The sequence below is a fragment of the Nesterenkonia sp. K-15-9-6 genome, assembly GCF_052656005.1.
Genome location: NZ_JBQYEY010000011.1, coordinates 61166 through 118836 on the forward strand (window position 1 = coordinate 61166; position 57671 = coordinate 118836).

A 57671-nucleotide genomic window follows, 5' to 3' on the forward strand; every position below is an offset into this window, starting at 1 on the left:
GATGGAGGTCGCCTCGAACGGGGTTCTGCCGTTCTGGCTGGCCGGGCTGCTGTTCTACCTGGTCATCATCATCTACGTCTGGTCCGGCGGCCTGCGTGCGGTCGCCTGGACCGACATCTTCTACGGCGTCCTGCTCTTCACCGGAATGATCACCGCCGGGATCTTCCTGGTCGGCGAGGTGGGCGGCATGGGCACCATGTTCGACGAGATCGAGCAGATCCAGCCGGAGAACCTGATCCTTGCCGACGGTGCATGGATGGCGTGGATCGCGATGTTCGTCATCACACCCATCGGCGCCTTCATGGGGCCGCAGATGTGGACTCGCATGTATGCGACACGGTCGCCCCGGCTGTTCGACCTGATGCCGTTCCTGCTCGCCGTCGCGGCGATCAGCTATGTCGGCTCCATGCTGATCGGCAATGCCGCGGTGGTCCTGGACCCGGACGTGGAGGCGGCCGATCAGGTGCTGCCACGCATGCTGCTGGACTATGCGCCGATCGTGCTGGCGCTGGTGCTGATCGCCTGCGGTGCCGCTGCGGCGATGTCGACGGCGAACTCCCAGGTCCACGCCATGGCCGCCAGCTACACCGTGGACTTCCATGAGAAGTACGTGCAGAAGAACCTCACGGAGAACAAGCGGGTGTGGGTCGGTCGCTGGGCGATCCTGGTGTTCTCTGCCGTCGCCTACGTGATGACGCTGTACATCCCGGGTCTGCTGGTCACGATCGGCCTGGTCGCCTTCGCCGGTCTGGCCCAGGTCATCGTCCCCACCCTGGGAGCCCTGTTCTGGTCGCGGGCCAGCGTGGCCGGCGCGACGGCGGGGCTGGTGGTCGGCGTCGGCGGCGTCGTCCTGTTCACGGCGGTGCCGGAGGTGCTGCCAGGACCCTTCGCCGCCGGCGGCGGGGGACTGCTGGCGCTGCTGCTGAACATCGTCGTGTTCATCGGGGTGAGTCTGGTGACCCGCCCGCGGGAGCCGGGGATCATGGCGACGTTCCGGGCGCGGACCCGGGACTTCCGGAAGGAGCTCTGGGACTCGGAGGACCAGGAGCAGACGGGCCAGGAGCAGGCGGGTCAGGCACAGGCGGACCGGCGCTGAGGGCACGAGCATCACAGACGAGGAGAATCAGCATGACCGAGCAGAGCACGAGCTCCGGGTCCGCGCCGCACCGCGCGGACGGCGACGCATGGGGCCCGGACCGCGAGATGTTCCTGCGGGACTTCCACCACACGACGAGGTTCGGCGCCACCGAGGCCGGAGGCATCGACCGTCAGGCCGGCACAGCGGAGCACGGACAGGTGCGGGACTGGTTCGAGAGCCGCGCCGAGGAGCTCGGCTTCACAGTGACCACCGATGAGATCGGCAACATCTTCGCCGTGAGCCGGTGGGTGGAGGGCGCCCCGTGCGTGGTGGTCGGCTCCCATCTGGACAGCCAGCCCCTCGGCGGTCGTTTCGACGGCACCTACGGGGTTGTGGCCGCGCTCCATGCGGCGGCCGCACTGGACGCCGCGGTCGCCGCCGGAACCCTGATGCCGCAGGTCAACGTGGCGGTGGTGGACTGGTTCAACGAGGAGGGTGCCCGCTTCCCGCCGTCGATCATGGGCAGCTCCGTGTATGCGGGCCTGCTGGACGCCGACCAGACGCGCCAGACCCGGGATCCGCAGGGCGTCACGGTGGAGGAGGCGTTGCAGTCCATCGGTCGCCGAGGGGACGGACCGGGGCCGCAGGCCGCCGCCTACGCAGAGATCCACATCGAACAGGGACGCCGGCTGGAACGGGCCGAGGTGCCCATCGGGATCGTCGAGCGGAGCTGGCACACGCAGAAGCTCCTCGTCAGCGTGGTCGGGGAGCAGTCCCACACTGGCGCCACGCTGATGGCCGACCGCCGTGACGCCCTGGTGGCGGCGTCGCGGGCGGTGATCGCCGTGGAGGACGTGGTCCGGCACTTCGAGCCGGAGTCCATCGTCACCTCGGTGGGAAAGTTCGACGTCGAGCCGAACTCACCGATCGTGGTGCCCCGCCAGGTGGACCTCGTCGTAGACCTGCGCGCGGACCGCCGCCAGGACGTGGAGCGGGCGCGCGAACTGCTGCTGAACGAGTTCGCGGACATCGCCGCGCGCAGTCGCGTGGAGATCAGCGCGGAGGACTTCGACGTCCGGCCCGTCCAGACGTTCCCCGAGGCGGGGCTCGATCTGGCCGCCAAGGCCTGCCGCGACGTCGGGGTGGAGTCCCTGAGGCTCACGACCTTGGCAGGCCACGACTCCATACCGATGAACCGCATCGTGCCTGCCGTGATGCTCTTCGTCCCGTCGGCGGACGGCGTCTCACACTGCGAGCGTGAGTTCACCTCCGACGCGGATCTGGTCACCGGCCTGGAGGTGCTCACCGCGCTGGTGACGCGTCTGGTGACGGGGGAACTGGACGGCGTCGCGCCAGGAGGCCGGCTCCAGGAGGCGGAGGAGGCATGACGGCGGAAGCCATGGCCTCGCAGGCCGACGGTCGCAGCGACTGCCTGGCCCATCTGTCCGCGCGGGAGGTGCTCCGCCGTTTCGCCCGACGGGACCTCGCCCCCTCCGAGTATCTGGAGCAGCTGCTGGAACGCATCGATGCCGACGCGGAGGCCGAGCCGCCGGTGAACGCGTTCACCGAGGTCCTGCGGGATCAGGCGCGCCGTGAGGCCAGGGCGGCGGATGACCACTATGCCGCGGGGAGCGGGACAGCCGAAGGGGACAGGAGACGGCTCGTGGGCCTGCCCGTGGCGACCAAAGAGAAGCATGCGCTCGCCGGACGGACCCTGAGCCAGGGCATGGCCGCCTACGCCGACGAGATCGCGGGCGAGGACCATCCCGTGGTGCAGCGGCTGCGCCGTCACGGCGGGGTCATCCACGCGAGGACCACCTCCCCGGAGTTCTCCTGTGCGACCTTCACCCACACGCGGCTGTGGGGTGTGACCCGCAACCCCTGGGACAGGTCGCTGAGCCCCGGAGGATCCTCCGGCGGGGCAGCGGCCGCCCTCGCTGCGGGCCTGACCCCGCTGGCCACCGCCTCGGACATCGCCGGTTCCACCCGGCTGCCAGCGTCGTTCACCGGAGTGGTCGGCTATAAGGGGCCCTATGGCTCTGTGCCGGGCGTCGGACCCTTCGCCGCCGACTGGTACCGCGGTGACGGGGCCATGGGACGGACCGTGGGGGACGTCGCCCTGCTCACCGAAGTCATCCGCGGGGTCCATCCCGCCGACCACGCCACCGTGCCCACGCAGGCCGTGCCGTCAGCCGACGCTGACCGGGCGCCGGAGGATCTGCGGGGACGTCGCATCGCCTACAGCGCGGCGTTGGGCGACTACCCCGTGCAGCGCTCGGTCCGTGAGCAGGTCGACGCGGCGGTCCTCGCCATGGAGCAGGCCGGGGCGGAGATCGTCGAGGTGTCGCCGCCGTGGACGACGTCGGAGATCCGTGAGACCACGATGGCGCACTTCGGACACATCCTCGCCGAGGGTATGAGTCGACTGCTCGCCGGCCGCGAGGAGACCGCGGAGGACTACACGCTGCGGTTCATCGCCGATGCTCGGGCCCACGCCCGCCGGCTCTCGCTGTTCGAGACGCTCGAACGGGAAGCCGCCATGCAGGCCCAGCTGGCCACGGTCATGGAAGGAGCCGATGTGCTCGTCACTCCGACCTCCGCCGTGCTGGCGCTCCCCGCGGAGGCCCGGTGTCTGGACGGGTTGACCGTTCCCGATGTGGCCTCCGGGGGAGACCGGCATGTGGAGCATTACTGGGAGGCCCATATGACCGTCCCGTTCAACGTGGCGAACAGGTGCCCGGTGCTGTCGGTCCCGGCGGGCGTGGCTCGGGGAGTGCCGGTCGGTCTGCAGATCGTCGGGCATCCCTACGACGAGAGCACGGTGTTCGACGTCGCCGCGCGGTTCGAGCAGATCCGGCCCTGGCGGCACCGGCGGCCGCCCGCACCCGACGACGTCTGACTCATACCGCCTGACCGACCCTGCTGACCCGACCTGCTGACCCGCACCGGAGCACCCACCTGACAGGAGGCCCCACCATGGTGGACACCATCATCACCGGAGCCCGTATCCGGCCCATGACGTCCCAGCATGGTGCGGCCGAAGCGGCCGAGACCGCGCTCGCCGTCGCCGACGGCCGGATCACGCATCTCGGCACCGATGAGGAGATCCGTGCACTGGCCGGCCCGGGCACGGAGATCATCGACGCCGCCGGGGCCGTGCTCACTCCCGGGCTGATCGACTCCCATATGCACCCGGTCTGGGGTGCAGAGCTGGCGGTCGGACTGGATCTCGACGGGCTGACCGAGCTGGCGCAGGTCCGCCAGGCCGTCGCCGCCGCGGCCGCCGAGTTGTCGCCCGGAGGCTGGATCCGCGGCTGGAACCTGGACTACAAGGCCTTCGACGGGCATGGGATCCGCGGCGACCTCCTCGATGAGGCCGCCGCCGGGCACCCATTGGCCCTGATCTTCTACGACCTCCACACGGGCCTGGCCAACCAGCCGGCTCTGGACGCGGCGGGGCTCGACGTCGACCACGTCTTCTCCGACGCCAGCGAGATCGTCCGCGGTCCGGACGGGCGCCCCACCGGAGAGCTGCGGGAGATCCCCGCCTTCATGGCTGTACTGGACGCCGCACCCCCGGGCGGCGGCGAGGAGGTCGCGGTCCGGGTGCAGCGGATCCTGGCTCAGAGTGCGGCCTCCGGGGTGACCAGTGCGGTGGTCATGGACGGCCGCGATTCCACGCTGAGCACGCTGGAGGAGGTGGAGGCGCTGCCCGGGGGTCTGCCCGTGCGTCTCCACATCGCGCTGTGGCACCAGCCGGGAGACGACGATGCCGCCGTCGCGGACCGGATCCTGCGCCTCGGCGACGCTGGGGCCGAGCATCCCGGGGGACCCCGGTTCCAGGTCTCCCTGATCAAGATGTTCCTCGACGGCGTCATCGACGCCGGCACCGCCTGGCTCCACGAACCCGACGCCGCAGGCGACTCGACCCGCCCGTTCTGGCATTCGGTGCGGCGCTACGACCAGGTGTGCCGGGCCTACCATGAGGCGGGATTCCAGCTGGCCACCCATTCCTGCGGCGACGCCGGCGTCGCGCACGCGCTGCAGGTGTACCACACCCTGGAGGGGGCGTCCGGCCCAGCGCACTCCCTTCACGGGGCACCGCACCGCATCGAGCATCTGGAGACCCTGACCGATGACGACGTCGCGGCGCTGGCCGCCTCGGGAGTGGTCGCCTCCATGCAGCCGCTGCATATGCAGTGGCGCGAGGCGGACCATTCCGACTCCTTCGCGGCCCGGCTGGGCCCGGAGCGTGCCGGGCACGCCTACCGGACCCGGGACGTCCTCGACGCCGGAGGCCGCCTTGCGCTCGGGTCCGACTGGCCGGTGGCTCAGTTGGACGCCCGGCTCGGCATGGCCTGGGCGCAGCTGCGACGGACCCCCGGTGACCCGACGGCGCCGGTGTTCGAGCCGGAGCAGCGCCTCAGCGCGGCCGAGGCGCTGCTGGGGTACACCCGCTGGGCGGCCGAGGCGCTCGGCCGGGAGGACCTCGGCGTCGTCGCACCGGGTGCGGTCGCCGACCTGGCTCTCTGGGAGGAGGACCCGATCACCGCGGACCCGGACCACCTTCCGGAGCTCCCGGCGCGGTGCACGCTGCTCGGCGGGCAGGTCACCGTCGGCTGAGCGTCAGGTTCTGCACCACCAGATCACGTCTGCCCCACCAGATATGGGTGTGCAGACGTGATCTGATGGTGCAGATGCGCGGGGGACGGGGGCAGCACGCGACGGCGACGGCGACGGCGGCGCGGCCCGCTGGTCAGAGCAGCGTCCAGGCCTCGCTGAGCACGTGACGCAGGATCTGCTCGATCTCCTCGAAGTCGTCCGGTCCGGCGATCAGCGGCGGGCTGAGCTGGATGACGGGGTCGCCGCGGTCGTCCGCTCGGCAGTAGAGGCCTTCCTCGAAGAGCTTCTTGGAGATGAACCCGAAGAGGATCCGCTCGGACTCCTCGGCGCTGAAGCTGGCCCGGGTGGTCTTGTCCTTGACCAGCTCGATCCCGTAGAAGTAGCCCTCGCCGCGGACATCGCCGACGATCGGCAGGTCGAGCAGCCGCTCCAGGGTGCTGCGGAAGGTGCCGGCGTGCTGCTGCACATGCTCGAGGACGCCCTCGGACTCGAAGATCTCCAGGTTCTTCACCCCGACGGCGGTGGAGGCCGGGTGGCCGCCGAAGGTGTAGCCGTGGCCGAACATGGCCCCGGACTGCAGGAAGGGCTCCATGAGTCGCTCCGAGGCGAGCACGGCTCCCAGGGGCGCGTAGCCGGAGGTGATGCCCTTGGCGGTGGTGATCATGTCCGGCTGGTAGTCGAAGTGCTCGGCGCCGAACATGTGGCCCAGCCGGCCGAAGGCGCAGATGACCTCGTCGGAGACCAGCAGCACGTCGTGCTCGTCGCAGATCTCGCGGACCCGCTGGAAGTATCCGGGTGGGGGTGGGAAGCAGCCGCCGGCGTTCTGCACGGGCTCCAGGAACACGGCGGCCACCGAGTCCGCACCCTCCGCCTCGATGGCCAGGCCGATCTGGTCGGCCGCCCATCGGCCGAAGCGCTCCAGGCTCTGCTCATCGGTGACCTCCAGGGCTCCGGCGGTCAGCTCGGAGGCCCGGTAGGCGTTGGTGTTGCTGACGTGCACCGTGCTGGGAACCAGGGGCTCGAACGGCTGCTTCAGTCCGGCGAGCCCTGTGATGGACAGTGCTCCGTGGGTGGTGCCGTGATAGGCGGTGGTCCGGCTGATGACCTTGTGCTTGCCGGGGCGTCCCGTCAGCCGGAAGTAGTTCTTGGCCAGCTTCCAGGCGGTCTCCACGGCCTCGCTGCCGCTGTTGGTGAAGAACACGCGGTCCAGGTCCCCGGGTGTGAGACCGGCGAGCCGTTCGGCCAGCTCGATGGCGGGCGGATGCGCATAGGACCACAGCGGCATGAACTCCAAGGTCCCCATCTGCTGCGCGGCCGCCTCGGCGAGATCCCGCCGGCCGTGGCCCAGCTGGGAGGTGAAGAGGCCGGCGAGCCCGTCGATGTAGCGCTTCCCGTCGGCATCCCACAGGTGGACGCCCTCTCCGCGCGTCATGATCGGCACGCCGGTCTCGGGAAGGTCGCCGTGCCGGGTGAAGTGCATCCACAGGTGCTGGGTGGCCGCGGACTGGAGGCGGGAGGCCTCCTCCGGGGGGAGGGCTCGTTCAGTCATGGACCCATGGTGCCCCGGGTCACCCTCGGATTCAAGAGAATCAGCGAACTTTATCTGTATCAGCGACGAAATCAGTTGTTCACAAGCCGATGCTTGGCTTGATCCGTACATCCCCTGTAGCGTAGGTCGAAGTGACCTGGATCACATCAGATGCGCGGCTCGCACGGAGCCGAGCAGGAGATAGGAGGCCACGGATGGCACTGACGGAGTTCTTCAACGTGATCGACGGCCAGACGGTGCCTGCGGTCACCGGGGCGACCTATGACGTCATCGCCCCCCACACGGGCGAGGTCTACGCCCGGGCGCCGCTCTCCGGAGCCGACGACGTCGACGCGGCCTTCGCCGCGGCGGCCCGGGCCTTCGAGAGCTGGAAGCGGACAACTCCGAAGGAACGTGGCGAGGCGCTGCTGAAGATCGCCGACGCGTTGGAGGCGCGCTTCGACGAGTTCGTCGACGCCGAATGCCAGGACACCGGCAAGCCCCGTCACCTCACCGCCTCCGAGGAGATGCCGGTCAACATCGACCACTTCCGCTTCTTCGCCGGCGCCGGCCGCCTGCTGGAGGGCAAGGCGGCGGCCGAGTACATGGAGGACCACACCTCCTTCGTGCGCCGGGAGCCGATCGGCGTCGTCGGCCAGGTCACCCCGTGGAACTACCCGCTGCCCATGCTGATCTGGAAGGTCGCCCCCGCCCTGGCCGCCGGCAACACGATCGTGCTCAAGCCCAGCGACACCACGCCGGCCACCTCCACGCTGTTCGCCGAGCTCTGCGCACAGATCCTCCCGCCGGGAGTGTTCAATGTGATCTGCGGGGACCGCGACACCGGCCGCGCCCTGGTCGCGCACCCGGTGCCCGAGATGGTCGCCATCACCGGGTCGGTGCGCGCGGGCATGCAGGTGGCGCAGGCGGCCTCCCAGGACCTGAAGAAGGTGCATCTGGAGCTCGGCGGCAAGGCCCCGGTGATCGTCCATGACGACGCCGACCTCGCCTCCGCCGCCGAGGGCATCGCGGCGGCCGGGTACTTCAACGCCGGCCAGGACTGCACGGCGGCGACCCGTGTGCTCGTCCACGAGTCCGTCCACGACGAGTTCCTCGCCGCGCTGAAGGCACAGGCCGAGAGCACCACGCTGGGCGGCCCCGACGATGAGGCCGACGTCTGCCCGCTGAACAACGCGGACCAGCTGGCCACGGTCACCGCGAAGGTCGACGCGCGGCCGGAGCACGTGCAGCTGATCACCGGCGGGCACCGGGTGGGGGAGAGCGGCTACTTCTACGCCCCCACGATCCTGGACGGGCTCGCCCAGGACGACGAGCTCATCCAGGAGGAGATCTTCGGCCCCGTCATCACCGTGCAGACCTTCTCCTCCGAGGCCGAGGCCCTCACGATGGCGAACGACGTGAAGTACGGGCTGGCCTCCAGCGTGTGGACCACCGATCACGGCCGGGCGATGCGGGCCGCCAAGGAGCTGGACTTCGGCTGCGTGTGGATCAACACCCACATCCCCTACCTCTCGGAGATGCCGCACGGCGGCTTCAAGCACTCCGGCTACGGCAAGGACCTCTCCCTGTACGGCCTCGAGGACTACACCCGCATCAAGCACGTCATGAGCTTCATCGGAGACGGCGAGTAGGACGGAGCGTCATGGAGACCACGACGACCACTGGCTGGGGGCGGCGCGCGCTCCAGGGCGCGCGCCCGGTCCCGCTGTGGCTGGACACCCCGGACCGCCCCGCCGCACGGCCTCCCGTCAAGGACGGGGAGCAGGCGGACCTGCTGGTGGTCGGCGGCGGGTTCACCGGACTGTGGACTGCCCTGCGCGCCGTCGAACGTTCACCGGGCACCCGGGTGCTGCTGGTGGAGGCCGACAGGCTCGCCGAGCAGGCCACCGGACGCAACGGCGGTTTCTGCGAGGCCAGCCTGACCCATGGGGAGGAGAACGGCCGCAGCCGCTGGCCGCAGGAGTACGAAGCCCTCGAACGCCTGGGGCTGCGCAACCTCGACGAGATCGAGGAGACGATCGCCCGGTACGGCATCGACTGCGGCTTCGCACGTGGCGGGTCGCTCACCGTGGCCACCCGCCCCCATGAGGTCGCCTCCCTCGCTCCGGAGGACCCCGGGTTCCTCGACGCCGAGGCGGTGCGCGCCCACCTGGACTCGCCGACCTACTTGGCGGGACGGCACGACGCGCGCGGCACCGCCGTCGTCGATCCCGCCCGCCTCGCCTGGGGCCTGGCCGAGACCGCCGAACGTCTGGGGGTGCGGATCGCCGAGCGCAGCCGCGTCACGCAGCTGCGGCAGCTCCCCGGCGGCGACGGCGTCACGGTCCGGCTCCAGACCCCGCACGGCTCCGCGGGCGTCAGCGCCAGGCAGGTGGTGCTGGCCACCAACGCCTTCCCGAACCCGCTGGGCCGCTCGTGGCGGCATCTGCGCACCCGCTGGGAGACCGTGCCCGTCTACGACTACGTCCTCGCCACCGAGCCGCTCACCGCCGAGCAGCTGGCCGCCCTGAGGTGGGACCCCTCCGTCGGCGTGGCCGATGCCGGCAACCAGTTCCACTACTACCGGATCACCCCGGACCGGCGGATCCTGTGGGGAGGCTACGACGTCGTCTACCACTTCGGCCGGTCCATCCGGGAGGACCACCTGGACAGGCCGCAGACCTTCCAGCGGCTCGCCGACCACTTCGCGGCGACCTTCCCCCAGCTGGAGGGAATCCGATTCACCCACCGATGGGCCGGGGTCATCGACACCTCCACTCAGTTCTGCGCCCTGTTCGGCCAGGCCCACGGGGGTCGCACCGTCTACGCGACCGGGTTCACGGGCCTCGGGGTGGGAGCCTCCCGCTTCGCCGCCGACGTCATGCTGGACCGGCTGCAGGGCCTGGACACCGCACGCACCCGGCTGGAGATGGTCCGGAAGCGCCCTCCGCCCTTCCCACCGGAACCCTTCGCCTGGCTGGGGATCATGATCACCACCTGGGCCCGTGCCCGGGAGGACGCGACCGGGCGGCGCAACCTCTGGCTCCGCACCCTGGACCGGCTCGGACTCGGATTCGACTCCTGAGGGGGAGCAGACCCGCAGCCACCACCCGCAGCCCACCGACCACTCGCAGCACGCACTTACTCGTCCAGCACCCGCACCACCGCCAACACCGCACCACCCGCACCACCGCATCATCTGCACCGAGGAGGATCCCATGCCCCGCACCCCCGACTCCCGCCCCCAGGACCCCATGATCCGCTCGCTGGTCCGCTCCCAACTGGCGGGTCGCCGCGTCTCCCGCCGTCGCCTGATGATGGGCGCCGGTGCAGCCGGTCTGCTCGGTGCGCTCAGCGCCTGCGGCACCGGCGGCACCCCCGGCGCAGAGGAGGGACCGGCCGAGGACCTCTCCGAGGAGTCCATGGCGCTGTTCTGGGCCAACTGGAGCCTCTACCTGGACTATGACAGCGACACCGGCAGCTACCCGACCCTTGAGCGGTTCCAGGAGGAGACCGGGATCAGCGTCACCTACGCCGAGGACATCGACGGCAACGAGAGCTACTACGGCACCGTCCAGAACCAGCTCCGCCAGGGGCAGGGCTTCGGCCAGGACATCATCACCTTCACCGACTGGATGGCCGCGCGGCTGATCGCCGCCGACCAGGTCCGCGAGCTGAACCATGAGAACATCCCACACCTGGACAACCTGCTGCCCGGCCTGCGCGACGTCGGCTTCGATCCCGATCGCCGCCACTCGGTGACCTGGCAGTCCGGGATGACGGGACTGGCCTGGAACAGGGAGGCCGTGCCCGACGGCGTCCACTCGGTCACCCAGCTGCTCACCGACCCTGACCTGCGCGGCCGGGTGGTGGTCCTGGACGAATGGCGGGACACTCTGGCGCTGATCATGCTCGACCAGGGCGCCGACGTCACCTCCTTCGACGGAGACGACTTCGAGGCCGCGCTGGAGATGCTGGAGGAGGGGATCTCCAGCGGGCAGATCCGGCAGGTGCGCGGCAACGCCTACATGGAGGACCTGGTCTCCGGGGACGCCCTGGCTGTGATGGCCTGGTCCGGGGACATCACCCAGCTGAACCTCGAAGAGGGAGACCGCTGGGAGTTCGGCCTCCCCGAAGCCGGCGGCGCCCTGTGGTCCGACAACCTGCTGATTCCCCAGGGCGCCGAGCATCAGAGCAACGCCGAACGGCTCATGGACTTCTACCTGCAGCCCGAGGTGGCCGCCGAAGTGGCCGCCTACGTCAACTACGTGTGCCCCGTCCAGGGCGCCCAGGAGGCCATGGAGGAGATCGATCCCGAGCTCGCCGAGGATCCGATGATCTTCCCCACCGAAGAGATGCAGGCGGACCTGCACACCATCCGCAGCATGGACGCCGAGGAGGAGGCCGAGTTCACCGACCGGTTCCAGGCGGTGATCGGGAACTGATGACGGCCACCGGCAAGGACCTCGCCCTGCGAGGCATCACCAAGCTGTTCAGCGGCTTCACCGCCGTCGACGACCTCGACCTCCAGGTCCCGGCAGGCAGCTTCTTCGCGCTGCTGGGCCCCAGCGGCTGCGGCAAGTCCACCACGCTGCGGATGGTCGCCGGACTCGAACACCCCACCCGAGGGCGGATCCTCATCGGCGACGACGACGTCACCGGCACCAAGGCGCACCAGCGGGAGGTCAACACCGTCTTCCAGAGCTACGCGCTGTTCCCCCATCTCAGCGTCCTGGAGAACGTGGCCTTCGGGCTCCGGCGCCGCAAAGTGCCCGACGCGCTCGGCCGCGCCTCCAAGGTGTTGGACCTGGTGGAACTGGGACACCTGGCCCAACGGCGTCCCGCCCAGCTCTCCGGCGGCCAGCAGCAGCGGGTGGCCCTGGCCCGTGCCGTGGTCAACGAGCCCCACGTGCTGCTGCTGGACGAGCCGCTCGGCGCCCTGGACATGAAGCTGCGCCGCCAGATGCAGGCCGAGCTGAAGCAGATCCAGCAGGAGGTCGGCATCACCTTCATCCACGTCACCCACGACCAGGAGGAGGCCCTCACCATGGCCGACACCGTGGCCGTGATGAACGCCGGTCGCATCGAGCAGATCGGTCCGCCCGGCGAGCTCTACGACCTTCCGCGCACCGCCTTCGTGGCGAACTTCCTCGGCAAGTCCAATCTCTTCGAGGCCGAGGTGGTCGGCGCCGCCGGGCCCCAGGGGCTGACCGTCCGGTTCGGCGAGACCACCTGCCGGCTCGCCGCCGACAGAGCCGTGCAGCAGCAGGGCCGGATCGTCGTCGGGATCCGCCCGGAGAAGATCGTCCTCACCCCTGCCGGGCGGCGGCCCGCCGACGCGGAGGCCGACTGGAACTGCGTCACCGGCGGACGCGTGCGCGAGGTCGCCTACACCGGGGTGTCCACCGAGTATGAGGTGGAGGTCCCCGGCGCGGGGAGCCTGACCGTGTTCTCCCAGAACCTGCGCACCGAGGTCATCGGTCCCGGCACCGAGGTCGACCTGTGGTGGGAGGATGCGAACCTGTTCGGGCTGGCGGGCGGATCCGACACCGACGCCGGCGTCGAGGGGCTGTGATGGCGCTGAAGACCGCCGCCGGGGCCGCCGAGGAGCTCACCACGCCGCAGGAGCATGTGGAGCCGCCCATCCCGCCCGAACAGTCCGCCGAGGAGCGCCGCACCTGGCGCTCCCGCGGGCGGCTCGGCATGCTCCTGGTCATCCCGGGGTTCGCCTTCATCACCCTGTTCTTCGTGGTGCCGGTGTTCTCCATGCTCGCGATGTCCCTCTACGTCCGCCCCGAGGGGGCCGTGCCCGGGGAGTTCGTGCCCGGGTTCAACATCGCCACCTACGCACAGGTGATGACCACCTACGGGGACACCTTCGTGCGGTCGTTCCTGTTCGCCACCATCGCCACGGTGGCCGCTCTGTGCATCGGCTACCCCATGGCCTACCTGGTGGCGGTGCGGCTGCGCGGTCGGCACCTGCTGCAGGGCCTGCTGCTGGTGGTCATCATCGCCCCGTTCTTCTCCAGCTTCATCCTGCGCGTGCAGTCCTGGCGGTTCATCCTCTCCGACGAGAGCTGGGTGGTCGGGTTCCTCAAGGCGATCTCCGTGCTGCCCCAGGACGGACGGCTCACCGCGACCGCGCTCGCCGTCGTCGCCGGCATGACGTATCTGTACCTGCCGCTGATGACGCTGCCCATCTACGCCAATCTGGAGCGGCTGGACACTCGGCTCATCGAGGCCGGCGGGGACCTCTACGCGGGCGGTTTCCAGACGTTCCTGCGGGTCACCCTGCCGCTGTCCACCCCCGGAGTGATGGCGGGGACCATCCTGACGTTCATCCCGGCCTCCGGCGATTACGTCAACGCCGTGATGCTGGGCAACAACGTGGACACCACCACCGTGGGTCAGATCATCGACTCCCGGTTCTTCCACGCGGCCGACTATCCCTCGGCCGCCGCGCTGTCTGCGGTGCTGATGGCCATCATCCTGATCCTCGTCACGCTCTACGTGCGCCGTTTCGGGACGAAGGAGATCGTATGAGGGGAGAGACCATGAGCACGGATCCGGCCACCCGTCACGCCGCGCCCACGCCCCGACGCCGGTTCGACGCCGGTCGGTGGTTCGTGCCGGTGGTCGGCGGGCTGGCGTTCGTCTACCTGCTCGTCCCGATCGCCTACATCTTCGTGTTCTCGTTCAACGACGCCGGCCGGACCAACCTGACCTGGCGCGGGTTCACCCTGGCCAACTGGCAGGACCCGTGCCGCCCCTCCCAGCTGTGCGAGGCGTTCGGGAACTCACTGATGGTGGCGGTCATCGCCACCACGGTGGCCACCGTGCTGGGCACCATGATCGCCTTCGGGCTCGAGCGCTACCGGTTCCGCTTCGCAGGCTCGGCGAACATGCTGATCTTCCTGCCGCTGGCCACCCCGGAAGTCGTGCTGGGAGCCTCGCTGCTGTCCCAGTTTCTCAACCTGGGCGTCCAGCTGGGCATGGGCACCACCGTGCTGTCCCACATCATGTTCTGCATCTCCTTCGTGGTGGTGGCCATCCGGGCGCGCATCGCAACCCTGGACCCGGCCTTGGAGGAGGCGGCCGCGGACCTCTACGCCTCGGGACGCACCGCGTTCTGGAAGGTGACCTTCCCGCTGCTGATCCCCGGGATCGCGGCCGCGGCGCTGCTGAGCTTCGCGATCAGCTTCGACGACTTCATCGTGGCGAACTTCAACTCGGGGGCCTACACGACCTTTCCGCAGTACGCCTATGTGGCCGCGCGGCGGGGCATCCCGGCGGAGGTCAACGTGCTGGGCTCGGCCATGTTCCTCGGCGCGATCGCGCTGGTGGTGGGCGTCCAGGTGTGGCGGTACTGGCGGGGCCGGAAACTGGCGGCGCTGTGAAAGGCTGGGGGACATGGTGAAGAACAGGAACCACCGGGCTGCCGAGATCGACGACGTCAACAAGGCGATCATCGAGCTGCTGCAGCAGGACGGCCGCCGCTCCTTCGCCTCCATCGGCAAGGAGGTGGGCCTCTCCGAGGCTGCTGTCCGGCACCGGGTGCACCGGCTCCAGGAGCTGGGGGTCATCCAGATCGTGGCGGTGACGAACCCGCTGGAGCTGGGGTTCCCGCGGCAGGCGATGATCGGCATCCGGGTGGAGGGAGCCCTGGAGCCGGTGGCCCAGGAGATCGAAGCCTATGACGAGGTCGACTACGTGGTGATCACCGCCGGGGCGTTCGACCTGCTGGTGGAGGTGGTCTGCGAGGACGACGATCACCTGCTGGAGATCGTCTCCCAACGGATCCGCACGGTGCCCGGAGTGGTCGGTACCGAGACGTTCATGTATCTGAGCCTGCGCAAGCAGACCTACACGTGGGGTGTGCGCTGAGCCCGCGTCGGCGGAGCAGCTGTGGGCAGAGTCTCCTCCTCAGGGCTGAGGGCAGGGCGGGGCGGCGCCTCTAGAATGGGGCCGGGCGTGCCCGCGCCCGGTGTCCCCGCTCGACCCCGACAAGGACGGAGCACGTGGCTGCTCAGAAGACGGACGTCCGCACGCCTGCGGAGCTCCGGTCCGCCGTCGACCCTGCCGTCCTGGAGGCCCAAGGGCTGAACTCCATCCAGGTGGCCGAGCGCCAGCGGCTGCAGCTGGCCAACGTCCAGCCGCACACCACCTCCCGCTCCATCGCGGAGATCCTGCGCACCCACCTGATGACGCTGTTCAACCTGATCATCGGGGTCTGCGCGCTGGTCATCGTGATCCTGGGCCGCTGGCTGGACCTGCTGTTCGCCGTGGCCGCCGTCGCCAACGTGGTCATCGGGCTCATCCAGGAATACTCGGCCAAGCGGAAGCTGGACGCGATCGCGCTGCTGCACCAGGACAGCATCACGGTGCTGCGTGACGGGATGCTGGTGGAGACCCACCGGGAACAGATCGTCCTCGACGACGTCGTGGAGCTGCGCCGTGGCGACCAGGTGCCCGCCGACGGCGTCGTGATCTCCTCCTCCGGACTGGACGTGGACGAGTCCATGCTCACCGGCGAGTCGGATCCGGTGCCGAAGCGCCGTGACGACATCGTCCTCTCCGGCACCGCGGTCCTGGCCGGCACCGGGCGTTTCGTGGTCTCCGCGGTGGGCGACGACGCCCATGCCGTGAAGCTCGCCACCGAGGCCAAGCGCTACCAGAAGATCAACTCGGAGCTGCGCCGCGCCCTCGAGAAGGTCGCATTCTGGCTGTCCCTGGTGCTGCTGCCCATCACCGCGATCGTCTTCAACGGGCAGATGCAGGCTTTCGGCGGGTGGAGCCACGCGTGGGCCTCCGGCCAATGGCGGGAGGCGATGGTCACCGCCGTGTCCTCGGTGACGGCGATGATCCCGCAGGGGCTGGCGCTGATGACCACCATCGCCTTCGCGGTGGCCGCGCTGCGCCTGGCCCAGGACAAGGTCCTCATTCAGGAGCAGCCGGCGGTGGAGATCCTGGCCCGGGTGGACGTCGTCTGCCTGGACAAGACCGGCACGCTGACCGACGGCACCATCGCCTTCCACGGGGCGGCGCCCTTGGACTCTCGCGGGCTTCCGGCAGTGCAGCACCGGGACCCGTCCTCCACCGCGCTGGAGGGGACCGAGCCGTGGCAGCAGGTGCTCGCCTGGTTCGGTGCGGACCTGCACGCCAACCCGACGGCGGCGGCCCTGCAGGTGCCTTTCACCGCCCTGCCGCGGCATCACGCCGCCTACCAGGTGCAGTTCTCCTCCGCCCGACGGTGGTCCGCAGTGACCTTCGCCGACGACGCCGGGGAGCTGGCCGGGCACTGGATCCTCGGCGCCCCCGACATTCTGCAGTCGCCGCATGTGGCGCCTCAGGCCGAGGTGGACCGGCTGCTGGGGCACATGGAGGCCACCGCCGCCCAGGGGCTGCGGACCATGGTCCTCGCCCACGCGCCGCTGGAGGGCCCCATCCTCGACGGCGCCAGCGGACCGTTGGGACGAGGCGAGCGACTGCCGGACGGGCTCATGCCGGTCACCCTGCTGACGTTCAAGGAGAACGTCCGCTCCGACGCCCGGTCGACTCTGGAGTACTTCAGCGCGCAGAACGTGGCTCTGAAGGTCATCTCCGGGGACTCGCCGCGCACCGTCTCGGCGGTGGCCCGGGAAGTGGGGATGCGGGTCGACGGCGACGGCGTGGACGCCTCCCGGCTGCCGGAGGATCCCGAGGCGATGCGGTCGGCGCTGGCCACCCATTCCGTGTTCGGCCGGGTCTCCCCGGAGCAGAAGCGCACCATGGTGGAGGCGCTGAAGGCCAACGGTCACGTGGTGGCGATGACCGGCGACGGCATCAACGATGCGCTGGCCCTGAAGCGCGCGGATCTGGGCATCGCGATGGGCAACGGGGCTCCTGCCACGAAGGCGGTGTCCCGGATGGTGCTGCTGGACGGGCGGTTCGACCGCCTGCCGAAGGTGCTGGCCGAAGGTCGGAAGGTCATCGCCAACACCGAGCGGGTGGCGCACCTGTTCCTCACCAAGACGGCCTACGCGATCGTCCTGGGACTGTTCTTCGGGCTCATGTTCTGGCAGTTCCCGTTCCTGCCGCGCCAGTTCTCCACCGTGGACTTCCTGATGATCGGCTGCCCGGCGTTCTTCCTGGCGCTGATGCCCAACACCCGGCGGTACCGACCGGGGTTCCTGCGCCGATCCGTGCTGTTCTCCATCCCGGCGTCGGTGGCGATATGCCTGGCGGTGATCGCCGTCAGCGCGGCCGGCCGCCACCTCGGGGAGCCGGCCGCCGGGGTGCAGACCGCCTCCACCCTGTGCCTGACCCTGGTGGGCCTGTGGGTGCTCAACGTGGCGCTGCGCCCGCTGACCACCCCGCGGATGATCCTGCTGGCCTCCATGTACCTGCTGCTGGCGGCGGCCCTTCTGGTGCCGATCTCCCAGCAGTACCACCTCTTCGCCATGCCCAGCGCGGAGCTGCTGGCGGTGGCCTTCGTAGCCGCCATGGTCGGGTCCGGGCTGATCGAGCTGGGACACCGCTGGCATGACAGGACGGTGGACCTGGACCCCCTGGATCCGGTGGAGCCGGTGCCGGGGCGCGCCGCCGCCTGAGCAGGGTCTGGGCGTGGTCCGGCTCAGTCGCCGATCACGGAGATGACGAGGTCCTCGCCGCTGGCTCCGACCTGGATGTCGAGGCCGAAGCTGACGTCGTGGCTCTCGTCGAGCTCACCACCGTCGAAGTAGTCCAGGGACTCGAAGGTGACGGTGGCCCGGAGGTTGTCGGCCCCGGAGATCGACCAGCCGTCGTCGTCGAAGGTCAGCGAGATGTCTGCGGGGTCGGGCATCTCCCAGGAGATCGTCTCGGCGTCCACCTGGTTGGGTGTGGTGACCCCCATCGGGCAGCCGCTGGGCATCAGCACCTCCTGCTCGGCGCAGCCGGTGAGGTACTCCTCCACCTCGTCATGCAGCAGCTCGGCGGCGGTCTCCGAGGCCTCCAGCTCGATGTCGATCCGGTGGTCGCCCTCGGCGGTGACGACGTCGTGTCCGGAGCCGGTCAGCCACTGGCTGTCGATGCCGACGTCGATCACCGTGGGGACGAAGGCCGCCAGCGTGGCGCCGTCCTCGTGGAGGTTCACCGGCTGTCCGTTGACCTCGACCTGGCCGATCCCGCCCAGGGAGGCGGCCGGGACGGAGAGGTCCACCTCGGTCAGGGCCTCAGGGGCGAGCTTCCAGTCGTCGAAGAAGAACCAGATGCTGCCCTCGCGCGACATCGGCAGGTGGGCCTCATGCGGCTCGCCGTCGACGGTGAAGGCCAGGTCGGCGCCGTCGTTGCGTTCCGTGATGGACAGCCCCTCGATCTGCTCGGCCGAGTGGCTCAGGGCCTCCCCGTCCAGCAGCACCGAGTCCACGGCGCCGAGCTCCAAGCGGTCCTCGGCGGGAGGCGCGGGGGCCTCGTCAGTGTCCTCAGTGTCCGACTCGCCCTCGGTGTCCGACTCGTCCTCGGGGGAATCGGCCTCGGGAGAGTCGTCGGACGCGTCGTCGCCCGATTCGTCCTGGTCTTGGTCGTCTCGGTCTGCGTCGTCCCGGTCCGAATCCTCCTCAGCGGTCTCGTCCTCCGCCTCGGCAGAGAGCACCAGGTTCTGTGCGGGGCCGAGGGCGCCCAGCTCGGGCATGGAGGAGAACATCCCGACGGCGGCGGAACCGTCCCCGGAGCTCAGGGCCTCCCAGTAGTTCTCGGCCATCGCATCGGTGGCGTAGACGTGCTCGTCCACCTGCCAGATGCCGACGCCGCTGGCGACCAGGGCCAGGACGAGCCCGCCGCCCCAGCCGGCCCAGACGGCGGCCGCACGTCTGCTGCGCGCGGGCTGTGCGGCGGAGGCGGAGGTGGCGGGGGCGGGCTGTCCGGTGTGCCCGGGGTGCCCCGGCGGTGCCGGGCGGACGCCGGGCGGCCCGGGCCGAGGCACAGGTGGCTGCGAGTGGGGCGCGCCCGGAGGCGGGGTCGCCGGACGGTGCGGGGCCCCGCCGCGCCCCGTGCCGGCAGGGGTGCCCTGGGAGGGATCGGCTGGACCGGGCTGTCCTGGGAACGGCTGTCCTGGGAACGGCCGGCCGGGCGCGTGCTGTCCAGGTGCCTGCGGGCCCGGAGCGTGTGGTCCTGGAGCGTGTGGGCCTGGAGTCTGCGGGCCCGGGGTGTGTGGGCCCGGGGTGTGTGGGCCGGGGCCCTGGCCGGGCTGACCGCCCTGGCCCGGCTGCCGATCGCCGGGGCGTGTGCTCATGCCGGGGAGGGGCCCGGCGGGGCCGGCGGGACCGGTGGGGCGAGGGCCGCCCTGGGGCGGCAGCGGCCGTGTCGTGTCCTGGGGGGAGCCGGAGGCCCACGGCCCTGAGCCGCGCTGCACGGCGCCGAAGCTCTCCTCGGGTGATCCGGGGCCACCAGGAGCCGCCGGTGTCGACGCCGACGCACCGTCGCCCTGCTGCCCGGGGCGGCCGGGCTGCCCGGGGCCGTCGGGGCGCTCGCCGGGGTGGGCGCCGTCGTGGTGTCCCTGGTGATTCATCAGCTGCTGTTCCTCATCATTCGGCTCGTCGACCCGTCCGCGGCAACACTCCGTGGGTCGGATCGCCCGCCTGGGTGGTGCGGTCCCGCCGCGACTGCGGATTCAGCCTAGCAACCGGGCGTTGTGCGGGCGGTCCTTCCGGGGTCGTCTGTGGCCCCGTGGCGGTCACGATCCCGCAACGATGCCGCCACGAGCACCACGGTCTCCGCCACGAGCGCCACGGTCTCCGCCACGAGCGCCACGGTCCCCACCACGAGCGCCACGGTCCCCACCCCCATTCAGCACCCGGAACGTGAGATCGCCGCCGAACGTTCGCGGTGGGATCTCACATCAGGATCAGCGAGACGGCGATCATCGCCGGGATCGCCAGGATGGTGGTGACCAGCACCGTGTCGCGGGCGATCACTTCGCCGGACTCATAGCGGATCGCGCTGACCAGTACGTTCTGGGCGGTCGGCAAGGAGGCCATCACGACGGCGGCCAGCAGCTGGTGCCCTTCGAGCCCGAAGGCGAAGGCGGCGAAGACCCAGGCCAGCGTCGGGTGCAGCAGCAGCTTCAGACTGGAGGCCAGCAGGACGTCGCGGCGTCGCCCGGCCTTCTTGTCCAGTGGACGGCTGCCCACCAGGGAGAGCCCGAAGGAGAGCAGCATCAGGGGGATGGAGGCCCCGGCGATCAGCTCCACGGATTCGTGCATCGGACCTGGCAGGTGCCAGTCCTGCCAGGAGAAGACCAGCCCCAGCACGGCTCCGATGATCATCGGGTTCACCGCGGACTGGCCCAGGCTGCGCAGCGTGGAGGTGCGTCGGGCGGGTCGGACCTTGGTGGTGGTGCCCTGGTCCCGGGTCAGCCAGTCCATGGCGGTCACGTAGACCGGCGTGTAGAGCGCCAGCTGGAACATGATGATGGGGGCGGCGAAGGCCACGTCGCCCAGCACGTAGGCGGCGATCGGGAAGCCGAGGTTCGCCGAGTTCACCAGGGAGCCGCTCATCCCGCCGATCATCCGCTCCGAGCCGGGCCGTCGCTTCAGCAGGAGCTTGGCCAGCAGCAGGTAGATCAGCAGAGTGGTGAAGGCGCCGAGGGCGGCGATGGCGAACTGCGGGCCCAGCACGTCGCGCAGGGAGGCGTCGGCGACGGTGAGGAACAGCAGACAGGGGGAGGCGACGAAGAACGCGACCCGGCTGAGGACCACACGGGCCTCGGGCGGAAGCAGCCCCAGCTTTCCGATGACGAAGCCCACACCGATGATGAGCCAGATGACGGAGAAGCCGGAGAAGACTGCCTCCATATCGCCCCCTGATCGTCCTCATGCCGGCCGGTTCCGAGGACGACTCTACTCCTGCCGCCGCAGGCCATGGGGGACAGGGACGTCTGGTGACGCGAGCATGACGAGAGCCCGCCGTCGTCGTCCTGCCGGGGCGGACGACGACGGCGGGCTCACCAGGTCTGAGGGCCGGTGCGGCTCACTCCTCGTCGGCGGGGCGGAGGAAGTCCTCGCGGATCCGGTCCACACCTTCGGAGGAGATCTGGAAGCCGTGCTCCTGGCCGGCGTCGATGATGATGCCGGCTCCGGCGAGCGACTGCACCACGGCCACGCCCGGAGCGTCGACGGCGTGAGGGGCGTGCTCGGCGTACTCGGCCGGCACCACGTCGGTCCCGGAGAACAGGGCGATCAGCGGGTTGCCCTCGTTGTCCTGCAGGGTCAGCGGGTTCACCGAGGCGGTCTCCGGGGTGACCTCCTCGCTGCTGAGGAAGTAGACGGTGGAGGTCAGGAAGGCGCGGATGATCTCGCTGGGCTGGGCCTCACCGTCCTTGCCGGCGATCAGGGTGTCGCGCAGGTCGGGCAGCTGCTCGCCGTCGGGGGTCTCGTCGGGGTTCTGGGCGTCGGGGTTCTGAGGAGTCTCGCTCATCCGTCCACGCGATCATGTCCGCGCGCGGAATGCAAGGCCGGGCCTGTGACGTGGGAGGCTCGACATGTGGCGTGGCCGACGGCGGGCGCCCGGGCCCGGGTGCGGTACCTTGGGCATCGTGCTGCTTTCAGACCGTGACATCCATGCAGAGCTCGACGCCGGCCGGATCCACCTGGACCCGCTGGACGAGTCCATGATCCAGCCCTCCAGCGTCGACGTGCGCCTGGAGCGCATGTTCCGGCTGTTCGACAACCACAAATACGCGCACATCGACCCGTCGGTGGAGCAGACGGATCTGACCCGCCTGGTGGAGGTGGACCCGGAGGAGCCCTTCGTGCTGCACCCCGGCGAGTTCGTCCTCGGCGCCACCTATGAGGCCGTCACCCTGCCGGAGGACGTCGCCGCCCGGCTGGAGGGGAAGTCCTCACTGGGACGGCTGGGGCTGCTGACGCACTCCACCGCCGGATTCATCGACCCCGGGTTCTCCGGGCAGGTGACCCTGGAGCTGTCCAATATGGCCACGCTGCCCATCAAGCTGTGGCCGGGCTCGAAGATCGGGCAGCTGTGCTTCTTCCGCCTGACGTCTCCGGCCAGCCACGGCTACGGCAGCCAGAAGCACCAGTCGCGGTACCAGGGCCAGCGCGGCCCGACGGCGTCGCGGTCCCACGAGAACTTCCACCGCACCATCATCGGCTGAGGGCCCGACGCCGGACCTTCTCCAGGCCTCTGGCTCAGCTCATCCCCGCACGCGGTGTTCGCGCATCTTCGCCGGCCCGGTGGGGTTGCGCACCAGCAGCATCGCGGCCAGCCCCAGCACCAGGATCACCACGATCCCGAGGATGATCGCCTTGTCTCCGCCCTGCACATCGGTGTCCTCGGCCGAGGAGATCAGCAGCATCAGGGAGATCAGCGCCGGGGTGAGGAAGCTGACGCTGCGCCCGGCGGTGGCGTAGAGGCCGAAGAGCTCCGCGGCGCGGGCGGGCGGCGCGAGCCGGGCCAGGAACGCACGGGAGGACGCCTGCGCAGGGCCCACGAAGAACGTCAGGCCCAGTCCGAAGATCCAGAACGCGGTGGTCGGCTCCAGGACGAACACCCCGAAGTCCCGCTCGACGTCGAGGAAGTACATCGTTCCGCCCAGAGCCACGAGAGCGATCACGCAGGTCATGATGACCGCCCGCGGCCCGAGCCGGTCGTCGAACCAGCCGCCGAGGAGCGCGCCCAGCGCGGCGACCACGTTGCCGGCGATGCCGAAGATCAGGATGTCGCCGGTGGTGAATCCGAAGACTGTGACCCCCAGGATCGCCCCGTAGGTGAAGACCGCGGAGAGCCCGTCTCGGTAGATGGCGGATGCCAGCAGGAACCACAGCGTGTTGCGGTCCTCCTTCCAGAGCCCGACGATCACCCGGATCAGCCGCCGGTAGGACTCGGCGATCGAGACCTTCTCCTCGATGGTCTCGGCGTCGGCGGTCTTGACCTTGGTGAACAGCAGCGGCAGCGCCCACAGCAGGAACCAGGCCGCCGCGACGACGGCGACCATCCGGATGTTGATGGCCTCCTCGTCGCCGAGCCCGAACCAGTAGGGCGGATCCCCGGCGACCAGGCCGAAGTAGACGAGCGAGAGGATCGCGATGCCGCCCAGGTAGCCGGCGCCCCAGCCGATGCCCGAGACGCGGCCCATGCGGTCATGGTCGGAGATGTCGGTGATCATCGCGTTGTAGTTCAGGTTCGCGAACTCGTCGAACAGCGTCATGGTGGCCATCAGGGTCACACCCAGCACCAGGTATCCCTGGTCGGGCTTCACGAAGAAGCAGGAGGCCACCAGCGCCACCACGATCAGCGTGTTGATGATCAGCCACAGTCGACGGCGGCCGGCCTTGTCCGCGCGCTGGCCGATGACCGGCGCTGTCACGGCGATGATGCCGCCGGCGATCGCGTTGGCCGTGGTCAGGTACTGGGTGCCCTGCCCGCCGGGCCCGACGGCGTCGGCGATGTAGGTGCCGAAGACGAAGGTCACCATCACCGCACTGACGGTGGCGTTGCCCCAGCTCCAGAGGCTCCAGACAGCGATGATGCGCTTGTGCAGCGGCTGGCTCGCGGAGCTCGGGGCCGCGTCCACGGATGAGGTCATGGGCGCATCGTATCGTCGAGCAACCGTCACGTGGCATGGCTGGCAGGGTGCCGCTGGAGAAATCCCCGGCCGGCGCGGCCGCCGACGGCCGCATCCAGGCCGTGCGACGAGCGTCACCCCGGCCCGTCACCTACGCCTGTTAACATGGGACGACTCCTCCTCAGTGCGGCTGACGTGGAGCGTCCCGCGCCGCACGGTGTGGTCCTCGACGCGGAAGGAAGCCCATGCTGCTGATGCTCGCTGTGCTGTTCGCAGTGAGCCTCGTGGCGCCCTGGCTGTTCCGTCGGATCGGACGCTCCGCCTTCGTCGTCCTCGCCGGAGTCAGCGCGGCGGCGCTGGTCTGGGTGTTGGTCCACCTGCCGCAGGTGCTGCGCGCGGACCAGGGTGCGCCCTCGGGGTCCCCGAACGCACCGCCGTCGGAGATCACCGAGTGGATCCCGGAGCTGGGCGTGGAGATCGCCTTCCGCGTGGATGCCCTGACGCTGGTGATGTCCCTGCTGATCCTCGGCATCGGTGCGCTGGTGCTGCTGTACTGCGCCCGGTACTTCCGCGCCTCGGAGACGGCGGCGGGGCCGTTCGCCGGGCAGCTCTTCGCGTTCGCCGCCGCCATGCTGGGCCTGGTGATCAGCGATGACCTGGTGATGCTGTTCATCTTCTGGGAGCTCACCACCATCCTCTCGTTCCTGCTGATCGGCTATTCGGCGCATCGCATCCTCGCCCGCCGGTCGGCCATCCAGGCGCTGATCGTCACCACGTTCGGCGGCCTGGCCATGCTGGTGGGCCTGCTGTGGCTCGGTGAGCTGGCCGGCACCTACCGGCTCTCGGAGATCCTCGCCCAGGCGGACCGGCTGCACGGCACGGCGGTGGACCTCGCGGTGCTGCTGATCCTCATCGGGGCGCTCTCCAAATCCGCCCTGGTGCCGTTCCACTTCTGGCTGCCGGCCGCCATGGCCGCCCCCACGCCGGTCTCCGCCTACCTGCACGCCGCCGCGATGGTGAAGGCCGGGGTGTACCTGGTGGCCCGTCTGGCTCCCGGTTTCCACGAGACTGCCTTCTGGCTGCCCACGGTGCTCGGGGTCGGCCTGGCCACCATGCTGGTGGGGGCGTGGCGGGCGCTGCGGCAGACCGACATCAAACTGGTGCTCGCCTACGGGACCGTCTCCCAGTTGGGTTTCCTGGTGATGATCAACGGCCAGGGCGGCGAGGACGCCGCCCTGGCGGGACTGGCGATGCTGCTGGCCCACGGGCTGTTCAAGGCCGCCCTGTTCATGGTGGTCGGCATCATCGACCATGAGACCGGCACCCGTGACCTCACCCGGCTCTCCGGGCTGGCCCGGACCCAACGTCCCCTGTTCTGGATCTCCGTGGTCTCCACCGCATCCATGGCAGGGCTGCCGCCGCTGTTCGGCTTCGTGGCCAAGGAGGTCGTCTTCGAGTCCTTCTACGGCTACGCCGAGGTCTCCGCCGGCTGGGGGTGGGTCGTGATGGCCGGCGTCGTCGTCGCCTCCGCGCTGACGGTGGCGTACTCGGCACGTTTCCTGTGGGGCGCTTTCGCCACCAAGCGCTCACCGGAGGGCACCACGGCGCCGGTCACGCGCTTCCACGCGCCGGCCGGCCCCGTCTTCCTCGCCGCACCGGCGGTGCTGTCCGCCGCCACGGTGGTGTTGGCGCTGTGGCCGGCGCCCGTGCAACGGCTCATCGACCCGTTCGTCACCCTGTTCGAGCCGGTCTCCGCGGAGGCCCACGGCACGTATCTGGCGCTGTGGCACGGGCTGACCCCGGTGTTGGGGCTGTCCGTGCTGGCGTGGGCGCTCGGGCTGGGGCTCTTCGCCGCACGCCGGCCCGTGGCCCGCCTGCAGGAGGGTGTGCCGGCGGTCTTCGACGCCGAACGCGGGTATCGCACCTCGGTGAAGCTGGTGGACGTCGTCGCCGTGTGGTTGACCTCGGTCACTCAGCGCGGCTCGCTGGCCTGGTACCTGTTCATCATCCTGGCGGTGGCCACCGGGGTGGTCTGGTCGGTGCTGCTGTTCACCAGCCATGAGGTGCCGGAGAGCTGGATCGTCGCCGAGGGGCCCCTGCAGGTGGTCCTGGGTGCGGTCGTGATCGGCGGCGCGATCGGTGCGGTCTGGGCGCCCAAGCGATTCATGGCGGTGCTCATGGTCTCCCTGTGCGGCTACGGCATCGCCGGTCTCTTCGCTCTGCAGGGCGCCCCGGACCTGGCGCTGACCGTGCTGCTGGTCGAGTCGATCGTGCTGGTGGTGTTCGTGCTGGCGCTGCGCTCGCTGCCGGCCGGCATCTGGACGCAGAACCCGGCCCGGTTCAAGGCCGGCCGGGTGGTGCTGGGCATCGGCTTCGGGGCGGCGATGATGGGCGCGGTCGCCGTCGGGCTGGACTCCCGGGTGGCGGAGCCGATCTCCGCGGAGTTCCCGTGGATGGCCTACGAGGTCGGCCACGGAGCCAACATCGTCAACGTCACCCTGGTGGACATCCGAGTGTGGGACACCTTCGGTGAGATCACCGTGCTGGCGGCCGCCGCCACCGGGGTGGCCTCGCTGATCTTCGTCAAACGCCGGGACGTGCGACGCCGCAGCCTCCACGAGGTGCCCACCGGCTCGGTGGGTCGAGTGCTCAACGAGGACAACCTCACCCCGCGCCAGGCCCGGGAGATCCGGGTGGCGCGCAGCTTCTCCACCGTGGCCCGCGAGGCCTGGCTGGTGGCCGGGCGCACGGTGGCTCCGGAGCACCGCTCCATCATCTTCGAAGTGGTCACCCGGCTGATGTTCCACGCGATCATCCTGCTCTCGGTGTACCTGCTGGTGGCCGGCCACAACCTGCCCGGCGGCGGATTCGCCGGGGGACTGCTGGCCGGGCTGGCCCTGACTCTGCGCTACCTGGCCGGAGGCCGCTACGAGCTGGAGGCCGCCGTGCCGTTCAGCGCCTCCGCCCTGATGGGCTGGGGTCTGGCGCTGGCCTGCTTCACGGGTCTGGTCTCGCTGCTGGCCGGCGGACACATCTTCCAATCGGCGGTGCTGGACCTGGACCTGCCCCTCCTGGGGGAGCACCATATCGCCTCAGCGATCATGTTCGACATCGGCGTCTACCTGGTGGTGGTGGGCCTCATCCTGGACATCCTGCGCAGCCTCGGCTCGGAGATCGACGTCCGCTCCGAGATGGAGAACCGCGCGGCCGAGAGCGGCGAGACCGGGCAGGGCCCTCAGGGCCACGGGATCCACGCCGAGACCACCCTGGGGGTGGCCCGGTGACCGTGAACCTGACTCTGCTGGTGCTGATGGGCGCACTGTTCGCGATCGGCATCTACCTGCTGCTGGAGCGTTCGCTGACCCGGGTGCTGCTGGGCATCATCCTGATCTCCAACGCGGTGAACCTTCTGCTGCTGCAGTCCGGCGGCCGGGCGGGGGACTCGCCGCTGGTGGTCGACGGCGACGTCGGCGCCGACTTCTTCGACCCGCTGCCGCAGGCGCTGCTGCTGACCGCGATCGTCATCGCCTTCGCCCTGGTCAGCCTCATGCTGGCGCTGATCTACCGCTCCTGGGTGCTGGCCCGCCAGGACGAGGTCTCCGATGACGAGGAGGACCGGCGCGTGGCCTCCCAACCCGTCTACGACCCTGAGGAGGACTCCGAGGTGCCCACCGAGACCACGGAGTTCGTCACCGAGGACCAGCAGGCGGAGCGGCTGCTCAACCCCCGGTCCGGCCGGGACGAGGACCTGCCGGACCCGCCCGCTGCCGTGGCAGGCGAGGATGCCGCGGTGAGTTCAGACCCCGAGAGGGGGCGCTGAGCCGTGCAGACGAACTTCGTCGAACTGCTGCCGCTGGCAGTGCTCATCCCGTTCTTCGGGGCGGGCCTGGCCTTCGCATTCTTCCGTCAGAAGACCACCCAGCGCGCCATCACCCTCGGGGCCCTGGTGCTCACCGTGGTCCTGGAGATCACCCTGTTGGCCGAGACCTGGGACGGCGGGGCGCATGCGGTCCACCTGGCCGGCTGGCCGGCGCCGTTCGGCATCTCCATGGTGATCGACCGGTTCTCCGCTCTGATGCTGGTGGTCTCCTCGATCATCACCCTGGCGGTGCTGCTCTACGCGGTCGGCCAGGGCGCCGCCGAGGAGGGTGACGACGCCGGGCCGGTCTCGATCTTCTACCCCACCTACCTGATCCTGGTGGCCGGAGTCTCCAATGCGTTCCTCGCCGGGGACCTGTTCAACCTGTACGTGGGCTTCGAGATATTCCTGACGGCGTCGTATGTGCTGCTGACCTTGGGCGGCGGGGAGTCCCGGATCCGTGCGGGGGTCACCTATGTGGTGGTGTCGATCATCTCCTCGATGCTGTTCCTGATCACCATCGGCGTGGTCTATGCGGCCACCGGGACGGTGAATCTGGCGGACCTGGCGCTGAAGCTGGGAGAGCTGGACGGTGACATGCAGCTGCTGCTGCATGTGATGCTGCTGGTGGCCTTCGGGATCAAGGCGGCGGTGTTCCCGCTGGCGTTCTGGCTGCCGGACTCGTATCCGACCGCCCCGGCCCCGGTGACGGCGGTCTTCGCGGGTCTTCTCACCAAGGTCGGCATCTACGCGATGATCCGCACGGAGACTCTGCTGTTCCCGGGGGAACGGATCAACACCGTGCTGATGATCGTGGCGCTGCTGACCATGATCGTGGGCATCCTGGGCGCGCTCGCCCAGGGGGACATCAAACGTATGCTCTCCTTCACCCTGATCAGCCACATCGGGTATCTGGTGTTCGGGCTCTCGCTGGTCTCGATCGTGGGGATGTCCGCCACCATCTACTACGTGGCGCACCACATCACCATCCAGACCACGTTGTTCCTGGTCACCGGGCTGATCGAGCGTCGGGGAGGCACTTCCACCGTGGACCGGCTGGGTGGGCTGGCGAAGATCTCCCCGGTGCTGGCGGTGCTGTTCTTCATTCCGGCGATGAACCTGGCGGGGATCCCTCCGTTCTCCGGGTTCATCGGCAAACTGGGGATGATCCAGGGCGGGATTGCGGAGAACACTTGGATCACCTGGCTGCTGGTGGTCGGTTCCGTGGTGACCTCCCTGCTGACGCTGATGGCGGTGGCGCGCATCTGGGCGCGCGCCTTCTGGCGCCGCGCGGAGGACGCCGAGGACCCGGACCGGCTGCTGATGTCGAAGACGCTGGCCCATGCCCGGGCGGCGAACAAGCGGCTGCTGCCGATGTCGGTGGTCGCTCCGACGGCGATGCTGGTGGGTCTGTCTCTGGCGTTCACGGTGTTCGCCGGTCCGCTGATGTCCTTCTCCCGGGCCGCCGCCCAGGACATGTACGAGCGCACTCCGTATGTGGAGGCGGTGCTGGGGGAGGAACGCGTGGACGGCGTCCGGGAGGAGCTGGCGGAGTTCGCCTCTCGGATCCCGGACCTCGACACCGGCGACGGCGGGGCCGATGAGTTCGCGCCGGTGCGCACCTCCCTGGAGCCCGACGACGAAGGCGTTCAGGAGGCCGACGACGGCCGGGCCGTCGGCGACACCACCGGCGACACCACCGGCGACACCACCGGCGACACTACGCCGGATGAGGAGCGTGAGGACCGATGAGACGACCCCGGACTCCGCTGGTGCTCGAGCTGCCGCTGATCGGGTTCCTCAGCTTCCTGTGGATGGGCCTGTGGCAGGACTTCAGCCTGGGCTCGCTGATCATCGGCGCCGTCCTGGGCACCATCATCGTGCGCGTCTTCTACCTGCCCCCGCTGCGGGGGTCGGGCCGGATCAATCTGTGGTGGGTGCTGGTCTTCTGCCTGCGGTTCCTGGTGAAGATGACGGCGGCGTCCTTCCAGGTGGCCTGGATCGCCGTCGTCCGGGGGCCGAAGGTGCGCAACTCGATCATCTCGGTGCAGCTGCGCAGCCATGAGGACTTCATCGTGACCGTCACCGGGCACGCCCTGGCACTGGTGCCCGGCTCCCTGGTGATCGATGTGGACCGCACCACGGCGACCCTGTACCTGCACTGCCTCAACGTCACCGACGATCATGATGCCGAGCGGATCCGGCAGGACGCGCTGCGCACGGAGGCGCTGGTGATCCGCAGCTGCGGCAACCGATCGGACCTGGCCGTGGTGAAGGCGGAGCGGCGGCTCGGGCGGGTCAGCGGATTCTCCAAGACGGAGCGTGACCGGCCGATCCCGGCGCACAGCGCCGCCCCGCCGACGACCGGTATGCCGTCCACACCGGGTGAGGAGGCCCGCTGATGCTCGAGCACGCCTACTGGATCACCCAGACTCTGCTGGCGGCGGCGGTGTTCTGCGCCGTCTACCGGGTGTTCCGCGGGCCGTCGGTGCTGGACCGGGTGATCAGTGTGGACGTCATCCTGATCATCGTCTCGTCGATGCTGATCACGGACATGGTGGCCCGGAACCATCAGGACTTCATCCTGTTCGTGATCGCCACCGCGGTCATCGGTTTCCTCGGGGCGGTGGCGATCGCCCGCTACGTGGCGGTGCGACGGCCGGAGGGTGCCGCCGGCGTCACCGAGCTGACTGGTCTGCTGCCCCGCGTCCCCGAGGACCCCGGCAGCGAGTCCGGCGGGTCGGCGGGTGTCGCGACGACCGCGCGACCGGCCCCGTCGGCGGCGAGCCCGTCACGGATCAGTGGCTCGGAGGGTCCGGACCCGCACGGCGGATCCTTCGCCCCCGGCGGCCCCGGGGAGGATGAGGACCCGTCGACCTCGTGGTTCCGGGAGCTGAAGCGGTCGGGCTTCACCCCGCGCGCCCGCTCCCGCAGGGACGAGGAAGGGCCGTCCGATCAGCGGAGCCGACCCGAGGACGGGGGAGAACGATGATGGGAGTTCTGGATCCCGAGCTGCTGGACCAGGTCCTCGACGGCGTCGCCTCGGTGTTCCTGGTGGTCGGCGGGCTGATGTCCTTGGCGGCAGGGATCGGCATGGTCCGGTTCCCGGATCTCCATTCGCGCATGCACGCGGCCACGAAGCCCCAGGTGCTGGGCCTGCTGAGCCTGCTGATGGCCGCGGCGATCACCTGGCGCAGCTGGACCGGGGTGGTCCTGGTGCTGCTGGCGTGGGGGCTGCAGCTCCTCACCGCACCGGCCAGCGCCCATGTGGTGGGTCGGGCCGGGTATCGGACCAAACACTTCAAGGCGGGGCAGCTTGCTCAGGACGAGCTGGCCCGGGCGGTGGACCGGATCTCCCGGGGCCATGGGGCCCGGCGCGAGGTCCGCGACGAGTCGGACTGACCCGCCCAGCGGGTGCGGCGTGGTCGCCACGTGCCTCACCGCTGCAGGACACGTCGACCTGACACATCGAGGAGTCATCTTCCGGCAGATCCGAGGGGCGATGAAGCGCGTCAGCAGCGCAGGACATGCCGGAATGTGACTCCTCGATGGGGGAGCCCGAGGAGGGCGTGCGGTCGGCTCAGACCTCGGCCTTGTCCGCGTAGGCCGCCTTGATCTTCTTCATGGATGCCTTGGCGCCGCGCTGGGAGAGCACCTGCACCCCGGCGGAGATGGCTGCCGAGGAGACCGCGAAGACCAGGGCCTTCTGCAGCGAGATGTCCTCGTCATCGGAACCACGGGGGGAGTCCTCGCCGGTGGCCTGCCTCCAGGCGAACTCGAAGGCCTTCGTGGCGACGAAACCTCCGGCCAGGGAGATCCCGGTGGTCAGCAGCTTGTCCATGATCTTGTCCATCAGCACTCCTGGTGGTGGGATGCGGGCTCGGCAGCACGTCGGCGCAGGTCCGGTGGGCCCTGCTGCGGCAAGGGCGCCCGAGGACGCCCTGCACCGTCACCAGCCTAACCGGCAGGCGGCCCGGATGCGCTACTGTGGTGGACGTCATTCGAGACACGACAGGGGAGCGCTTCCCGGGCCTGCGGACGCGGGCACGGCACGGCGCTGAGAGTGGGCACACGGCCCAGACCCTCGAACCTGATCAGGACAACACCGGCACGACGCCGGGACAACGCCTGCGCAGGAAGTCGAGCTGTCCTCGGATGCCGGATCTGCTCCTCGCGTGCCGCATCGCGACGACGGCGCCCGTTGCCCGGCGGGCCGTCCGTCGCACCCGCCGACGGCGGAGACCGCGGCATCGGGCCGCATGGGCCCGCGGTGGGCAGGACCGGCTCCCTCCCTGCGTGCTCGTGGTCCACGCTCGTCACACGAGGGAGCATCATGAGCAGCACTGAACAGACCGCCTCGCGCGGAACGCACGGCCCGGCGGCCGGCCAGTCCGCATCCGGGGCCCCCAGGACCTTCCGCTGGACGGTCTCGGAGATCGTCGTCGCCTCCACCCTGGCAGTGGCCTCCGGCGTCATCTTCTGGGGATGGAACCTGAGCTATCACGTCGTCGGGGGACTCTTCGCCGCCTACCCGCCGGCCGCCACCCTGGTGCACGGCATGTGGCTCTTCCCCGCGGTGCTGGGGATGCTGATCATCCGCAAGCCCGGCGCCGCCATCTACTGCGAGATGGTCGCCGCGGTCGTCTCGGCCCTGCTGGGCTCCCAGTGGGGTCTGACCGTGCTGTCCTCCGGCTTCGTGCAGGGCCTGGGTGCGGAGCTGATCTTCCTGGCGTTCCTCTACCGGCGCTACACCCTGGAGGTCGCGATGCTCGCCGGGGCCCTGTCCGGGTTCTTCGGCGGAGCGACCTACCACTGGATCATCCCCATGTACGCCTACGCGCCGCTGGAGACCTTCATCCACATCGGATGCTTCACGCTCTCCGGGGCGATCATCGCCGGCCTGCTGTCCTGGCTGGCCACCCGCGGGCTCGCGGCCACCTCGGTGCTGGGGCCGCTGGCCTCGCGCCGGGCGCATCAGGAGCCGGTGCTGCGCCGTCGTCGTGAGGGCTGAGGCGATGAGGCCGGACCCCGCTCCCGCCCCCGACGCCCCTGTCCAGAGCCCTGCCGCGGGCGCCGGCGTCGACGTCCGCGGCTGGAGCTACCAGCATGCGGATCGCCCCGCCCCGGCGGTGGACGGGCTGGATCTGCGCCTGGAGCCCGGGGAGAAGGCCCTGCTGGTGGGCGCCTCGGGGGCCGGGAAGTCCACCGTGCTGCACGGCCTGGCCGGAGTGCTGCACGACGACGAGGCCGTCACCTCCGGCGAGCTGCTGGTCGACGGGCTCACCCCGCACCAGGCCCGCGGCGCGGTGGGGCTGATGCAGCAGGACCCGGAGGCCCAGGTGGTGCTCTCCCGCATGGGGGACGACGTCGCCTTCGCCCCGGAGAACCTGGCGGTGGCGCGGGCCGAGATCTGGGACCGTGTGCACCAGGTGCTGCAGGAGACGGGCCTGGCCGGAACCTCCGAGGAGACCCGCGACCTGCTCGACCACCCCACCGCTCGGCTCTCCGGCGGGCAGAAGCAGCGTCTCGCACTGGCCGGCATCCTGGCGATGCGACCGGGCCTGCTGCTGCTCGACGAGCCCACCGCCAACCTCGACCCGGAAGGCACCGGCCGGGTGCGCGACGCCGTCGTCGAGGCCTGCCGCCGGCACGGCTCCACCCTGCTGGTGGTCGAGCATCGGCTGGCCACCTGGGTGGATCACGTGGACACGCTGATCGTCCTCGACGCCGCCGGCGGGGTGCGGCACCGGCTTCCGGCCGCCCGGATCCACGACGACGCCGACCTGCGTGCCGACCTCGTGCAGCTGGGCCTGTGGGTGCCCGGCCGCGACCCGGTGCCGGAGGCCAGCTGGGGGACCGCGCTCCATTCCGCCGGGGCCGCGTCGCCTGCGCCGCTGCTCACCGGCGAGGAGCTCGCCGTCTCCCGGGAGAGGCCGCCCCGGCGGAGGTCGAACCGTCCGGCTCCGGTCCCGGTGCTCCACGCGGTGGACGTCGCGCTCCAGGCCGGACGTGCGCTGGGCATCACCGGCCGCAACGGCGCGGGCAAGTCCACGCTGCTGCTGAGCCTGGCGGGGCTGATCCCGGTCCATGGTGGCCGGCTCGTCGCCGCGGACCGGCTCAAAGGGGCCGAAGGCGGCGATCTCCCGGACGATCCGCATCGGTGGCGCTCTGCTGACCTCGTGGCCCGCATCGGGCTGGTCTTCCAGGAGCCTGAGCATCAGTTCGTCCGGCCCACGGTGCGTGAGGAGCTCGCCCTCGGTGCCCGCCAAGCCCGACGGCCCGGCGGCGACCAGCCGCTGTTCAGCGAGCATGAGGTCGAACAGCGGGTGGACCGGCTGCTCGAGCGGCTGGGGCTGACCACGCTGGCCGAGGCGAACCCGTTCACCCTCTCCGGTGGGGAGAAGCGCAGGCTGTCAGTGGGCACGGTGCTCGCTGCAGGTCCGGAGGTGCTCATGCTGGACGAGCCGACCTTCGGCCAGGACGCCCATACCTTTGCGGCGCTGGTCGGGCTGCTGCGTGAGCATCTGCGTGACGGCGGCACCGTGGTGGCGGTGACCCATGACGAGGCGTTCCTGCGGGCGCTGGACGCTGAGGAGCTGCGCCTCGGGGAGCCGGGCGGCGGCGTCGTCCCCTCCTCCGAAACGGCTCGCAGCGAGGGAGCGGCCGCCCCGATGCTCACCGGGGTGCGCTCCACATCGTGGCTGGGCGGTTCCAATGCGCTGGCGAAGCTGTTCGCCGTGCTGCTGGTGACAGCTGCCCTGGTCTCCACCATGGACTGGGTCAGCTCGGCGGTGGTGATCGCCGCCAGCTTCCTGACCCTGCCGCTGGCCGGGCTGCGACTGGGGCAGTTCCTGAGACGCATCTGGCCGTTCGCGGTGGGAGCGGTGGTGGCCGTCTGGGGGACCGCCATCGCGGCCGAGGAGTCCGGGGCGGTGCTGCTGGACTTCGGCGTCACCACCGTCAGCGAAGGATCCGTGGAGCTGGGGATCGCCATGGGGGCCCGAGCGCTCGCGGTGGTGCTGCCTTCGGTGATCGTCTTCTCCACCACGGACCCGACGGACCTGGCCGATGCGCTGGCCCAGCAGCTGCGGCTCCCGGCGCGCTTCGTGCTGGGTGCGCTGGCAGCGATGCGGCTGCTCGGCCTGTTGGCCCAGCACTGGGTGACCATCGGGCTCGCACGTCGGGCCCGGGGGATCGGCACGCAGGGCGGATTCGCCGGGAAGGTGCGCGCCACGTGCTCGCAGGCGTTCGGGCTGCTGGTGCAGGCCATCCGGGTCGCCGTCCGGCTGGCGGTGACCATGGAGTCCCGCGGGTTCGGTGCGGGACCTCGTACGTGGGCACGGCCGGCGCGCTTCGGCGTCGTGGACGTCCCAGTGGTCCTCGGCGGTGCCCTGCTGGCGGGGGTCGCGCTGACGGCGGCGATTCTGAGCGGGGAATGGAACCCCGTGTGGTGACGGCGGGATCCGCTCCGACGTCGCCGTGCACGCTGTCACATTGTGAAACATTTCACAGCGGCTGAGGGCGTGGGCGGCGAGTGGGGGCCGCGTGGGGGCGTTCTGGCGGCTCAGGGCCACCAACTCCTCGACGGCGATGTGGCCGGGCTCACCTCATCGTCGGGGAGCGGTTCGGCGCGAGGTCCTCGGCAGGAGGCATCCCCCGGATTCGCGCGGAATTGCGAAAGATGTGTTGCAGATCCTCCGCTCGCTGTCAGGAGGCAGGATAGATGGGCCCCTGCGTCAGGGGTTGGCGAGGTGACTCGACGGCGGAGTCCCGTGTGACCTGAAGATGACCAGATGCTCATGCGCATCAGTTTCATCCACCCTCTTCAGCGGGCTCGATTCTCGACGTAGAGTGTTGCCACCTGCAACAGACACCAGCTGCGCCGCTCGAGCTGCTCGCACCATGATTGAGGAAGGCGCCACCGGACTGATCGGCCAGTCACCTGACGGGCCGACCGCGGCTTCAGCCCCGGAAGGGGCCTCTCCGCCGAGGCCAGAGACGCCTTCGGCCGAGGCCGCATCGTGCCGGACGGCCTCCAGATGGAGCGGACTGCGCGGACGGCGTCACGCCCCGCCGGGGCCGTGCCGAGCCACGTGAGGAAACCGTCCGTGAGAATCCCGATCAGCGTCGTCCAGCGGACCACGGCGCGTCCGACTCCCGAGGTGCGGTCGCGTCAGCGGAGCCGTCCGCGAGGCGTCGAGGAGGCGGGATGCTGAAGTTCCTGGCTCTGCGGGCCGTCCGCTACGCCGTGATGACCTTCGCGGTGACCTCGCTGGCCTATCTCATGGCCGTCAGCTTCTTCAATCCCGAGGCCCAGCTCGCGGACATCATGGGCGGCGGGGTGGATCCTGAGGTCAGCCGGGCGAACGTCCAGGACTCGCTGCGGCGGCTGGATCTTGATCCGGACCAGAACGCGCTCCAGCGGTACTGGGTGTGGCTGACCGGAATCCTCACCCAGTGGGACTGGGGCCGGACTCCCAACGGCGGCTACGTCAACGACGAGTTCGCCATCCGGGTGTGGATCTCCACCCAGCTGACGTTGGTCGCCACGGTGCTGACCATGGTCATCGGAATCCTGCTCGGCGTCTACGCGGCGGCCCGGCAGTACCGGTTCGGGGACCGGGCCAGCACCTGGTACTCCTACTTCACGATGATCGTGCCGGTGCCGGTGGCCTACCTGCTGGTCCAGCGGGGGGCGATCTGGGTCAACGAGGCCGCCGGCCAGCAGATCTTCTACGTCACCGGGTTCCGCAGCATCGGCGTCGAGGGGGCCTGGAACCAGTTCGTGGACATGGCGGCCCACTACACGGTGCCCACCGTGGCGATGACGCTCTTCGGCTGGGCCTCCATGCAGATCTCCCAGCGCCAGTACCTGCTGGACTTCGTCAACGCGGACTTCGTGCGCACGGCTCGCGCCACGGGGCTGACCCGCAGCCAGGCGATCCGGAAGCATGCGCTGCGCGTGTCCTTCGTGCCGACGGCCCAGTCCATCGCCTTCACCATTCCCGCGCTGTTCACCGGAACCGTGATGGCCGAGATGGTCTTCAACTGGGACGGGCTGGGCTCCTGGGGACTGCGGGCCCTGCACGCCCATGACGTCAACGCGTCGGTGGCGATCGTCTTCTACGGGTGCATCATCTTCGCCATCGGCGCGATGCTGGCCGACTTCTTCACCTCCCTGGTCGACCCGAGAGTGAGGCTGTGACCCATGTCCATCACCCCGATCAGCGCCGTGGAGAACTCGCGTGCCGCCGCGGACGAGCTGCCGGAGCCGCCGGTGGAGTTCAAACCGATGGGCAAGAAGCGGCTCATCGCCCGGCGGTTCGTGCGCAACCGGCTGGCCCTCGTCGGCGTGGCCCTGCTGGCTCTGCTGGGTGCGTTTGCGCTCTTCGGGCATCTGCTCACCCCGTGGCACTACACGGAGCAGGACTTCCTGAACCTGGGGACGGGGCCGAGCGCCGAGCACTGGCTGGGGACGAACTCGGCCGGCATCGACATGGTGGCGCTGCTGGCGCAGGGCACCCGCACCTCCCTGATGATCGGGCTGGTCGTCGGCATCCTGACGCCACTGATGTCCCTGCTGGCCGGCTGTGCGATGGCGTACTTCGGCAAGTGGGTGGACCGCACCCTGATGTGGTTCATCGAGGCGCTGATCATGTTTCCGCAGATCATCCTGATCGGCATCATCATGACCGGGCGCGACGGCGGGCCCGTGACGTTGGCGTTCATCATGGTCTTCTTCGGCTGGATGGCCTCAGCGCGTCTCATCCGGGGGATGTCCCTGTCCTTCGTGGACCGTGAGTTCGTGAAGGCGGCACGTTTCATGGGGGTGCACCCGTTGCGCATCGTGTGGCGGCACCTGACCCCGAACCTGGCCTCCCTGGCGATCATCAACGCGACCACCAGCATCTGGGGTGCGATCCTCGCGGAGATCTCCCTGTCCTTCCTGGGCATCGGGGTCAGCGTGCCGGAGACCTCGCTGGGGCTGCTCATCTACCAGGCCCGCAGCTATGTCTTCGGCCAGCAGCCATGGATGTTCTGGGCGCCGGTCATCGCCTTCGGGCTGATCGTCGTGGCGCTGATGCTGATCAACGACGGACTGCGGGACGCCCTCGATCCGGAGTCGCGAGCAGGAGGTCGAGCCCGAGTATGAGCACCACGCCAGCAGTGACAGACCGGCGGCAGACCGCCGGGGGCCCGGAGGTGGTCCTCTCCGTGCGGGACCTCAACGTGCGCTTCCCTTCGGAGTCCGGCACCGTGCATGCGGTCCGGGGCGTGGACTTCGACCTGCGTGCCGGGGAGGTCCTGGGCATCGTGGGGGAGTCCGGTTCGGGGAAGTCCGTGACCTCGATGGCCATCATGGGACTGCTGCCCGAGTCCGCCCGTGTGGACGGAGAGGTCGTGCTCGCCGGAGAGTCCGTGCTCGGGCTCAGCGACAAGCAGATGAGCCGGCACCGGGGGAACACCATCTCCATGGTGTTCCAGGACCCGCTGAGCTCGCTGACCCCCGTGCTGTCCATCGGCCAGCAGATCACCGACGCCATCGGCAACCACCATCCGGAGATGACTCGGCAGCAGAAGGAGGACCGCGCCGCCGAGCTGCTGACCAAGGTGGGCATCCCCTCGCCTGAGGAACGGCTGAAGAACTTCCCCCATGAGTTCTCCGGCGGCATGCGTCAACGCGTCATGATCGCCATGGCGATGGCCAACGACCCGAAGGTCATCATCTGCGACGAGCCGACCACCGCCCTGGACGTCACCGTGCAGGCGCAGGTCCTGGAGCTGCTGAAGGTGGCCCAGCGGGAGACCGGGGCGGCGATCGTCATGATCACCCACGATCTCGGCGTGGTCGCCGGCCTCGCCGACCACCTGGTGGTCATGTACGCCGGTCGGCCGGTGGAGCGCGGCACCACCCGGGAGGTCTTCGCCCAACCATCCATGCCATACACGATGGGCCTCATCGCGGCGGTGCCTCGGCTGGACGTCTCCCCGGAGCACGCGCTGGCCACGATCCCAGGCCAGCCGCCGAATCTGACGCAGCCGCCGCTCGGCTGCCCGTTCGCTCCGCGCTGTCCGATGGCGGCCGAACAGTGCCGCCAGGAGGAGCCGGTGCTGCGCCCCGTACCAGGAGCCTCGGCCCGTGACGACTCCTCGTCAGGTGACGGGGCGGCGCTGCCTCAGGTGGCGCTGCACAGTGCGGCCTGCCTGCGGCTGGAGGAGGCGCTGCGCTCGGACCCGCGGGAGGTCTACGGTGTCGAGCGTGTTCAGCCCTCCGCGATCGAGCTGACCCCGCGCGAGAGTCGGGAGACCGTGCTGCAGGTCGAGCATCTGAGCCGCCGGTTCGAGCTCCGCTCCCGGCTGCTGAAGCGCCGCCTGGGCGTGGTGCAGGCGGTCGATGACATCAGCTTCGACGTCCGTGAGGCGGAGTGCTTCTCCATCGTGGGCGAGTCCGGGTCCGGCAAGAGCACCACGTTGCTGGAGATCATGGAGCTGGACCCGCCGGAGGGTTCGACGCTGCACGTCAACGGCACCACGGTGGCCGGCTCGAAGAAGCGGCACCGGGCGCCGAAGGAGCTGCGGGCGGGCATCCAGATGGTGTTCCAGGACCCCACCGGGGCGCTGTCGCCGCGGCAGACGGTCTTCGAGCTGCTGGCGGAGCCCATGCAGGCGCAGGGCTGGGAGGCCGATCGCATCTCCCGGCGGGTCATGGAGCTCATCGGCATCGTCGGGCTGCAGCCGGACCACCTGGACCGGTTCCCCAACGCGTTCTCCGGAGGGCAGCGGCAGCGCATCGGCATCGCGCGCGCCCTGGCGCTGGACCCGAAGGTGATCGTGCTCGACGAGCCCGTCTCCGCCCTGGACGTCTCCATCCAGGCGGGGGTGGTGAACCTGCTGCAGCGGCTGAAGTCGGAGCTGGGGCTCTCCTATGTGATGGTCGCCCATGATCTCTCGGTGGTCCGGCATATCTCGGACCGGGTGGCGGTCATGTACCTGGGCCGGTTCGTGGAGGTCGGTGACGTGGAGCAGATCTATGAGCGCCCGCGGCACCCGTACACCCAGGCGCTGCTCTCGGCCATCCCGGTGCCGGACCCGGAGGTGGAGTCCACCCGGACGCACCTGGTGCTGGAGGGGGACCTCCCCTCGCCGACGAATGTGCCCGACGGGTGCAGCTTCCGGCCCCGCTGTCCGCTGTATCGCCTCCTGCCGGAGGAGAAGCGGAGGTCCTGCCAGGAGGTGGAGCCGGTGCTGGAGCCGCTGGCCGGGGAGGACGACGTCGATCAGCGCGTCGCCTGCCATCATCCTGCGGACCTGCTGAGCACCCGGGAGGCGGCCGTGAACTGAGCGCGTCCGCATCAGAGCATCCGGCCCAGGAGAAGCCCGCCTGGCCGGTCATGGTGCCCGACCCGGCGCAGCGGCGTCGGCGGGCACCCACCAGCGGAGGTGGGCATCCGCATCATCGCACAGGAGGAGAGCACCTATGCAGCACCGGAAGACGAGGATCCCGCGGCGCCGAGCCGCGCTGCCGATGGCCGTCCTGGCGGCCGGAGCGCTGGCCCTGTCGGCCTGCGGCAACGGCGACGGCGGCGGGAGCGGGGGTGGGGGACCCGAGCAGGCGGGTCTGAGCGGGGACCTCGCGGAGGTCTATGACATCAACGCCCAGGACCCGGCGGACCTGCAGGAGGGTGGTCAGCTGACTCTGCCCATCGGCCACCTCGGGCCCAACTTCAACGGCCTGACCAATGCGGGCAACGCCGCCGACACCCGCCAGATCCTCAGCGCGGTGCACACTGCCAGCGCCTGGAGGCTGGACCCCGAGGGCGACTACGTCCTCAACGAGGACTACTTCCTCTCGGCAGAGCAGGAGATCACCGACGACGGCACCCAGCTCCTGCACTATGAGCTGAACCCGGAGGCCGTCTGGAACGACGGCACGCCCATCGACTTCGAGACCTACGAGCACACCGTGGCGATCCGCTCGGGAGCCGAAGAGGGCTATGACCTGGTGTCCACGACGGCCTACGACCAGATCGAGAGCATCGAGCAGGGCGAGGACGAATGGCACTTCACCATCACCATGGCGGAGATGTACCAGCCCTGGCAGAGCATCTTCAATGCGGGGAGCACCGGTGACAGCCCCATCATCCACCCTGACGTGGACACCCCGGAGGAGTTCAACGACGGCTTCGTCAACGATGTGCGGCCCGAGTACCGGGCCGGTCCCTTCACCGTGGATGTCATGGACGTGGCCGCGAATGTGATCTCCCTGGTCCCCAACGAGAACTGGTGGGGCGAGGAGCCGGTGCTGGAGCGGCTGAACTTCGCCGCCTATGAGACCAGCGCGACCATCCCCGCGTTCCAGAACGGGGAGATCGACGCCGTCGGAATCGCCACCCGTCCTCGCTATGAGGAGCTGACGGAGTGGTCGGACGAGGGGTATGACATCCGCCGAGGTCAGCGCATGGCGACCTGTGGCTTCGTGCTGAACGGGGATGCCACCACCCTCGACGACGTCGCCGTGCGTGAGGCGATCTTCCGGGTCCTGGACCGGGAGCAGCTGGCGGCGATCCAGTTCGAGGGCATCAACTGGGAGGAGGACACCCCTGGATCTTGGTTGATGATGCCGTTCGATGACCGGTATGAGGACGGCTACCCCGTGGAGGACGACGACCCGGAGGGTGCGGCCGACGTCCTGGAGGAGGCCGGCTGGGTCTTCGAGGATGAGGGGGACGAGTACCGCAGCCGGGACGGCGAGGAGCTGCGGGTGGTGTTCAACACCTTCGGCGATGACCCGATCAACCAGGCGATGACCCAGGCCGCCCAGTCCATGGCGGCCGGGGTCGGCATCAACCTGGACATCAACAACCAGGGCTCCGGGCAGTTCGGCGAGGTCGTGGGCAACCGTGACTTCGGGCTTGTCAACATGTGCTACGGCAAGGCCGGGGCTGACCCGACCAGCGCCCCGAACCAGTTCTACTCCACTGGGGACGGCAACCTGACCGGCCTGGGAGACGAGGAGCTGGACGAGCGGATCAGCGAGCTCTTCGGCATCGAGGACGACGACGAGCGGTTCGCCGAGGCCCATGCCATCGAGCAGGCGGCGCTGAGCACCTACTTCCACTACCTGGCGTACTCGAACGGGCCCGTGATCACGGCCTTCCGTGAGGGTCTGGCGAACTACGGGCCGAGCCTGTTCGAGACCCGCGACTGGACGCTGGTCGGCTGGGAGTCCGACGCCGGCCACGACGGCACCGACACCGGTGTGGACGCCGAGGAGCTCGAGGACACTGACGAGGAGGACACTGACGCGGAGGACTCCGACGAGGAGTGATCCCGCACGGCCCGGGTGACGGGCCGTCGTCGGCATGAAGACCGGTCGCGGGCGGTCGGGGTGGACAGGTGCGAGTGATCCATCCCGGCCGTCCGCGATCTTGTGTCGGCGGGTCGGTGATCTTCGGCTCGGTGAGAGGCGGGTCAGAGATGTCCGGGTCGGCGGCCGGGGAGCCTGTTCCCCGGGCCCGTCATCTCCTACAGTGCCGCCATGAGTGATGTGGACGCTGAGGCGGAGATGCTCCTGCGGTACCTGCACGGGCTGCGCGAGGCGATGATCTGGAAGCTCGACGGCGTGACGGAGCATGATGCCCGCCGCCCCCTGACCCCCACCGGGACGAACCTGCTGGGCCTGGTCAAACATGTGGCCAGCATGGAGATGGGGTACTTCACGGCCCCACTGGGGCGCCCCAGCCCGGTGCCGATGCCGTGGCTGGAGGACGGCGCCGCGTTCAACGCGGACCTCTTCGCCACGGAGGAGGAGAGCCGGGACTGGGTGCTGGACTTCTACCGGACGGCGTGGCGGACCACCGACGACGCCGTCGCCGACCTGGGCCTGGACGCGCCTGCCCAGGTGCCCTGGTGGGGTGAGAACGGCCGCACGACCCTCGGGCGGCTGGTGGTCCATCTCATCGTGGAGACCGCCCGGCACGCCGGCCATGCAGACATCCTGCGTGAGCTCCTCGACGGGGCGGTGGGCATGCGGCCTGGGAACGACAACATGCCGGAGGCGGAGCTCTCCGACTGGCACACGCATGTGGAGGACCTGCAGCGTCTCGCCGATGAGTTCCTCTGAGGGGGGGGGGGCCGGCTCCGGATCGACGCGTAGGCTGGTGTCATGCGTATCGCAGCAGCACAGATCGTCACCGGTGAGGACCCGCGGCAGAACCTGGAGCTCGTCGACGAGTGGGCGGGCCGGGCCTCGGAAGCCGGCGCCGAGCTGGTGGTCTTCCCCGAAGCCGTCCAGCGGGCCTTCGGGCACACGCTGACCTCCGTCGCCGAGCCCGTGGACGGCCCCTGGGGCGCTCGGCTGCGTGACATCGCACGGCATCACGGGACAGCGATCGTCGCCGGCATGTTCACCCCGGCAGAGCCGGGGGAGCAGGGCCGCGCGCGGGTGACCAATACGCTGCTGGCGGTCGACGGCGAGGGCGTGCTGGCCACCTACGACAAGATCCACCTCTATGACGCCTTCGGCTTCCAGGAGTCCAAGACCGTGGCCCCCGGTGAGGAGCCGGCGCGGTTCACCCTCGACGGTGAGCTCCTCGGCCTGGCGACCTGTTACGACATCCGATTCCCGAACCTGTTCACCGCCCACGCCCGGGCCGGAGCGCTGGCCACCATCCTGCCGGCGTCCTGGGGTGCCGGACCCGGGAAGGTGGACCAGTGGCGGCTGCTGGCCCGCGCCCGGGCGCTGGACTCCACCCAGTACGTGATCGCGTGCGGTCAGGGCCTGCCCGCAGCGGCCGGGGTCGAGGCCGTGGAGGGGGCGCCCACCGGGGTGGGGCACTCCATGATCGTCTCGCCCACCGGGGAGGTGCTCGCCGAGGCCGGCGAGGCCCCGGAGCTGCTGGTCGCCGACCTCGATGCCGACGTCGTGGCCTCCGCCCGGGAGAAGCTCCCGGTGCTGGCCAACGCCCGGGAGATCCCGCAGGGCTGAGGGTTCCTGGCCCTGTCCTCCTGCCCTGCTGCCCTCCGGCCCTGAGCTGGTCCGCGGGCATCCCTGTCCCCCTTTCAGGGACGACGGCGGTGGGTTACGCGCTTCACCAAGGAGTGAGGTCCCTGAAAGGGGGACAGAGATCAGGAGGAGGGGTCAAGAAGTCCGCCCCACGTGGCGACGGCCCGCGGCCAGGGCGTAGACACCCGCCCCGACCGTCACCAGCGGAAAGCTCAGGCTCGCCACCAACCAGGGCACCATCCAGGCGGCCTGCAGCCGCGTCATCTCCAGTGCGGGCCCGGCCAGGAGCCCCACGACGGCGGCCAGCGCGGCGAGCACGATCGTGACCTTCAAGGAGACGACGACGGCGCGGGCCAGTGCGGCCTCGAGTCGTGGGGGCTGCACTGCCCGGGTGGACCACGCCAGGGTGACTCCGGCGAAGACCGCCAGTGCGACCGCGAAGTGGGCGGCAGGTAGCAGGCGCTCGCCGATCAGCCACCAGGCGAGCAGTCCGGCCGCCGTCGCGGAGACCAGTGCCGCAACAGTCGCAGCGACTCCGGGAGCCGCTGCCCGCAGGGCGGGGGTAAGCAATAGTGATGACGCTGCCCCGGCGGCGGCCGCGACAACCGTCGGCGCGGTGATGAGCACCGGTACCCAGCCGATCGCCCCCGCGAAGCCCCCCCCAGGTGGCGCCGAGCTCCGTCAGGAGGCTCACGAGTGCCCACAAAGCACCGATCGCACTGACGAAGGCGGCGGGGTAGGCGGCGCTGCGCCACGTGATCATTGCATGTGTGCTCGGCTGTTCCATGGCTTCATGTCCCTCTTTATCCGTTTCGCACGTTCGATGCGAAAGTTGACCACTGAGACCTCGCCCCAGGGTGAGTCCAGGCAGCCCAGGACGGAGTAGATGCGTAGACCGTCAAGACGCTGCGGTCTCCGAAACTGAAGTTCACTGTATGGCCCGTGCCATACAGGTGGTTCGTTGTGGTTCGGAAGTTGAAGAAGAAGCTGTGGTTCGCATCCGGCAGCTGTGTCACTCCCATTCTGCATTCGAAGTTTCCGATGACGGCTACGCGGAGCGGCAGGAGCTGACCATTGCTGGGATAGTTCCTAGGGGCGCCGGAAATAGGAAAATAGCAATTGAAGCAACCGCGGACCAGGCTGGACGCCTGGTACTTCGTCTTGCCGTATGAGAACGTGTAGGAGTAGCTCCATCCTGAGGAGACTGAGACGGGGTAATCGCTGACCTGATCATGGTTGAATTCCTGGTAGAGGATCCCGTCCTCTCAGGTGTACCAGGCCTCGACTTCTTCACCCGTGGCGTCACTTGCTGTGATGTTGGTGAACGCCGCGACAGTTCCTTCGTCGGCTTCCAGAAGGTACCCTTCAGGGTTCTCGATCAGCTCTGCCTCCGATGTGATGTCGAGGTCCAAAGCCGGTGCCGTAGGTTCGTCGGAGCCGCTGACGACAGAGTTGAATTCCATTCCTGCGGGGTGACTGGTCACCTTGAAAGTGGACCCAAGGCCGTCGTTCAACGCGAGATGCAACTCAGTGTCTACCGTGGACCCAATCTCTTCAGATTCGTCCGTATCGACGACAGTGAAAGTGAGGCTGTCGTTTGCGGAGAGTTCGTCCAGTTCGGTCTCATCCTGTATCCCCGAAGATTGTGGGGTGGAAGGTTCGACAGAGGAGTTTTCGGTATTCGGATTGTGTGAGACCCTGGCCTGTCCAGTCGGTGAGTTCCATACATCCAGTGCCACAGATTTGTCTGACTCTGGGAAGTCCGATGGCGGCGGCGTGTGGGGCGTGTTGTCCACCTGCGTAGGTGTGAACATGCCTGCGCTCAGCGCGCCTATCGAAGCGAGCGATACGAGAGTCTTCATGCGTCCCTTCTTGGCCGGATGAGTTGAGAGCCCCAGGTGAGGGGCTGGACTCTAGGATCGACGAAGTTGTGACCGTCGCCCGGCGGAAGAGCGGATACTGGTGACCATTGGCTACATCCGAGGTCTGACGAGACCCAGCTGAGTAGCACGGATGAGCAGCTGCACGCGGTCTCGAGCGTCAAGTCTGCGATTCAGCCGGCTCAGATGTCCTTTGACTGCGGCTTCGCTAATCGTCATGGCCTGCGCGATCTCATGATTGCTGAGACCTGTGGAGAGGTGCTGCAAGGTCTCCAACTCCCGGGGTGGGACCTCTGGGACCAGGCTGAGGATCCGCGTTGCTGCTCGGTGAAGAGCATCAGGGGAGGCTGTCGGGCTGACCAGCAGATGGGGGGCAATAGCGGAGTCCAGGATGGGCCTGTCTGCGTGGACACGGCGTATGCCAGCCACTATCTCCCGTGCTGTCGCGCCCTTGCTGAGGTACCCGGTGGCGCCCGCGAGAATCGCATGAGCGACAGTCGTTGGGGATGTGAGCGCTGACAGTGCCAGCACCCGCGTGCGTGGGTAGGTGTCGACGATGATCCGAGTGATCTCGACGCCGTCGTGGTCCGGGAGGTGGAGGTCGAGTAGGACGACGTCGGGCGCGTCGTCCCGGACGCGGTGGAGAGCAGCCTGACCAGTGGCGTGGCCGCCGACCAGCTCCATGTCGGAGGCAGATCGCACGTAGATGCTGAGTGCGTCGCGCATGGCGGGATGATCGTCCACCACCAGCACTTGAATCATGGAACGATCCTATAGCCTGACCACATGGTGCGAACCCCAGTTCCCAGCATGGTGCAGAAGCTCCCACGGTCCGCACTGCTGTCCGTAACGATTCCCGTGGGGTCGGCTCTGATCATCTCCCTGGTGCTGCAGATCCTCGTGCTGGAGTCCCCAGTGGCACAGGGTACGTTGATCGCCTACATTGCCTGGGCATTGAGTTTCTGCGCGCTGTGGATCGCGCCGCAGGCCGGTGCCGTCGTCGCACTCGGAGGCGCGGCCATGAGCGGACTTATGGGGGCTCCCTTGGAGGGGGCGCTCCTGGCGGTCTCATTCGCAGGGATTATGGCTGTCTCAGCCCGGCCATGGTGCCGGCGCGCCTATCTGGTGCTGGCCCTGTCCTGGGTGACGCTGTCCGTCTGGGACCGAGCGTCAAGTGGATCGGACCTTGGAATGTGGGTGTGGTGGGCACTGTGCATCGGGTGCGCCTATGTGGTCGGGGGTCTGCTCCGGCGGACCTATGAGCGGCAGCAGGATGCTGAGGAACGTGCTGTTGCTGTTGAGGCGGCCCTCGAGGCGGCCAGGGAGGCCGAGAGACGCGCGCTCGCCCATGAACTCCACGACTCGTTGGGTCATGAGCTGACGATGATCCGGATGCGCAGCGAAGCGGCCGGACTGGCCGAGAATTGTCAGGGCCACGAGACGGCCCTGCGGGCGATTTCGGAGGCTGCGGGCTCGGCGATCTCAGATCTGCATCAGGTGGTGTCGATGCGGCAGGAGATTCCGGGAGATGAGTACGCCGGTATCCAGATGGGGTTGGACGAGGTCCTCGAGCTGCGCCTGAATGAACTGCGTGAGGGCGGGCATCATCCGCAACTGTTGGTGCGTGGGGATTCCGCGAACGTGGGGCTCGTCCTCCAGCACGACCTCGGTCGCCTGATCCAGGAGGCCGTCACCAACGTGCTGCGGCATGGTGCTCCCTCTAATGCAGGCGAGCCCGATTGTTGGATCACGCTCGAGGTCGGCGAGACCCTGGATCTGACGGTGACGAACCGTGCTGGGGCGGACGGCGAATCCGCTGGAGTGGGCAACGGCCGCGGGGTCGGCATGAGCAGCATGGATTGGCGAGTGAGAAGACTTGGAGGAACGTTCCGCGCCGGACCTGACGATGCCGGACGGTGGTGTCTGGAAGCTCACGGGATGCGCCGCGAGTGCCAGGTCGGAATTCCTGCGTCTGGAGCGGTCGGATGAAGGCGTCACAGACAGGGATCCGCGGTCATCCGTCCCTCACGGACTGGCTGTGACGCCCGCCATGTGCTGAGATGGTGTCCGTGACACGGGGTGCCGCACTCTGCGGCTGAGATGACACCCGTCGAACCTGATCCAGTTAGCACTGGCGAAGGGATTGTCCGGCATGTGCGGCCACGCGTCGCACGGCGGCGCACCTGATGGGACCACCGGGGCGCATCGCACATCGCCCGCGGGCCGCCTTCGCCTCGATCCGAGAGGCACGCATGAGCACCGACACCGCAACCACCAGCACCGCACCTTCCACCGAATCCACCGCTGACCCCCTCGACGGCGCGTTGCCGCTGGCCGAACAGATCGTCGTCGTCACCGGCGGCGCCCGCGGCCTGGGCGCGGCCCTGACCGCCGCCTTCCTGCGCGAGGGCGCCCGGGTCGTGGTCAACTACCACTCCTCGCAGGCCGCCGCCGACGAGATCGCCGCCGCCCACCCCGATCACGCGCTGGCCGTGCAGGCCGACGTCCGCGACGCCGAGCAGGTCCGCCGCCTGATCAGCATCTCCGCCGAGCACTTCGGACGACCGGTGACCACGGTGGTGAACAACGCCCTGGTGGACTTCGCCTTCACCGGCGATGCCCGCTCCAAGGCCCACGAGATCACCGCCGAGGAGTTCGAGGCGCAGTTCGCCGGTTCGGTGACCGGCCCGCTGAACCTCATCCAGGCGGCCCTCGCCGGGATGCGCGAGGTCGGCCAGGGCAGGGTCATCACCATCGGCACCAACCTCTTCCAGCACCCGGTGGTGCCGTACCACGACTACACCGCGGCCAAGGCTGCGCTGCTCTCGCTGACCCGCACCTTCGCCGACGACCTCGGCCCGGACGGCATCACCGTCAACATGGTCTCCGGTGGGCTGCTGCGCACCACCGACGCCTCCGCCGCCACTCCGGAGGAGGTCTTCGACGCCATCGCCGCGGGCACCCCGCTGCGCAAGGTCACCATCCCGGAGCAGCTGGCTGACGCCGCCCTGTTCTTCGCCTCCCCGTGGTCGCGCGGGGTGACGGGGCAGAATCTGATCGTCGACGGCGGGCTGGTGAAGGGCTGAGCATGGGAGCGGTCGCACCGGAGGTCAAGCTGAACCTGTTCCTCTTCGGCGTCGGGCACCACAAGGCCGCCTGGCGCGCACCGGACTCTGCGGTGGAGCGGCTCGGCGACGTCGAGCACTACATCGAGCTGGCACGCCTCGCCGAGCGCGGAAAGCTGGACGCCGTGTTCTTCGCCGACGGCCACTCGCTGGGCATCGGCGCCGTCGAGGACGGGCCCACGTGGTTCCTGGAGCCGCTGACGCTGCTGTCGGCGATGAGTCAGCACACCGAGCGGATCGGGCTGGTCAGCACCGTGTCTTCGACCTTCTGGACCCCGTTCCACGCCGCCCGGCTGCTGGCCAGCCTGGACCACATCAGCGGCGGGCGCATCGGCTGGAACGTGGTGACCTCCATGTTCGACGCCGAGGCGCAGAACCACTCCTATCCGTCCATGCCCGCTCATGCCGAACGCTACGGACGGGCTGAGGAGTTCATCGACGCCGTCACTCGGCTCTGGGACTCCTGGCCGCAGGAGTCCCTGCTCCACGATCGAGACGGGCGATACGCCGACGGCGGCCTCATCACGCCCATCGATCATCAGGGTGAGCACTTTCAGGTGGCCGGCCCGCTGAACGTGCCTCGCCCGCCGCAGGGTCGGCCGGTGCTCTTCCAGGCTGGGGCTTCGGACCAGGGCCGAGACCTGGCCTCCCGCCATGCGGAGGCGATCTACGCGGTCGCCTATGACGCCGAGGCCGCGCGTGAGTACAGCACTGACATCCGACGCCGGCTCGCCGCCGCAGGCCGCGACCCCCAGGGCACGGCGATCATGCCCGGACTGGTCACCTATGTGGGCTCCACCATGGCGGAGGCCCGCGCCCAGCAGGCCGCATTGGATGCGCTGCTGCCCACCGAGGCCTCGCTGCGCCAGCTCAGCGTGTTCGTCGGCCAGGACACCTCGGACTGGGAGCTCGACGCGCCCGTGCCGGAGCTGCCCCCGTTGGAGGAGTTCACCGGGCCGCAGGGTCGCTACGCGACGATCCTGCGGATCATCGCCACCGAGCGGCCCACTGTCCGGCAGCTGCTGGGCCGGCTGGCCGCCGGGGGAGGGCACTGCACCATGGTGGGCACGCCGGAGTCGATCGCCGATGAGATCGAACACTGGGTGGACTCGGGCGCCGCCGACGGCTTCAACCTCATGCCGCCGGCCCTGCCGGGGAGCCTCGAGGACTTCGTGGACCATGTGGTCCCGGAGCTTCAGCGTCGCGGACGGTTCCGCACCGACTACATCGGCACTACGCTGCGAGACCACCTGGGGCTGGCCGTGCCCGAACGGAGCGCAGCCGTACCGGCTGCGGCGTTCAGTCCAGCGGGTGGCTGACCGGCAGGTCCTCGGCCAGCAGGTCGATCAGCTCCGCGGTCAGCTCGTCGTCGACGGCCAGCTCGGCGTCGTCGAGCCGGGCGATCGGCGAGACCAGCCGGACGGAGGAGGCCAGGAAGACGTGGTCGGCGTCGAGCAGGTCCTGCGGCGTCAGCGGCCCATAGCCGAGATCCCAACCGGCCTTCTCGGCGGCGGCGAAGATCGCGCCCTGGGTGGTGCCGGGGAGGATCCCGGTCTCCAGCACCGGGGTGATGAGGCGGCGGGCTCCGTCCGCGCCGCGGGTGACGATCAGCACCGTGGAGGTCGGGCCTTCCAGGACCTGGCCGTCGGAGGTGGTGTAGATGACGTCGTCGAAGCCGTGGTCCTTCGCCCAGCGCAGGGAGGCCATGTTCACCGCGTAGCTGAGGGACTTGGCTCCCAGCAGCAGCCAGGGTGCGCGCTCCGCCGCCGTCGAGTCGTAGCCGCGGTCCAGCAGCGTCACCGCCACCGGCTTCCCGCGGGTGGCGCGCATCGCGTCGGTCACCGGGGTCAGCAGCGCCCAGTAGGTGCCGGCGAAGGCGGGATCGTCAGAGGCGGGTTCGCCCTCCACGCCACGGGTGGCCACCAGCTTGATGGTCAGCTCCTCGGGCAGGGCGCCGCGGGTGCGGTACTCCTCGAGGCCCAGCTCGACGGCGGCCCGCCAGCTGGCCGCCGGCGGGATGCCGATGTCCAGGATGTCGGCCGACCGGCCCAGACGCTCCAGATGCGCCTCGAGCTTGCGGATCCGCCCGGCCTCCGCATACATGGTCTCGAAGACGCCGTCGCCGCGCACGGCGCCCAGGTCCGTGACCCGCAGCTGGGGCTGGTGCGGGTCGAAGACCAGACCTTCAGGGTGCTCGACGTCGATCCGCACGGCGACGGCGGCGACGGAGTCCTCGTGGAAGTGCTCAGCCATGCCCCTCAGCATAGGGGTCTGGCGGGTGGAGGAGAACATCTGACACCGTAGGATGGTGAGCTGGACGGCGCCCTGATCAGGGCGGAGGGACGCAACAGACAGGGCGGGACGAGCGATGCTGTGGCCACTGAGCGGCCTGGGGATCGAGGGGCTGCCGCAATGGATCGTGCTCATCATCCTCATCTTCGAGGTCGGTGTGCGCCTGGCCGTGCTCGGCATCATCCCGGACAACAGGCGCCCCAACACCGCCATGGCGTGGCTGCTGGCGATCTTCTTCATCCCCGTCGTGGCCCTGCCCCTGTTCCTGATGATCGGCCGCAACAAGCTCTCGGCGCGCCGACAGGAGCGCCAGCGCAGCATCAACGCGGCCCTGCTGGAGGCCACCAGTCATATGGACCTCTCCGACCAGCTGCGGGACAAGGACGAGCAGCTCGGCGCCACGGCGGCCCTGAACAGGAAGCTCGGCGCCTTCCCGCTGCAGGAGGGCAACCGGATCGAGCTGATCTCGGACTACAAGGCCTCCTTCGACTGGATGGTCCAGGCCATCGACGAGGCCGAGGACTATGTGCACGTGCTGTTCTACATCGTCGGTGACGATCCCGAGTACGCCGGCCCCGTCCTGGACGCCCTCGAACGCGCCTCCGCCCGCGGCGTGCAGGTCCGCTTCCTCTATGACCATCTGGGCACCCTGCGGGTGAAGGGATATCGGCGGCTGAAGCGCCGACTGAAGCGGTCCAGCATCGAGTGGCACCGCGTGCTGCCCATCCGCCCGCTGCGCCGCCGGTTCTCCCGACTGGACCTGCGGAACCACCGCAAGATCGTCGTCGTCGACGGCAAGCACGCCCTCACCGGCTCCACCAACCTCATCGAGCCCCATTACCAGCGCCCGTCCGCGGCACGGATGGGTCGGGAGTGGGTGGAGCTCAACGCGGTGATGGCCGGCCCCGCCGTGACGGGTCTGGACATCGTCTTCGCCTCCGACTGGTATGCCGAGACCGGAGAGAACCTCGGTGAGCACCTGCTGGTGGACCCAGAGGCCGACGAGGCCGCCGTCGGGGGTTCTCTGGCCCAGGTGGTGCCCTCCGGCCCGGGGTTCCCCGACGAGAACAACCTGCGGCTGTTCAACGATCTCATCTACCAGGCCACCGAACGGCTGGTGATCTGCACCCCGTATCTGGTGCCGGACGACTCCCTGCTCTACGCGGTCACCAACGCCGCCCACCGCGACGTCGAGGTCATTCTGCTGGTCTCCAAGAGGGCCGACCAGTTCACCGTTCAGCACGCCCAGCAGTCCTACTATGAGGCGCTGCTCAACGCCGGGGTGCGGATCTTCCGCTACCCGGACCCGGATGTGCTGCACGCCAAGTTCATGATCATCGACGACGACGTGATGGTCATCGGCTCCTCCAACATGGACATGCGGTCCTTCTCGCTGAACCTGGAGGTGACCCTCATGGTGGTCGACGAGCAGAAGGTCCGTGAGGTGGAGGAGGTCTTCGCCTCCTACATGGCGATCTCCAGCGAGCTGCACCTCGAGGACTGGAGGCAGCGGCCCTGGCACGTGCGCTACTTGGACAATGTCTTCCGCCTCACCGCGGCCCTGCAGTGACGTGTCCTCACGGGCGCCTCGACACATGAGGTACCCTCAGAGGCTGTCCGTGCTCAGCTGAGCAGATGCTCTAAGCTGGAAGGCGCTCGCACACCAGACATTCATCCAGGTGAGGCCACCAATGGAGGGGCGATGATCCGAGATCGCACGCCACCGACGACGTCGGCGGCCGGTGCACGGCGCATCGCCATGCCCTCGGCTCTCCTGGCGGCCGTGCTCGGGCTCACCGGCTGCGGCTCGGACGGGGAGGGTTCCGAAGCACGGGACACCTATGCCGCCGTCTCCTCCGCCGAGGATGCCGAGCACGACGACGGTGAGGATACGGCAGAGGACGCCTCCGCGGGGATGAGCGAGAGCGACGTCGACGACGAGGCCGCGGCCCGGCTGGATGCCCTCAGCGAGGATGAGTTCCGTGAGCTGCTGCTGGAGGAGGACGAGCTTCCCTTCGAGTCCGACACCTACGTGGAGGAGTCCGGGGCAGAGTACTTCCACCAGCACATCGGCGTCACCGGGGACACCTACGTCACCGGCTTCGGCGATGAGGAGTGCACCCGGCAGATGGACGGGATCAACGAGCGCCTGGTGGGCCAGGACCCCCAGGACGGACTGATCCGGCAGGCCTCCCGCGCGACGGAGACCGGGGAGGAGCGCCTCTACCTGTGGATGCTCAGCTACGCGGAGGCCGTGGACACCGAGCCCCTCTGGGATGACGTGCTCGACGCCTGCGAGGGCCGTCGTCTGGAGGACGGGGCCGACACCATCGACTTCTCCGCGTTCGCCGCCGCAGGATTCCGCGGGCTCACCATGGAGATGGGCGTGGAGAACGGCTCCGACGTCGTCGAGATGGACGGGTACTCCGCCACCCGCGATATGGGCCGCAACCTGCTGATGATCAGCGCGGTCAACGTGGACGCCGCCACCTTCGAGGACGTCCTGACGGCTCAGGCCGCCAAGATCGACGCCCGGCTCGGCCGCTGAGCCCGCCGCCGGTTGGGCTCGCCTCCGGTTGGGCTCGCCCCGTCCAGATTCCTGAGCCCCTGCCATCTTCACGGGGCGCAGGAATCTGCGGGGGGCGGGAGCGGCGCGCGTGCCCCTCACCGCGAGGGGAACTCGACTCCGAGGGCGCCCAGCACTCCGGCAGACTTCGTGACGACCTCGTCCCACTCGTCGGCCGGGTCGGAGTCTGCGACGATCGCGCCTCCCAGCCCCAGGTGCAGGAGCGCCTCATCCTCCTCCGGGCGCCCCGGGGCGATGACCAGCGTGCGGATCAGCACCGAGAGGTCCGCGGCCCCGGTGGTGCTGAAGTAGCCTGCCACACCGGAGTAGGGGCCCCGCGGCCCGGTCTCCAGGCGCTGCAGGATGTCCATGGTGGAGATCTTCGGGGCGCCGGTCATGGACCCGGGTGGGAAGGCCGCGGCGACGACGTCGGCACGCGGCACCTCCGGGCTGATGCGCGCGCTGACGGTGGAGACCATCTGATGGACGGTCGGATAGGACTCCACGGCACAGAGACGCTCCGTGCGCAGCGTCCCCGGCACCGCGTGGATGGAGAGATCATTGCGCACCAGGTCGGTGATCATGACGTTCTCCGCCCGGTCCTTCGGATGCGCGGCCAGCTCCTGGCGCAGCCGCTCGTCGGCTTGGGGATCCGCGCTGCGGGCTCGGGTGCCCTTGATGGGCTCCGAGCGCACCGTGCCGGCGACGTCGATGCTCAGGTAGCGCTCCGGAGAGGTGGACAGGACATCCACCGCGCCCGCACCGCCCGCACCGCCCGCACCGCAGAGCCGCAGCAGCTGGGTGAACGGCGCCCGGTTGGCGGCCCGCAGCCGCCAGAACAGGGAGAGTGCGTCCAGCTGATCCGCAGGGGCACGTGCGGTCACCGCCGTGGTCAGACACACCTCGTAGGTGTTGCCCTCGTAGATCTCCCGCTGCGCCCGCGCGATCATCGCCAGGTAGTCCTCGCGGCCGTCCCGGACGCGCAGCTCCTGGATCTGTGGGGGCTCAGCCTCCGGCGCCGTCGGCTGCGATGCGGGGGAGTCGGGCCCGGCGGCCAACACCTCGTCCCAGGCCAGCGCCGCTTCGCGCAGCCAGGCCGGGTCCTCGCCCAGGGACTGCACCTCCACCTGGCCCGCGGCGTGATCCAGCACCACCGCATGCGTGGCGCGGAAGAGGTGGGCGTCGTCGGCGGCGGGCCGCGCCGCGCGGGGAGCCTGCTGCTGCAGGTCCGGGGAGCCGACCTCTCGGCGCAGTTCGTAGCCCAACCAGCCGACCCATCCGAGCTGGAACGGCTCCGGGGGGTCGTCAGGGTGGTCCTCTGCGAGGTCCTCGGGGTGTGTCGCCGCGCCCGTGTGCGGCCAGGCCTGGCGCAGCCACCGGAAGAAACCGCCGTCGTGCCGTCGCCAGGGCGCCAGGGCGGATCCGGGCCGGTGCTCCACGGTGACGCCGTCGCGATGCCGCACCTCCAGGGCGTGCTCGCCGCAGGAGAACGCGAGGATGCTGCGTCGGCTGCGCGCCGGCGCGGCGGTGCGGGCGTGGTCGCTGGAGTCGAGCAGGGCCGCCGGCGCATCGGGCCGGGCGGCGGCGAGGAGGGCGAAGAGCAGGATCGCCGCATCCTCGGGCGGCTGCTGTCCGGGCGGAGGAGCGGGAAGCCGGTGCCGGTGCACCGCCGGCGGGACGACGACCTCGGCGGGGTGGGACTGGACCATGGGAGCGTGTCAGTCGTCCCTGCCGAGGAGCCGACGACGCCGCAGCAGGTGGTGGCCGCCGTCGTAGAGCATCCAGATGCCGACGGCGATCTGCACCACGGACAGCCACGTGGCGCTGTGTCCGATCCACAGGAAATAGGCGCCGGTGGCCGCGATGCAGAAGCCCGCGATCACGGTGAACCAGGACAGGCGGCTGGTCTGGACGGTCCGCTCGGGCGGCTGGCCGGAACGGCGGCGCGAGGGGTCGGCGGGCATGGTCACCAGTCTACTGGCCACCCGATACGATGACGGGCGTGACAGAGGACCCCGTTTCCGCCGAGACTCGCCGCGGCCGGCCCCGCAGCGCCGCGTCCCACCAGGCGGTGCTCACCGCCACGGCCCGGCTGCTGACCTGCGGGGAGTACGAATACGACGACGTCACCGTGGAGCGCATCGCCGCCGAGGCCGGCGTGGGCAAGCAGACCATCTATCGGTGGTGGACCAACAAAGCCGGCGTCGTGCTGGAAGCCGTGCTGACCGGGCACCTGCGTCTGGACTTCTCTCCGGTCCCCGAGACCGGAGATCTGCGCGCCGACCTGCTGGCCTGGGTGAGCGAGACCCTGGACGAGACCTTCACCGAGGGACACCGCTCGATGGCGCGCAGCCTCATCTCAGCCCTGGTCACCGGAGGGGCGGAGACGGACAGCCTCCTGGCCGCGTCGCAGATCTGGGAGGAGTCCCCGGTGGCGGACCGCCTGCGGGCCGAGCGCGACGCGGGGCGCCTGCGGGCTGATCTGGAGCCCAGTGCGGCGGCCGCGGCACTGGCGAGCCCGCTGGTGCTGCGCCTCATCACCAGCGGCCGCCCGCAGGACTCGTGGGCCCATTCGCTGGTCGACATCGTCCTCGACGGGGCTTGGGCCCACTGAGCCGCACCCCGGCGGATCGGCGGGAGCCGTCGTCTGCGCCCTCATGCTGTGATTCTCCTCACGGATGGCCTCTCTGTGCCCTCTGGGCATTTATGAGACGACTCGTTCCGTTTATTCTGGAGGTGCTGACGCGTGTCACCCACGTCGTCCCCTCCTGCCCACCCCTCCACGGAGACGGAACCCACCCATGGCAAGACTCCTCCACCGGCTCGGTCTCTTCGCCGCCCGACGCGCCAAGACGGTCATCGCCGCCTGGTTCGCGGTGCTGGCGATCGCCGTGACCTCCTTCCTGTCCTTCGGCGGCCAGCTGACCGACCAGATCACCCTCCCCGACCTCGAGACCACCAGGGTGGCCGACCGGCTCGCCGAGGAGATCCCCGACGTCGGCGGCGGCAGCGCGATCGCCGTGCTCCAGACCGAGGACGGCGCGCCGTTCACCGACGAGCAGATCGAGGAGGTCGCCGCACTCAGCGAGGAGCTCGAGGCGCTCGAGCCGGTGGACGGCGTCACCGATCCCTTCGTGGCCGCCGCTGAGCGCGCCGACGGTGAGGCGGAGCTCCGGGACGCCCGGGAGGAGCTCGACGCCGGTCGTGAGGAGCTCGACTCCGGCACGGAGGAGCTGGAGTCGGGAGAGGAGCAGCTCGACGCCGGTCAGGATCAGCTCGACGATGCCCAGGAGCAGCTGGACGCCGCCGTCGCCGAGGCCCAGGCCGGCGGCTACTACGAGGCCGCCCAGGAGGAGCTCGACGCCCAGCAGGCCCAGCTGGACGCCCAGCAGACCCAGCTCGACGACACCCGCGCCGAGCTGGACGACGCCCGCGAGGAGATCGCCTCCGGAGAGGCCGAGCTCGCCGACGGGGAGGCCGAGCTGGAGCGCGGCGAGCAGATGCTCGAGCTGACTGAGGCGGTGCAGACCGTCTCATCCGACGACGACGTCGCCATCCTGACCGTCACCTTCCCGGAGGAGCTGCAGGCCGTCGGCACCGACAGCCTCACCCTGGTCTCGGACACGCTCGCCGAATCGCACATCGACGGTGTCGAGATCCTGCCCTCCAGCGAGCTGAACTTCGAGATGCCTCACCTGTTCAGCACCGCCGAGGCGATCGGACTGATGATCGCCGCCGCCGTGCTGCTGGTCATGCTCGGCACCCTCATCGGTGCCGGGCTGCCACTGCTCAACGCCCTGGTCGGGGTGGGGATCGGAGTGGCCGGAGCCATGTCCCTGTCCGGCTTCGTGGACATGATGAGCGTGACCCCCATCCTCGGGCTCATGCTCGGTCTCGCCGTCGGCATCGACTACGCCCTGTTCATCCTGCACCGTCACCGCACCCAGATGAAGGATGGCATGGAGCTGCGCGACTCCATCGCGCTGGCCAACGGCACTGCGGGCAACGCCGTCGTCTTCGCCGGGGCCACGGTGATCATCGCCCTGCTGGCGCTCAATGTCACCGGCATCGGATTCCTCGGGCTGATGGGCTCCATCGCCGCCGCCTGCGTGTTCATCGCCGTCCTGATGGCCGTGACCATGACCCCGGCGACCCTGTCGCTGGCCGGGCGCCG

General features: G+C 69.5%; 46 protein-coding genes and 1 riboswitch (2 of these 47 running past the window's edge). Of the genes, 34 read left to right on the forward strand and 12 right to left on the reverse strand.

Annotated elements, in window-relative coordinates; genetic code table 11:
- The 4 genes from SD455_RS08660 to SD455_RS08675 form a co-directional block, all read left to right on the forward strand.
- Positions 1-1096, forward strand: the 3' portion of a protein-coding gene (locus SD455_RS08660) for a sodium:solute symporter family protein (RefSeq protein WP_445507838.1). It extends 446 nt beyond the left edge of the window; the window shows 1096 of its 1542 coding nt (coding positions 447-1542); the start codon falls outside the window, past its left edge; it ends in the stop codon at positions 1094-1096.
- A 32-nt stretch (positions 1097-1128) separates the two neighbouring features.
- A complete protein-coding gene (locus SD455_RS08665) occupies positions 1129-2466 on the forward strand; it encodes a M20 family metallo-hydrolase (protein ID WP_085437806.1) in 1338 nt (445 codons plus the stop codon).
- Complete coding sequence (locus SD455_RS08670) at positions 2463-3977, forward strand: amidase (RefSeq protein WP_237090159.1); 1515 nt, start codon at positions 2463-2465, stop codon at positions 3975-3977. Before SD455_RS08665 ends, SD455_RS08670 begins: the two co-directional genes overlap by 4 nt.
- Positions 3978-4054: 77 nt before the next feature.
- Positions 4055-5701, forward strand: a complete 1647-nt coding sequence (locus SD455_RS08675; RefSeq protein ID WP_445507839.1) for an amidohydrolase — start codon at positions 4055-4057, stop codon at positions 5699-5701.
- Between the two features lie 133 nt (positions 5702-5834).
- Here SD455_RS08675 and SD455_RS08680 read toward each other — a convergent pair whose 3' ends face one another.
- Positions 5835-7250: an aspartate aminotransferase family protein gene (locus SD455_RS08680; RefSeq protein ID WP_070160674.1), complete on the reverse strand. Its 1416-nt coding sequence runs from the start codon at positions 7248-7250 to the stop codon at positions 5835-5837.
- Positions 7251-7444: 194 nt separating this feature from the next.
- Between SD455_RS08680 and SD455_RS08685 the strand changes: the two genes are divergently transcribed.
- The 8 genes from SD455_RS08685 to SD455_RS08720 all read left to right on the forward strand — a co-directional run bounded on the left by SD455_RS08685 (position 7445) and on the right by SD455_RS08720 (position 17818).
- Positions 7445-8881, forward strand: a complete 1437-nt coding sequence (locus SD455_RS08685; protein ID WP_070160676.1) for a gamma-aminobutyraldehyde dehydrogenase — start codon at positions 7445-7447, stop codon at positions 8879-8881.
- A gap of 11 nt (positions 8882-8892) precedes the next feature.
- Complete coding sequence (locus SD455_RS08690; RefSeq protein ID WP_445507840.1) at positions 8893-10314, forward strand: NAD(P)/FAD-dependent oxidoreductase; 1422 nt, start codon at positions 8893-8895, stop codon at positions 10312-10314.
- 133 nt (positions 10315-10447) lie between these two features.
- Complete coding sequence (locus SD455_RS08695; RefSeq protein WP_445507841.1) at positions 10448-11674, forward strand: ABC transporter substrate-binding protein; 1227 nt, start codon at positions 10448-10450, stop codon at positions 11672-11674.
- A complete protein-coding gene (locus tag SD455_RS08700; RefSeq protein ID WP_445507842.1) occupies positions 11674-12804 on the forward strand; it encodes an ABC transporter ATP-binding protein in 1131 nt (376 codons plus the stop codon). Before SD455_RS08695 ends, SD455_RS08700 begins: the two co-directional genes overlap by 1 nt.
- Entirely contained in the window at positions 12804-13772 is a 969-nt protein-coding gene (locus SD455_RS08705; protein ID WP_445507843.1) for an ABC transporter permease, read from the forward strand. The genes SD455_RS08700 and SD455_RS08705 overlap by 1 nt, the downstream gene beginning before the upstream one ends.
- Positions 13773-13783: 11 nt before the next feature.
- Positions 13784-14626 (forward strand): ABC transporter permease, encoded by an 843-nt coding sequence (locus tag SD455_RS08710; RefSeq protein ID WP_445507871.1) that lies wholly within the window; start codon positions 13784-13786, stop codon positions 14624-14626.
- Between the two features lie 13 nt (positions 14627-14639).
- Positions 14640-15113: an Lrp/AsnC family transcriptional regulator gene (locus SD455_RS08715; RefSeq protein ID WP_445507844.1), complete on the forward strand. Its 474-nt coding sequence runs from the start codon at positions 14640-14642 to the stop codon at positions 15111-15113.
- A 134-nt stretch (positions 15114-15247) separates the two neighbouring features.
- Positions 15248-17818 (forward strand): HAD-IC family P-type ATPase, encoded by a 2571-nt coding sequence (locus SD455_RS08720; RefSeq protein ID WP_445507845.1) that lies wholly within the window; start codon positions 15248-15250, stop codon positions 17816-17818.
- 23 nt (positions 17819-17841) lie between these two features.
- On the opposite strand, the gene SD455_RS08725 is transcribed toward SD455_RS08720, so the two are convergent.
- The 3 genes from SD455_RS08725 to SD455_RS08735 form a co-directional block, all read right to left on the reverse strand.
- Positions 17842-19170 carry a hypothetical protein gene (locus tag SD455_RS08725; RefSeq protein ID WP_445507846.1) on the reverse strand — a complete coding sequence of 443 codons (1329 nt, stop codon included), beginning with the start codon at positions 19168-19170 and terminating at the stop codon, positions 17842-17844.
- Positions 19171-20080: 910 nt separating this feature from the next.
- Positions 20081-21040 carry an AEC family transporter gene (locus SD455_RS08730; protein WP_445507847.1) on the reverse strand — a complete coding sequence of 320 codons (960 nt, stop codon included), beginning with the start codon at positions 21038-21040 and terminating at the stop codon, positions 20081-20083.
- Positions 21041-21215: 175 nt separating this feature from the next.
- Positions 21216-21662, reverse strand: a complete 447-nt coding sequence (locus SD455_RS08735; protein WP_445507848.1) for an SseB family protein — start codon at positions 21660-21662, stop codon at positions 21216-21218.
- Positions 21663-21780: 118 nt separating this feature from the next.
- On the opposite strand from SD455_RS08735, the gene dcd reads away from it, so the two are divergent.
- Positions 21781-22359, forward strand: a complete 579-nt coding sequence (gene dcd / locus SD455_RS08740) for a dCTP deaminase (RefSeq protein WP_445507849.1) — start codon at positions 21781-21783, stop codon at positions 22357-22359.
- 39 nt (positions 22360-22398) lie between these two features.
- Here the strand turns inward: dcd and SD455_RS08745 are convergent, their stop codons facing one another.
- Complete coding sequence (locus SD455_RS08745; protein ID WP_445507850.1) at positions 22399-23790, reverse strand: MFS transporter; 1392 nt, start codon at positions 23788-23790, stop codon at positions 22399-22401.
- A gap of 224 nt (positions 23791-24014) precedes the next feature.
- On the opposite strand from SD455_RS08745, the gene SD455_RS08750 reads away from it, so the two are divergent.
- From SD455_RS08750 to mnhG, 6 genes are read left to right on the forward strand one after another with little or no spacing between them, the layout of a single operon-like run.
- Positions 24015-27053 carry a Na+/H+ antiporter subunit A gene (locus SD455_RS08750; protein ID WP_445507851.1) on the forward strand — a complete coding sequence of 1013 codons (3039 nt, stop codon included), beginning with the start codon at positions 24015-24017 and terminating at the stop codon, positions 27051-27053.
- Entirely contained in the window at positions 27050-27589 is a 540-nt protein-coding gene (locus tag SD455_RS08755; RefSeq protein ID WP_445507852.1) for a Na(+)/H(+) antiporter subunit C, read from the forward strand. The genes SD455_RS08750 and SD455_RS08755 overlap by 4 nt, the downstream gene beginning before the upstream one ends.
- Before the next feature lie 3 nt (positions 27590-27592).
- Positions 27593-29380, forward strand: a complete 1788-nt coding sequence (locus SD455_RS08760) for a Na+/H+ antiporter subunit D (protein ID WP_445507853.1) — start codon at positions 27593-27595, stop codon at positions 29378-29380.
- Complete coding sequence (locus SD455_RS08765; protein ID WP_311025185.1) at positions 29377-30030, forward strand: Na+/H+ antiporter subunit E; 654 nt, start codon at positions 29377-29379, stop codon at positions 30028-30030. The genes SD455_RS08760 and SD455_RS08765 overlap by 4 nt, the downstream gene beginning before the upstream one ends.
- Positions 30030-30620 carry a monovalent cation/H+ antiporter complex subunit F gene (locus tag SD455_RS08770; RefSeq protein WP_311025187.1) on the forward strand — a complete coding sequence of 197 codons (591 nt, stop codon included), beginning with the start codon at positions 30030-30032 and terminating at the stop codon, positions 30618-30620. The genes SD455_RS08765 and SD455_RS08770 overlap by 1 nt, the downstream gene beginning before the upstream one ends.
- Positions 30617-31030: a monovalent cation/H(+) antiporter subunit G gene (mnhG, locus tag SD455_RS08775; protein ID WP_311025188.1), complete on the forward strand. Its 414-nt coding sequence runs from the start codon at positions 30617-30619 to the stop codon at positions 31028-31030. Before SD455_RS08770 ends, mnhG begins: the two co-directional genes overlap by 4 nt.
- Positions 31031-31208: 178 nt before the next feature.
- Here mnhG and SD455_RS08780 read toward each other — a convergent pair whose 3' ends face one another.
- Positions 31209-31481, reverse strand: a complete 273-nt coding sequence (locus tag SD455_RS08780; protein WP_083277505.1) for a DUF4235 domain-containing protein — start codon at positions 31479-31481, stop codon at positions 31209-31211.
- A gap of 480 nt (positions 31482-31961) precedes the next feature.
- Between SD455_RS08780 and SD455_RS08785 the strand changes: the two genes are divergently transcribed.
- The 8 genes from SD455_RS08785 (at position 31962) to SD455_RS08820 (ending at position 43616) form a co-directional block, all read left to right on the forward strand.
- Positions 31962-32639, forward strand: a complete 678-nt coding sequence (locus SD455_RS08785) for an ECF transporter S component (RefSeq protein ID WP_083277504.1) — start codon at positions 31962-31964, stop codon at positions 32637-32639.
- A gap of 4 nt (positions 32640-32643) precedes the next feature.
- Entirely contained in the window at positions 32644-35082 is a 2439-nt protein-coding gene (locus SD455_RS08790; RefSeq protein ID WP_445507854.1) for an ATP-binding cassette domain-containing protein, read from the forward strand.
- A gap of 755 nt (positions 35083-35837) precedes the next feature.
- Positions 35838-36833, forward strand: a complete 996-nt coding sequence (locus SD455_RS08795) for an ABC transporter permease (RefSeq protein WP_311025190.1) — start codon at positions 35838-35840, stop codon at positions 36831-36833.
- Between the two features lie 3 nt (positions 36834-36836).
- Positions 36837-37781 carry an ABC transporter permease gene (locus SD455_RS08800; RefSeq protein WP_445507855.1) on the forward strand — a complete coding sequence of 315 codons (945 nt, stop codon included), beginning with the start codon at positions 36837-36839 and terminating at the stop codon, positions 37779-37781.
- Positions 37778-39970 carry a dipeptide ABC transporter ATP-binding protein gene (locus SD455_RS08805; RefSeq protein ID WP_070160227.1) on the forward strand — a complete coding sequence of 731 codons (2193 nt, stop codon included), beginning with the start codon at positions 37778-37780 and terminating at the stop codon, positions 39968-39970. The genes SD455_RS08800 and SD455_RS08805 overlap by 4 nt, the downstream gene beginning before the upstream one ends.
- Positions 39971-40106: 136 nt before the next feature.
- The gene (locus tag SD455_RS08810) at positions 40107-41957 is read left to right on the forward strand and encodes an ABC transporter family substrate-binding protein (RefSeq protein WP_445507856.1); all 1851 of its coding nucleotides are present in this window, start codon (positions 40107-40109) and stop codon (positions 41955-41957) included.
- Positions 41958-42167: 210 nt separating this feature from the next.
- Positions 42168-42752 carry a DinB family protein gene (locus SD455_RS08815; protein ID WP_445507857.1) on the forward strand — a complete coding sequence of 195 codons (585 nt, stop codon included), beginning with the start codon at positions 42168-42170 and terminating at the stop codon, positions 42750-42752.
- Between the two features lie 42 nt (positions 42753-42794).
- Positions 42795-43616 (forward strand): carbon-nitrogen hydrolase family protein, encoded by an 822-nt coding sequence (locus SD455_RS08820; RefSeq protein ID WP_445507858.1) that lies wholly within the window; start codon positions 42795-42797, stop codon positions 43614-43616.
- Positions 43617-43769: 153 nt separating this feature from the next.
- On the opposite strand, the gene SD455_RS08825 is transcribed toward SD455_RS08820, so the two are convergent.
- The 3 genes from SD455_RS08825 to SD455_RS08835 form a co-directional block, all read right to left on the reverse strand.
- Entirely contained in the window at positions 43770-44261 is a 492-nt protein-coding gene (locus SD455_RS08825) for a hypothetical protein (RefSeq protein WP_445507859.1), read from the reverse strand.
- A gap of 638 nt (positions 44262-44899) precedes the next feature.
- Positions 44900-45496, reverse strand: coding sequence for a hypothetical protein (locus tag SD455_RS08830; RefSeq protein WP_445507860.1), 597 nt, complete (start codon positions 45494-45496; stop codon positions 44900-44902).
- Positions 45497-45607: 111 nt separating this feature from the next.
- Complete coding sequence (locus SD455_RS08835; protein WP_070160214.1) at positions 45608-46276, reverse strand: response regulator transcription factor; 669 nt, start codon at positions 46274-46276, stop codon at positions 45608-45610.
- A gap of 24 nt (positions 46277-46300) precedes the next feature.
- Here SD455_RS08835 and SD455_RS08840 point away from each other — a divergent pair, with 24 nt between their 5' ends.
- The 3 genes from SD455_RS08840 to SD455_RS08850 all read left to right on the forward strand — a co-directional run bounded on the left by SD455_RS08840 (position 46301) and on the right by SD455_RS08850 (position 49958).
- Entirely contained in the window at positions 46301-47503 is a 1203-nt protein-coding gene (locus tag SD455_RS08840) for a sensor histidine kinase (protein WP_445507861.1), read from the forward strand.
- A 76-nt stretch (positions 47504-47579) separates the two neighbouring features.
- Positions 47580-47675, forward strand: a riboswitch (TPP riboswitch).
- Positions 47676-47766: 91 nt separating this feature from the next.
- On the forward strand, positions 47767-48600 hold the full coding sequence (locus tag SD455_RS08845) for a 3-oxoacyl-ACP reductase (protein WP_445507862.1): 834 nt from the start codon (positions 47767-47769) through the stop codon (positions 48598-48600).
- 2 nt (positions 48601-48602) lie between these two features.
- Positions 48603-49958: an LLM class flavin-dependent oxidoreductase gene (locus SD455_RS08850; protein WP_070158824.1), complete on the forward strand. Its 1356-nt coding sequence runs from the start codon at positions 48603-48605 to the stop codon at positions 49956-49958.
- On the opposite strand, the gene SD455_RS08855 is transcribed toward SD455_RS08850, so the two are convergent.
- Complete coding sequence (locus SD455_RS08855; protein WP_070158827.1) at positions 49939-50892, reverse strand: aminotransferase class IV; 954 nt, start codon at positions 50890-50892, stop codon at positions 49939-49941. The two genes, SD455_RS08850 and SD455_RS08855, sit on opposite strands and share 20 nt — an antisense overlap.
- 115 nt (positions 50893-51007) lie before the next feature.
- Here SD455_RS08855 and cls point away from each other — a divergent pair, with 115 nt between their 5' ends.
- Positions 51008-52501, forward strand: coding sequence for a cardiolipin synthase (cls, locus tag SD455_RS08860; protein WP_070158823.1), 1494 nt, complete (start codon positions 51008-51010; stop codon positions 52499-52501).
- A gap of 132 nt (positions 52502-52633) precedes the next feature.
- Positions 52634-53479 carry a hypothetical protein gene (locus SD455_RS08865; protein ID WP_445507863.1) on the forward strand — a complete coding sequence of 282 codons (846 nt, stop codon included), beginning with the start codon at positions 52634-52636 and terminating at the stop codon, positions 53477-53479.
- A 116-nt stretch (positions 53480-53595) separates the two neighbouring features.
- On the opposite strand, the gene SD455_RS08870 is transcribed toward SD455_RS08865, so the two are convergent.
- Both SD455_RS08870 and SD455_RS08875 read right to left on the reverse strand, forming a co-directional pair.
- On the reverse strand, positions 53596-55206 hold the full coding sequence (locus SD455_RS08870; RefSeq protein WP_445507864.1) for an anthranilate synthase component I family protein: 1611 nt from the start codon (positions 55204-55206) through the stop codon (positions 53596-53598).
- Positions 55207-55215: 9 nt separating this feature from the next.
- Positions 55216-55461 (reverse strand): hypothetical protein, encoded by a 246-nt coding sequence (locus tag SD455_RS08875; protein WP_070158600.1) that lies wholly within the window; start codon positions 55459-55461, stop codon positions 55216-55218.
- Between the two features lie 38 nt (positions 55462-55499).
- Here SD455_RS08875 and SD455_RS08880 point away from each other — a divergent pair, with 38 nt between their 5' ends.
- Complete coding sequence (locus SD455_RS08880; protein WP_311025206.1) at positions 55500-56111, forward strand: TetR/AcrR family transcriptional regulator; 612 nt, start codon at positions 55500-55502, stop codon at positions 56109-56111.
- 187 nt (positions 56112-56298) lie between these two features.
- On the forward strand, positions 56299-57671 hold the 5' portion of the coding sequence (locus SD455_RS08885; protein ID WP_445507865.1) for an MMPL family transporter. The gene runs 1252 nt beyond the window's last position; 1373 of the gene's 2625 nt are visible here — the first part of the coding sequence; it begins with the start codon at positions 56299-56301; its stop codon lies off the right edge, out of view.

What these genes read in the sequence shown, in the direction of transcription:
- SD455_RS08665 (WP_085437806.1), top strand. Translation starts at nt 1,129, where the DNA reads ATGACCGAGCAGAGCACGAGCTCCGGGTCCGCGCCGCACCGCGCGGAC.
- SD455_RS08670 (WP_237090159.1), top strand. Translation starts at nt 2,463, where the DNA reads ATGACGGCGGAAGCCATGGCCTCGCAGGCCGACGGTCGCAGCGACTGC.
- SD455_RS08675 (WP_445507839.1), top strand. Translation starts at nt 4,055, where the DNA reads ATGGTGGACACCATCATCACCGGAGCCCGTATCCGGCCCATGACGTCC.
- SD455_RS08680 (WP_070160674.1), bottom strand. Translation starts at nt 7,250, where the DNA reads ATGACTGAACGAGCCCTCCCCCCGGAGGAGGCCTCCCGCCTCCAGTCC.
- SD455_RS08685 (WP_070160676.1), top strand. Translation starts at nt 7,445, where the DNA reads ATGGCACTGACGGAGTTCTTCAACGTGATCGACGGCCAGACGGTGCCT.
- SD455_RS08690 (WP_445507840.1), top strand. Translation starts at nt 8,893, where the DNA reads ATGGAGACCACGACGACCACTGGCTGGGGGCGGCGCGCGCTCCAGGGC.
- SD455_RS08695 (WP_445507841.1), top strand. Translation starts at nt 10,448, where the DNA reads ATGCCCCGCACCCCCGACTCCCGCCCCCAGGACCCCATGATCCGCTCG.
- SD455_RS08700 (WP_445507842.1), top strand. Translation starts at nt 11,674, where the DNA reads ATGACGGCCACCGGCAAGGACCTCGCCCTGCGAGGCATCACCAAGCTG.
- SD455_RS08705 (WP_445507843.1), top strand. Translation starts at nt 12,804, where the DNA reads ATGGCGCTGAAGACCGCCGCCGGGGCCGCCGAGGAGCTCACCACGCCG.
- SD455_RS08710 (WP_445507871.1), top strand. Translation starts at nt 13,784, where the DNA reads ATGAGCACGGATCCGGCCACCCGTCACGCCGCGCCCACGCCCCGACGC.
- SD455_RS08715 (WP_445507844.1), top strand. Translation starts at nt 14,640, where the DNA reads ATGGTGAAGAACAGGAACCACCGGGCTGCCGAGATCGACGACGTCAAC.
- SD455_RS08730 (WP_445507847.1), bottom strand. Translation starts at nt 21,040, where the DNA reads ATGGAGGCAGTCTTCTCCGGCTTCTCCGTCATCTGGCTCATCATCGGT.
- SD455_RS08735 (WP_445507848.1), bottom strand. Translation starts at nt 21,662, where the DNA reads ATGAGCGAGACTCCTCAGAACCCCGACGCCCAGAACCCCGACGAGACC.
- SD455_RS08745 (WP_445507850.1), bottom strand. Translation starts at nt 23,790, where the DNA reads ATGACCTCATCCGTGGACGCGGCCCCGAGCTCCGCGAGCCAGCCGCTG.
- SD455_RS08750 (WP_445507851.1), top strand. Translation starts at nt 24,015, where the DNA reads ATGCTGCTGATGCTCGCTGTGCTGTTCGCAGTGAGCCTCGTGGCGCCC.
- SD455_RS08765 (WP_311025185.1), top strand. Translation starts at nt 29,377, where the DNA reads ATGAGACGACCCCGGACTCCGCTGGTGCTCGAGCTGCCGCTGATCGGG.
- SD455_RS08770 (WP_311025187.1), top strand. Translation starts at nt 30,030, where the DNA reads ATGCTCGAGCACGCCTACTGGATCACCCAGACTCTGCTGGCGGCGGCG.
- mnhG (WP_311025188.1), top strand. Translation starts at nt 30,617, where the DNA reads ATGATGGGAGTTCTGGATCCCGAGCTGCTGGACCAGGTCCTCGACGGC.
- SD455_RS08780 (WP_083277505.1), bottom strand. Translation starts at nt 31,481, where the DNA reads ATGGACAAGATCATGGACAAGCTGCTGACCACCGGGATCTCCCTGGCC.
- SD455_RS08785 (WP_083277504.1), top strand. Translation starts at nt 31,962, where the DNA reads ATGAGCAGCACTGAACAGACCGCCTCGCGCGGAACGCACGGCCCGGCG.
- SD455_RS08790 (WP_445507854.1), top strand. Translation starts at nt 32,644, where the DNA reads ATGAGGCCGGACCCCGCTCCCGCCCCCGACGCCCCTGTCCAGAGCCCT.
- SD455_RS08795 (WP_311025190.1), top strand. Translation starts at nt 35,838, where the DNA reads ATGCTGAAGTTCCTGGCTCTGCGGGCCGTCCGCTACGCCGTGATGACC.
- SD455_RS08800 (WP_445507855.1), top strand. Translation starts at nt 36,837, where the DNA reads ATGTCCATCACCCCGATCAGCGCCGTGGAGAACTCGCGTGCCGCCGCG.
- SD455_RS08805 (WP_070160227.1), top strand. Translation starts at nt 37,778, where the DNA reads ATGAGCACCACGCCAGCAGTGACAGACCGGCGGCAGACCGCCGGGGGC.
- SD455_RS08810 (WP_445507856.1), top strand. Translation starts at nt 40,107, where the DNA reads ATGCAGCACCGGAAGACGAGGATCCCGCGGCGCCGAGCCGCGCTGCCG.
- SD455_RS08815 (WP_445507857.1), top strand. Translation starts at nt 42,168, where the DNA reads ATGAGTGATGTGGACGCTGAGGCGGAGATGCTCCTGCGGTACCTGCAC.
- SD455_RS08820 (WP_445507858.1), top strand. Translation starts at nt 42,795, where the DNA reads ATGCGTATCGCAGCAGCACAGATCGTCACCGGTGAGGACCCGCGGCAG.
- SD455_RS08830 (WP_445507860.1), bottom strand. Translation starts at nt 45,496, where the DNA reads ATGAAGACTCTCGTATCGCTCGCTTCGATAGGCGCGCTGAGCGCAGGC.
- SD455_RS08835 (WP_070160214.1), bottom strand. Translation starts at nt 46,276, where the DNA reads ATGATTCAAGTGCTGGTGGTGGACGATCATCCCGCCATGCGCGACGCA.
- SD455_RS08840 (WP_445507861.1), top strand. Translation starts at nt 46,301, where the DNA reads ATGGTGCGAACCCCAGTTCCCAGCATGGTGCAGAAGCTCCCACGGTCC.
- SD455_RS08845 (WP_445507862.1), top strand. Translation starts at nt 47,767, where the DNA reads ATGAGCACCGACACCGCAACCACCAGCACCGCACCTTCCACCGAATCC.
- SD455_RS08850 (WP_070158824.1), top strand. Translation starts at nt 48,603, where the DNA reads ATGGGAGCGGTCGCACCGGAGGTCAAGCTGAACCTGTTCCTCTTCGGC.
- SD455_RS08855 (WP_070158827.1), bottom strand. Translation starts at nt 50,892, where the DNA reads ATGGCTGAGCACTTCCACGAGGACTCCGTCGCCGCCGTCGCCGTGCGG.
- cls (WP_070158823.1), top strand. Translation starts at nt 51,008, where the DNA reads ATGCTGTGGCCACTGAGCGGCCTGGGGATCGAGGGGCTGCCGCAATGG.
- SD455_RS08865 (WP_445507863.1), top strand. Translation starts at nt 52,634, where the DNA reads ATGATCCGAGATCGCACGCCACCGACGACGTCGGCGGCCGGTGCACGG.
- SD455_RS08870 (WP_445507864.1), bottom strand. Translation starts at nt 55,206, where the DNA reads ATGGTCCAGTCCCACCCCGCCGAGGTCGTCGTCCCGCCGGCGGTGCAC.
- SD455_RS08875 (WP_070158600.1), bottom strand. Translation starts at nt 55,461, where the DNA reads ATGCCCGCCGACCCCTCGCGCCGCCGTTCCGGCCAGCCGCCCGAGCGG.